Annotated in this window: 46 protein-coding genes, 2 pseudogenes and 6 riboswitches (1 of these 54 running past the window's edge); of the genes and pseudogenes, 28 read left to right on the plus strand and 20 right to left on the minus strand. The window is 70.1% G+C overall.

From position 1 onward, the window contains the following. Positions 1 to 295: 295 nt before the first annotated feature. Entirely contained in the window at positions 296 to 667 is a 372-nt protein-coding gene (locus EF918_RS38925; protein WP_312847800.1) for a hypothetical protein, read from the plus strand. After that, complete coding sequence (locus EF918_RS38930; RefSeq protein WP_312847801.1) at positions 589 to 1,071, plus strand: GNAT family N-acetyltransferase; 483 nt, start codon at positions 589 to 591, stop codon at positions 1,069 to 1,071. The genes EF918_RS38925 and EF918_RS38930 overlap by 79 nt, the downstream gene beginning before the upstream one ends. A 103-nt stretch (positions 1,072 to 1,174) precedes the next feature. Here EF918_RS38930 and EF918_RS00705 read toward each other — a convergent pair whose 3' ends face one another. Continuing rightward, complete coding sequence (locus tag EF918_RS00705) at positions 1,175 to 1,483, minus strand: hypothetical protein (protein ID WP_125638846.1); 309 nt, start codon at positions 1,481 to 1,483, stop codon at positions 1,175 to 1,177. 54 nt (positions 1,484 to 1,537) lie between these two features. On the opposite strand from EF918_RS00705, the gene EF918_RS00710 reads away from it, so the two are divergent. After that, entirely contained in the window at positions 1,538 to 2,269 is a 732-nt protein-coding gene (locus EF918_RS00710; RefSeq protein WP_125638849.1) for a MerR family transcriptional regulator, read from the plus strand. Between the two features lie 62 nt (positions 2,270 to 2,331). On the opposite strand, the gene EF918_RS00715 is transcribed toward EF918_RS00710, so the two are convergent. Continuing rightward, positions 2,332 to 3,018, minus strand: a complete 687-nt coding sequence (locus EF918_RS00715) for a response regulator (protein WP_125638852.1) — start codon at positions 3,016 to 3,018, stop codon at positions 2,332 to 2,334. Between the two features lie 811 nt (positions 3,019 to 3,829). Here EF918_RS00715 and EF918_RS00720 point away from each other — a divergent pair. Beyond that, positions 3,830 to 4,621, plus strand: coding sequence for a GNAT family N-acetyltransferase (locus EF918_RS00720; protein WP_125638855.1), 792 nt, complete (start codon positions 3,830 to 3,832; stop codon positions 4,619 to 4,621). A gap of 128 nt (positions 4,622 to 4,749) precedes the next feature. Here the strand turns inward: EF918_RS00720 and EF918_RS00725 are convergent, their stop codons facing one another. Further along, positions 4,750 to 5,622 carry a DUF1648 domain-containing protein gene (locus EF918_RS00725; protein WP_260609672.1) on the minus strand — a complete coding sequence of 291 codons (873 nt, stop codon included), beginning with the start codon at positions 5,620 to 5,622 and terminating at the stop codon, positions 4,750 to 4,752. Positions 5,623 to 5,706: 84 nt separating this feature from the next. Then, positions 5,707 to 7,269: a Na+/H+ antiporter gene (locus EF918_RS00730; protein WP_125638858.1), complete on the minus strand. Its 1,563-nt coding sequence runs from the start codon at positions 7,267 to 7,269 to the stop codon at positions 5,707 to 5,709. Positions 7,270 to 7,481: 212 nt separating this feature from the next. Between EF918_RS00730 and kdpF the strand changes: the two genes are divergently transcribed. From kdpF to EF918_RS00765, 6 genes are all read left to right on the plus strand, one after another. After that, positions 7,482 to 7,571 (plus strand): K(+)-transporting ATPase subunit F, encoded by a 90-nt coding sequence (gene kdpF, locus EF918_RS00735; RefSeq protein ID WP_125638861.1) that lies wholly within the window; start codon positions 7,482 to 7,484, stop codon positions 7,569 to 7,571. A gap of 2 nt (positions 7,572 to 7,573) precedes the next feature. Beyond that, complete coding sequence (locus EF918_RS00740) at positions 7,574 to 10,132, plus strand: ATP-binding protein (RefSeq protein ID WP_125638864.1); 2,559 nt, start codon at positions 7,574 to 7,576, stop codon at positions 10,130 to 10,132. 147 nt (positions 10,133 to 10,279) lie between these two features. Beyond that, positions 10,280 to 10,723: a hypothetical protein gene (locus EF918_RS00745; protein WP_125638867.1), complete on the plus strand. Its 444-nt coding sequence runs from the start codon at positions 10,280 to 10,282 to the stop codon at positions 10,721 to 10,723. Next, the gene (locus tag EF918_RS00750) at positions 10,723 to 12,786 is read left to right on the plus strand and encodes a hypothetical protein (protein WP_125638870.1); all 2,064 of its coding nucleotides are present in this window, start codon (positions 10,723 to 10,725) and stop codon (positions 12,784 to 12,786) included. Before EF918_RS00745 ends, EF918_RS00750 begins: the two co-directional genes overlap by 1 nt. Further along, a complete protein-coding gene (locus tag EF918_RS00755) occupies positions 12,783 to 13,307 on the plus strand; it encodes a hypothetical protein (protein ID WP_125638873.1) in 525 nt (174 codons plus the stop codon). The genes EF918_RS00750 and EF918_RS00755 overlap by 4 nt, the downstream gene beginning before the upstream one ends. 459 nt (positions 13,308 to 13,766) lie before the next feature. Continuing rightward, entirely contained in the window at positions 13,767 to 14,258 is a 492-nt protein-coding gene (locus EF918_RS00765) for a hypothetical protein (RefSeq protein WP_260609673.1), read from the plus strand. A 21-nt stretch (positions 14,259 to 14,279) separates the two neighbouring features. Here EF918_RS00765 and EF918_RS00770 read toward each other — a convergent pair whose 3' ends face one another. Together EF918_RS00770 and EF918_RS00775 are read right to left on the minus strand one after the other, a co-directional pair. After that, positions 14,280 to 16,763 (minus strand): DUF4118 domain-containing protein, encoded by a 2,484-nt coding sequence (locus tag EF918_RS00770; RefSeq protein WP_125638882.1) that lies wholly within the window; start codon positions 16,761 to 16,763, stop codon positions 14,280 to 14,282. A gap of 107 nt (positions 16,764 to 16,870) precedes the next feature. After that, complete coding sequence (locus tag EF918_RS00775) at positions 16,871 to 17,206, minus strand: hypothetical protein (RefSeq protein ID WP_260609674.1); 336 nt, start codon at positions 17,204 to 17,206, stop codon at positions 16,871 to 16,873. A gap of 563 nt (positions 17,207 to 17,769) precedes the next feature. Between EF918_RS00775 and EF918_RS00780 the strand changes: the two genes are divergently transcribed. From EF918_RS00780 to EF918_RS00795, 4 genes are all read left to right on the plus strand, one after another. Beyond that, positions 17,770 to 18,774: a hypothetical protein gene (locus EF918_RS00780; protein ID WP_125638885.1), complete on the plus strand. Its 1,005-nt coding sequence runs from the start codon at positions 17,770 to 17,772 to the stop codon at positions 18,772 to 18,774. A gap of 76 nt (positions 18,775 to 18,850) precedes the next feature. Beyond that, positions 18,851 to 21,070, plus strand: a complete 2,220-nt coding sequence (locus tag EF918_RS00785) for a hypothetical protein (protein WP_125638888.1) — start codon at positions 18,851 to 18,853, stop codon at positions 21,068 to 21,070. Positions 21,071 to 21,295: 225 nt separating this feature from the next. Further along, positions 21,296 to 21,541, plus strand: coding sequence for a hypothetical protein (locus EF918_RS00790; RefSeq protein WP_125638891.1), 246 nt, complete (start codon positions 21,296 to 21,298; stop codon positions 21,539 to 21,541). 122 nt (positions 21,542 to 21,663) lie between these two features. Continuing rightward, complete coding sequence (locus EF918_RS00795) at positions 21,664 to 22,095, plus strand: NUDIX hydrolase (protein WP_260609675.1); 432 nt, start codon at positions 21,664 to 21,666, stop codon at positions 22,093 to 22,095. A 577-nt stretch (positions 22,096 to 22,672) separates the two neighbouring features. On the opposite strand, the pseudogene EF918_RS37870 reads toward EF918_RS00795, so the two are convergent. Next, positions 22,673 to 22,846: pseudogene (locus EF918_RS37870) on the minus strand (pirin family protein); the annotation flags it as partial. A gap of 167 nt (positions 22,847 to 23,013) precedes the next feature. Then, a riboswitch (cobalamin riboswitch) is annotated at positions 23,014 to 23,240 on the plus strand. A 167-nt stretch (positions 23,241 to 23,407) separates the two neighbouring features. Here EF918_RS37870 and metE point away from each other — a divergent pair. The 3 genes from metE (at position 23,408) to folP (ending at position 28,728) form a co-directional block, all read left to right on the plus strand. After that, positions 23,408 to 25,732, plus strand: a complete 2,325-nt coding sequence (gene metE, locus EF918_RS00805) for a 5-methyltetrahydropteroyltriglutamate--homocysteine S-methyltransferase (RefSeq protein ID WP_125638894.1) — start codon at positions 23,408 to 23,410, stop codon at positions 25,730 to 25,732. Positions 25,733 to 26,245: 513 nt separating this feature from the next. After that, entirely contained in the window at positions 26,246 to 27,838 is a 1,593-nt protein-coding gene (gene aceB, locus EF918_RS00810; protein ID WP_125638979.1) for a malate synthase A, read from the plus strand. Next, on the plus strand, positions 27,835 to 28,728 hold the full coding sequence (gene folP, locus EF918_RS00815) for a dihydropteroate synthase (protein ID WP_125638897.1): 894 nt from the start codon (positions 27,835 to 27,837) through the stop codon (positions 28,726 to 28,728). The genes aceB (EF918_RS00810) and folP overlap by 4 nt, the downstream gene beginning before the upstream one ends. Positions 28,729 to 28,829: 101 nt before the next feature. Here the strand turns inward: folP and EF918_RS00820 are convergent, their stop codons facing one another. The 3 genes and pseudogenes from EF918_RS00820 to aceA form a co-directional block, all read right to left on the minus strand. Further along, on the minus strand, positions 28,830 to 29,714 hold the full coding sequence (locus EF918_RS00820) for a 3-hydroxybutyryl-CoA dehydrogenase (RefSeq protein WP_125638900.1): 885 nt from the start codon (positions 29,712 to 29,714) through the stop codon (positions 28,830 to 28,832). Then, a pseudogene (gene aceB, locus EF918_RS37875) lies at positions 29,711 to 31,308 on the minus strand (malate synthase A). The gene EF918_RS00820 and the pseudogene aceB (EF918_RS37875) overlap by 4 nt, the downstream one beginning before the upstream one ends. Before the next feature lie 120 nt (positions 31,309 to 31,428). Next, positions 31,429 to 32,712: an isocitrate lyase gene (gene aceA / locus EF918_RS00830; RefSeq protein WP_125638903.1), complete on the minus strand. Its 1,284-nt coding sequence runs from the start codon at positions 32,710 to 32,712 to the stop codon at positions 31,429 to 31,431. A 379-nt stretch (positions 32,713 to 33,091) separates the two neighbouring features. Here aceA and EF918_RS00835 point away from each other — a divergent pair, with 379 nt between their 5' ends. Beyond that, positions 33,092 to 34,507, plus strand: coding sequence for a short-chain fatty acyl-CoA regulator family protein (locus EF918_RS00835; protein ID WP_125638906.1), 1,416 nt, complete (start codon positions 33,092 to 33,094; stop codon positions 34,505 to 34,507). 63 nt (positions 34,508 to 34,570) lie between these two features. Further along, the gene (locus tag EF918_RS00840; RefSeq protein ID WP_125638909.1) at positions 34,571 to 35,263 is read left to right on the plus strand and encodes a hypothetical protein; all 693 of its coding nucleotides are present in this window, start codon (positions 34,571 to 34,573) and stop codon (positions 35,261 to 35,263) included. Between the two features lie 19 nt (positions 35,264 to 35,282). Here EF918_RS00840 and EF918_RS00845 read toward each other — a convergent pair whose 3' ends face one another. Then, positions 35,283 to 36,713 carry a short-chain fatty acyl-CoA regulator family protein gene (locus EF918_RS00845; protein ID WP_125638912.1) on the minus strand — a complete coding sequence of 477 codons (1,431 nt, stop codon included), beginning with the start codon at positions 36,711 to 36,713 and terminating at the stop codon, positions 35,283 to 35,285. 183 nt (positions 36,714 to 36,896) lie between these two features. Here EF918_RS00845 and EF918_RS00850 point away from each other — a divergent pair, with 183 nt between their 5' ends. The 3 genes from EF918_RS00850 to EF918_RS00860 are packed head-to-tail and all read left to right on the plus strand — an operon-like array spanning position 36,897 to position 40,476. Then, on the plus strand, positions 36,897 to 38,417 hold the full coding sequence (locus EF918_RS00850; protein ID WP_125638915.1) for an MmgE/PrpD family protein: 1,521 nt from the start codon (positions 36,897 to 36,899) through the stop codon (positions 38,415 to 38,417). After that, positions 38,417 to 39,322 carry a methylisocitrate lyase gene (gene prpB, locus EF918_RS00855; protein ID WP_125638918.1) on the plus strand — a complete coding sequence of 302 codons (906 nt, stop codon included), beginning with the start codon at positions 38,417 to 38,419 and terminating at the stop codon, positions 39,320 to 39,322. The genes EF918_RS00850 and prpB overlap by 1 nt, the downstream gene beginning before the upstream one ends. Before the next feature lie 17 nt (positions 39,323 to 39,339). Further along, the gene (locus EF918_RS00860) at positions 39,340 to 40,476 is read left to right on the plus strand and encodes a bifunctional 2-methylcitrate synthase/citrate synthase (protein ID WP_125638921.1); all 1,137 of its coding nucleotides are present in this window, start codon (positions 39,340 to 39,342) and stop codon (positions 40,474 to 40,476) included. Positions 40,477 to 40,583: 107 nt separating this feature from the next. Here the strand turns inward: EF918_RS00860 and EF918_RS00865 are convergent, their stop codons facing one another. The 7 genes from EF918_RS00865 to EF918_RS00895 form a co-directional block, all read right to left on the minus strand. After that, a complete protein-coding gene (locus EF918_RS00865) occupies positions 40,584 to 41,411 on the minus strand; it encodes a CbtA family protein (protein ID WP_125638924.1) in 828 nt (275 codons plus the stop codon). A 14-nt stretch (positions 41,412 to 41,425) separates the two neighbouring features. Next, positions 41,426 to 41,653, minus strand: coding sequence for a CbtB-domain containing protein (locus EF918_RS00870; protein WP_048479701.1), 228 nt, complete (start codon positions 41,651 to 41,653; stop codon positions 41,426 to 41,428). Between the two features lie 60 nt (positions 41,654 to 41,713). After that, positions 41,714 to 41,796: riboswitch (cobalamin riboswitch) on the minus strand. A 204-nt stretch (positions 41,797 to 42,000) separates the two neighbouring features. After that, complete coding sequence (locus EF918_RS00875) at positions 42,001 to 42,777, minus strand: enoyl-CoA hydratase (protein ID WP_125638927.1); 777 nt, start codon at positions 42,775 to 42,777, stop codon at positions 42,001 to 42,003. Next, the gene (gene mmsB / locus EF918_RS00880; RefSeq protein ID WP_185921543.1) at positions 42,774 to 43,688 is read right to left on the minus strand and encodes a 3-hydroxyisobutyrate dehydrogenase; all 915 of its coding nucleotides are present in this window, start codon (positions 43,686 to 43,688) and stop codon (positions 42,774 to 42,776) included. The genes EF918_RS00875 and mmsB overlap by 4 nt, the downstream gene beginning before the upstream one ends. Then, complete coding sequence (locus EF918_RS00885) at positions 43,685 to 44,776, minus strand: enoyl-CoA hydratase/isomerase family protein (RefSeq protein WP_125638930.1); 1,092 nt, start codon at positions 44,774 to 44,776, stop codon at positions 43,685 to 43,687. Before EF918_RS00885 ends, mmsB begins: the two co-directional genes overlap by 4 nt. Next, the gene (locus tag EF918_RS00890; protein WP_125638933.1) at positions 44,773 to 45,927 is read right to left on the minus strand and encodes an acyl-CoA dehydrogenase family protein; all 1,155 of its coding nucleotides are present in this window, start codon (positions 45,925 to 45,927) and stop codon (positions 44,773 to 44,775) included. Before EF918_RS00890 ends, EF918_RS00885 begins: the two co-directional genes overlap by 4 nt. After that, positions 45,924 to 47,423 carry a CoA-acylating methylmalonate-semialdehyde dehydrogenase gene (locus tag EF918_RS00895; RefSeq protein ID WP_125638936.1) on the minus strand — a complete coding sequence of 500 codons (1,500 nt, stop codon included), beginning with the start codon at positions 47,421 to 47,423 and terminating at the stop codon, positions 45,924 to 45,926. The genes EF918_RS00890 and EF918_RS00895 overlap by 4 nt, the downstream gene beginning before the upstream one ends. Before the next feature lie 192 nt (positions 47,424 to 47,615). Next, a riboswitch (cobalamin riboswitch) is annotated at positions 47,616 to 47,801 on the minus strand. 235 nt (positions 47,802 to 48,036) lie between these two features. On the opposite strand from EF918_RS00895, the gene EF918_RS00900 reads away from it, so the two are divergent. Both EF918_RS00900 and EF918_RS00905 read left to right on the plus strand, forming a co-directional pair. Beyond that, positions 48,037 to 48,768, plus strand: a complete 732-nt coding sequence (locus EF918_RS00900; protein WP_260609676.1) for an ABC transporter substrate-binding protein — start codon at positions 48,037 to 48,039, stop codon at positions 48,766 to 48,768. A gap of 157 nt (positions 48,769 to 48,925) precedes the next feature. Then, positions 48,926 to 49,000, plus strand: a riboswitch (cobalamin riboswitch). Between the two features lie 165 nt (positions 49,001 to 49,165). Next, positions 49,166 to 49,654: a DUF4430 domain-containing protein gene (locus tag EF918_RS00905; RefSeq protein ID WP_125638939.1), complete on the plus strand. Its 489-nt coding sequence runs from the start codon at positions 49,166 to 49,168 to the stop codon at positions 49,652 to 49,654. A 43-nt stretch (positions 49,655 to 49,697) separates the two neighbouring features. Here EF918_RS00905 and EF918_RS00910 read toward each other — a convergent pair whose 3' ends face one another. Together EF918_RS00910 and EF918_RS00915 are read right to left on the minus strand one after the other, a co-directional pair. Next, a complete protein-coding gene (locus EF918_RS00910) occupies positions 49,698 to 50,057 on the minus strand; it encodes a hypothetical protein (protein ID WP_125638942.1) in 360 nt (119 codons plus the stop codon). Positions 50,058 to 50,175: 118 nt separating this feature from the next. After that, positions 50,176 to 51,588 (minus strand): hypothetical protein, encoded by a 1,413-nt coding sequence (locus tag EF918_RS00915; RefSeq protein WP_125638945.1) that lies wholly within the window; start codon positions 51,586 to 51,588, stop codon positions 50,176 to 50,178. A gap of 97 nt (positions 51,589 to 51,685) precedes the next feature. Continuing rightward, positions 51,686 to 51,825: riboswitch (cobalamin riboswitch) on the minus strand. Between the two features lie 120 nt (positions 51,826 to 51,945). Further along, positions 51,946 to 52,016, plus strand: a riboswitch (cobalamin riboswitch). A 132-nt stretch (positions 52,017 to 52,148) separates the two neighbouring features. Here EF918_RS00915 and EF918_RS00920 point away from each other — a divergent pair. The 4 genes in view from EF918_RS00920 to EF918_RS00935 are tightly spaced (at most 4 nt apart) and all read left to right on the plus strand, a layout consistent with a single transcriptional unit that may run on beyond the window. Beyond that, complete coding sequence (locus tag EF918_RS00920) at positions 52,149 to 54,926, plus strand: prenyltransferase/squalene oxidase repeat-containing protein (RefSeq protein ID WP_125638948.1); 2,778 nt, start codon at positions 52,149 to 52,151, stop codon at positions 54,924 to 54,926. Continuing rightward, positions 54,923 to 55,849, plus strand: a complete 927-nt coding sequence (locus tag EF918_RS00925; protein ID WP_125638951.1) for a hypothetical protein — start codon at positions 54,923 to 54,925, stop codon at positions 55,847 to 55,849. Before EF918_RS00920 ends, EF918_RS00925 begins: the two co-directional genes overlap by 4 nt. Positions 55,850 to 55,853: 4 nt before the next feature. Beyond that, complete coding sequence (locus EF918_RS00930) at positions 55,854 to 57,044, plus strand: energy-coupling factor transporter transmembrane component T (protein ID WP_185921542.1); 1,191 nt, start codon at positions 55,854 to 55,856, stop codon at positions 57,042 to 57,044. Next, positions 57,041 to 57,671: the 5' portion of an ABC transporter ATP-binding protein gene (locus tag EF918_RS00935; RefSeq protein WP_125638955.1), read on the plus strand. The gene runs 1,025 nt beyond the window's last position; only the first 631 of its 1,656 coding nucleotides appear in the window; it begins with the start codon at positions 57,041 to 57,043; the stop codon falls past the right edge of the window. The genes EF918_RS00930 and EF918_RS00935 overlap by 4 nt, the downstream gene beginning before the upstream one ends.

Consider the following 57,671-nt stretch of genomic DNA (forward strand, 5'->3'; position numbering starts at 1 on the left):
TCGTGAGACACCGGGCGGCCAGGTGAGGCGAACCATCGAGTGCAACCGCCTGAAAGCCATACCCGGCGTCTCTGGATCTCCAAGACCTTACGACTGGCCTCGATCGACCCATCAACAACGTAGGACCGCCTGAAGGGACGCACGGACATGTCCAAGCGCGCACGCAAGAAGAGGGCCCGCCGCAAGAAGGGCTCCAACCACGGCAGCAAACCCAACTGCTAGTCACCAGCCCACCCCCTGGGGCGGCCCTCCGACAGGGCCGCCCCCCCCTTCCATGGCCCCGCAAGGAAGTCCCGTGATCAACCTGCCGTCGCATCGCCTCCCGGCCCTCGTCCGCTGGTTCCCCACCGGAGCCCCGGGCTCCGGCGCCTTGACCGAGCACGTCCTGACCACCGAGGCCGGCCGGTGGTGGGTGGACCGCGTGATCCAGCCGCGCGCGATCGCTGTGGAATGCGGGGACCACGTACTCCTGCGCGGAGAACCGGGGGCCCTCACGCCGGGCGAACTCGCCGTCTTCGCTGATCGCTCCGTCGAAGCCCCCGGCCGATTCCTCCCGCTGCTCGGTGCCGCGTTCCAGCGTGTGGTGCCGTGGCAGCGTGTGGTGTACGTCAAGCGCTCGTCCGTGCCGGCCGCCGACCGCCGAGGGGTGTCACCGTACGCAGGCTGAACGCGCGGGACGCCCGGGCGCTCACCAGGCTTCCGCCCGCCATGGGCTGGATCCACCGTACGTGGGGCGGTCCCGACTCCCTCGCCCGCTCCGGCTATGCCTGGGCCGTCTTCCACGGCGACCGCATCGCGGCCGTGGCCTGCACCTACTTCCTCGGCACCGCGTACGAGGACGTCGCCTGCGTCACCGTGCCCGACCCCCGCCTGCAGTACCTGGCGCTCGACTGCGTCAACGCCCTGTGCTCGGACATAGCGGCCCGCGGTCACACGCCGATCTGGACCTGTTCGACGTCCAACCGCCCCGGCCTCCTGCTTGCCTGGACCGCCGGCTTCCGCCCGGAGCGGGAGTACGCCCACTACGCGGTCGGTGCCCCGGTGCCGGCCGGAAGACTGTCCGCAAGCTGACGGGGGAGGCTGGCCGCCTGGGCTCCGTCCACCACAGCCGCGGCCCCGGCCACCCGGCACGCCGATCGCGAGCCGCACCCGATGGTTGCGGCCTGGAGCCCCGCTACGGCAGTCGGTCGGATCCCGGGCCCTCGTGCCCGCCGGCTGGTGCCTCCAGCAGCCGGTTCAGCTCGCTCCCGGCCTCGTCGTACCCGGCGTCCGAGATCTGTTGCAGCTCGCGCAGGTCGCCGTTCGCGACCGCCCGTCGGGTGAGCAGGAACCCGGCGTGCATGCACCCCTCATCCAACAGTTCGCTGAGCTCCCCGAGGTCCCCAGCCGCGTCAGCCATGTCGGCCAGCCGTTCCAAGGCGACCTCGTTGCCCTCATCGGCCAGCTCGCGCAGGGTCTCCCGATCGATGTCCGTATTCGTCATGGCGCCATGCTGCAACCCTGCCCCAGGGGAAAGGTCAAGTGGGACGATGGCCCGGTGATCACCATCGGGCAGCTGGCCAAGTACGTCGGGGTGTCGATCAAGACCATCCGCGTCTATCACGACAAGGGCCTGCTCCCCGAGCCCGACCGCGATGCCTCCGGCTACCGGCGGTACGGCGCGCACGACGCCATCGACCTGATCAAGATCCGGACACTCGCCGAAGCCGGAGTCCCGCTGGCCCGCATCCGGGAGCTGAGGTCGGCGACCGACCAGGAGTTCCAGCAGGCGTTGCGCGAGATCGACGACGAGCTCACCGCACGCATCCACCGCCTGCGGGCAACGCAAGGGCACCTGCGCCGACTCGCCGCCGGGAATCTGGCACCGCTGCCGGCCGAGGTCGGCGCACATCTGGAGCGCCTGGGCCGCTGGGGATTCACGCCTCGATGGGTGGACCTGCAGCGCGACCTGTGGATCCTAGTCTTCGCCACCCAGTCGGACCGCGCGTTCGCACTGTTCCACGACCAGGCCGAGACGCTGTCCGACCCGGCGCTACGGCAGCTCTACCTCGACTACGACCATGCGTACGACCTCGACGCCGACGACCCCCGCATCGACGACCTTGCCCGCCGCATCGCCGTGGCGACCCGGGAGCGCTACGGATCCGACGCCCTTCCCGGGCTGGATGCAGCCTCCGATATCCCCGCCCTCATCCAGGGGTCGGTCAATGCCTCGTCCCCCGCATGGCAGCGGCTCGACACTCTCATTCGCGCACAGCTGGGCGTGTGACGTGACGTGCGCGTCCTCGGCATCGACGGGGCCTCGACTGCACCACGTCGGCTACGCCTGGCTCACGCCTCGAAGCGGTATCCCATGCCAGGGGCGGTGATCAGGTGGCGCGGGTGCGAGGGGTCCGCTTCCAGCTTCCGGCGGAGGTGAGCCATATACACCCGCAGGTAGTTGGTCTGCGTTCCGTAGGACGAGCCCCACACCTCCTGGAGCAGACGCCGCTGGCTGACGAGCCGGCCCCGGTTGCGGATCAGGACCTCTAGCAAATGCCATTCCGTCGGCGTGAGCCTGATGCTCTCCCCTCTGCGCCTGGCCTTCTTCGCGAGCAGGTCGACAGTGAACTCGTCGGTCTCGACTACCGCCTCCTCCGAGGCTGTCGAGCCTTGTGGCAGCATGCGGCGGGCGACCGCTTTCAGCCGGGCCAGGAGTTCGTCCATGCTGAAGGGCTTGGTGATGTAGTCGTCAGCGCCCGCGTCCAGCGCCGCGATCTTCTCCTCGGAGCCGTGGCGGGCGGAGACCACCAGCACGGGCACCTGCGACCATCCGCGCAAGTGCTTGATCACATCGATCCCGTCCATGTCGGGCAGCCCGAGGTCGAGCAGCACCACGTCCGGGCCGTGGGCCGCCACGGCGTCCAGGGCCGCGGCCCCGTCCTGCGCGCAGTCCACCTCGTACTTCCGCGCCTTCAGATTGATGACCAGCAACCGCGCGAGCTGCGGTTCGTCATCCACCACCAGCACCCTGGTCATCGGCGCGCCGCCTTCCTGTCGTACGTGAGTCCCTTGGAGGTCCGGACCGGCCAGTTGGCGTTCCGCCGGACGAGACGGCCGGACCGTGGAGCGTCCCGGCACCAGTCCGACCCCCCGCGGTCCGGACTGGGCATGGTCTCGGCGACGATCGTTCGCGCCCTCCAACCTCGCATCACGGACGGCCGTCCGCTTCCCCCTGCCGCTCAGTCTGCGACCACCTGCAGGAGCCGATGCGCCACGTTGACGCCACTCTGACGAGAGGCCTGTACTTCTTGACGCGCCGCTGATGGCAGGGCGTGGGGGAAGCCGTCAGGGAGTCGTGCTCTGCTCCGTGGTGGGCATGACCCCGCCCGGGTCATGCCGGCATCAGAGCCTTGTCAAGGACTGGCTGACTGCCTTGAGCTCTATTTCGCAAGGCAGTTGGATGAGTGACGTGAACAGCCGCCTGCGCCACGACGACCGGCCACCGCATACGGTGCGCCCGGCCCCGCGCGCTGCCCACTTGCCGGTGCACTGAGCCACCGCACGATCTGCGGCCGCCCGCCCCCGCCCGTACAGCCGGCGGCCGCTTCCGCCTGGTGCCTGCCCCCACCCCGGGCAGGCACCAGGCCTCACTCTTCGCAGGCTTCGGGTCCGCTCACCCGGTCAGCACTCGGCATCGCATTGCACCCGACGTCTTCGGACCGCAGCTGCCTCTGAGGCCGCCTGGCTGCGCCACTACGGAGCGCACCATCCGTCGCTTGAAAGAGCCGGGCGGCAGTACGCCCCGCTCCCGGGACCAAAGAACCCGTGCACCGCCTGGAGGCCCTTCGTGATCGAGATCGCGCCGCAGCAGCTCCCCGCCCTCAGCCGCTGGTTTCCCACCGGCTCCCCCGGTACCGGCGCCCTCGCCGAACACGTGCTGACCACGGGCCGAGGCGCCTGGTGGGCCGACCGCCCGGACCGGCCCCGCGTACTGGCCGTCACCTGCGCGGACCACGTGCTGCTGCGCGGCGACCCCAGCGCGCTCACCCCGGCTGCCCTGTCCCCGTTCGCGGGCCGATACGTGGAGGCCCCCGCACGGTTCTGGCCTTCTCTCGGGTCCGCCTTCGAGCGCGTCGTCCCCTGGGAACGGATGCTGTACGTCCACCAGGCCCAGGCACCGGTGTCCCTCCCCCGCACACCGCGCGGCGTAACGGTACGGCGGCTGACGCCCGAGGACGTTCCGGCACTCGCCGACCTGCGTCCCGAAAGTGCCTGGATTCATGCCAGTTGGGGCGGCGCTGCCGGGCTCGCAGCATCCGGTCATGGCTGGGCGGCGTTCGCCAAGGGCCGGATCCTCTCCGTCGCCTGCACCTACTTCCTCGGAAGCGCCCACGAGGACGTCGCGGTCGTCACCGTGCCCGATCGCCGCCGCGAGCGCCTGGCTCTGGCCTGCGTTGCCGGCCTGACAGCGGACATCCGGGCACGCGGACACATCCCGAGCTGGTGCTGCTCGCGTGACAACCGGGCCAGCCGGCTGCTGGCCTGGACGGCCGGCTTCCGGCTGACCCGCGAATACGTCCATCACTCCACCGGCCGGGCCCTGGCACGCGAGGTCCAGCCGACCGCGGTCCCCGCGTGAGCCAGGCCTGGCCGACGCGTCAGCAGGTACGCTGCGCGCTCATTGCGTTGAGCAGGCCAGCAGCGCGCTCTGCGTCGTCCACGCTCACCGCGAACTCGTTCCCCCGCCGGGGGCGGATCACCAGACACTCACCGCAGCATCACCGTCGTCCCCATGCCGCTCAGCCGGTATCCCCAGCCCCCGACCTGAGCGGGGGTGCGGGCTTCGGCACGCGCCGATTCGATGTCCTGAACGGGCCAGTGTCGCACGGGCCAGCCGAGCGGGCCGAAGGCGACGCTCAGGCCCTTCTCGGTGACGCGCACCTGCACGGAGGCGCACGACAGCACCACGACGGAGACCATGGCGAACGGTGCGACGACCGCCCACGGCACCCCGACCATTCCGCTCGCCCCGACCAGCGCGGCGGCCAGCGTGACCAGGCCGGTCGCGACCCCGATCCAATGGAGCCACGGGTTCGCCGTCCGGGAGAGCCACACGAACCTCTCGCCGGCCGGAATCTCCGTGTTCGGCCCGCTCGTCACCACGCCCGGTGTCGCCGGCGCCCGATCGCGGCGGGTCACCGCCCACCCGGCCAGCCCCGCCACGGTCGCCGCCACCCCGGACGTCAGCACGGCCCACACGCTCACGGGATCGGCCTGTCGCCAGTCCGCGTGATCCAGGTTCGCCCGGACAATGGATGTCTGCGCACCGGCGAGGAAGACACCCCCGGACAGTAGACCGGCTACGGCCCAGTTCCGCATCGCCGGGCCCGAGGCCGCCCCATCGGTCCGCCGCACAAATACGACGATCAGCAGCACGAGGGCCACCCAGATCGAGCTGGGAAACACTGCGGCTGCCCACACGGGCATCGAGCCGTCGGGCCCGGTAGAGCCGACGCTCCAGTGAGTCGCCAGCCGCTCCGGCAGCCGGCCATCCGCGGCCCAGGGCATTGCGACGAGCGCAGTCAGGACCACCACGGCCCAGATCGCAACACCCCACCACGTCCCGTGCTTCCGTTCCATCTCTTCATCCCCTCGCTCATACCGACCCCTGATCATTTCCGCGGGTTCTGCCTTGTCATGGCCAGTGCGCCGCGCCCGTAGGCGTCATCTCGCCAGGTCAAGCCGCGCCTCCTCCAGGTCCAGCGAGCGCTGGAGGCTCCGGCGGGTGGCATCGCTGACCCGGTGTTCGTCGTAGAGCCGCTGGAGTTCGGCCGCTTCGACCCGGATGAGGTCGCGGCGCAGCAGCCGGTAGATGTGGTCCGCCGACTCGGCCAGGTCGGCTTCCTCGAGGCGGTCGCGGGCGTGTTCGAGGCGGGCATGCAGACTGCGCCGGAGCCGGTCCGCCACGACGTCCGGTACCGCTTCGAGGTCGGACATCTCGTCCAGGCGCCGGATGCCGGCGGCTGCGAGGGCGCACCGGGCCGAAGCCTCCTCGCGTTCGGTGTGGTCCGGTTCGAGGGCGATGCCGGAGCGGCGAACCACGTCGGCCAAGGTGAAGCCCTGGGCGACAAGGGTGACCACCACCACCGACGTGGTCAGTACGAGTACGAGTGGCCGCTGGTCCAGAGCGCTTCCGTCGTCCGCCAGGACCGGGATGGACAGCGCCGCGGCCAGCGGGACGACACCGCGAGTACCCGCCCAGGTCAGCACGACCGGGACGCGCCAGGACGGGCGTACGCCCGCGTTCCGCTGGACGACGGCCGAGAGCGGCAGAACCCACAGCAGGCGCACGGTGATCAGGGTCGCGGCGACCGCCAACGCGTACAGCGGCCAGAGTCCGTCGGTGGCGGTCAGCGCGACGACCTGCCCCGGCAGGGTGAGCCCGATCAGGCTGAAGACGACGCTCTCCAACAGGAAGACCACGGTGCCGTTGACGGCGTGCAACTGGATCCGTATGCCGGCGTTGGTCAACCGGTCCGCCCGGCCTCCGAGCACGACACCCGCCACCACGACGGCCGTCACGCCCGACGCATGCACCGCCTCCGCCAGCACGTAGGAGGCGTACGGGGTCACCAGGGCGATGACCGTCTCCAGTACCGGGTCCTCGGTCCTGCGGCGGATCAGCGCCACCACCCCGGCGACAGCTCCCCCGATGAGGATGCCGCCCCCGGCGAGCAGTGCGAATTCACTACCAGCTGCCTGCCAGGACACACCGGCGGAGGCCGCTGCGACGACGACGGCGACTCGGAAGAGCACGAGCGAGGTGGCGTCGTTGAACAGGCTCTCGGCCTGTACGAGGACCTGGACTCGCGGTGGCAGGGCCAGGCGCCTGCCGAGTGCGGTGACCGCCACCGGGTCCGTGCTCGCGAGGATGGCCCCGAGCACCAGCGCCATCTGCCACGTCAGCGGAGTGATCAGCGACGCGATCACCCCGACCGCGGCCGCCGAGGCCAGCACCAGGCCGACGGCAAGCACACTGACCGGCTTCCACACCAGGCGCAGCTCGCGCCAGGACAGCTCCTCCGCGCTCGCGTAGAGCAGAGGCGGCAGCACGACGAGCCCGATGACTTCGGGACTGACCCGGATCTCGGGGGTGCCGGGTATCAGCGCGACGACGAGGCCTGCGACAACGAGCAGTGAGGGCGCGGGGATTCGCCAGCGGCGGGCACCCGTGGCCACGACCGTGGCCAGCACCACGAGGAACAAGACCGTACCGACGCTGCGCATTCCGCCCCCACCCGAGTCGACGCGGACCATGCGGTCACACGACGCCGACCAGGCTTCCCGGCACACCGCCTTCACCCTATCGATGTACCGGCCGTCAACACACCGTCAAAGTCCCACCCCAGTGCCGTTAGGAGTGCATCAGGGACGTTTCGTTCACGACCTCGCTGGTGTTCGCTGGTGAGGTTGAGGGCGTCCGGAGGAGTCGGGTACGGGTGAGTACGGAGAATGTCGTCGGCATCATCATTGCGGTCTGCCTGGTCGGGTATCTGCTCCTGGCGTTCTTCTTTCCCGAGAAGTTCTGAGCATGACGACGACGGACGCGGCCGGCCTGACAGCAGGGGCGGCACAGCCGATCGTCCGGCCCGGAAGGCTCAAGGTCTTCCTGGGCGCGGCTCCCGGCGTCGGCAAGACCTACCGCATGCTCGATGAGGCCCACCGCCGGGTGGCGCGCGGAGCGGATGTCGTGGCCGGTCTCGTGGAGTGCCACCGGCGCCGGCACACCGAGGCGAAGCTCGACGGCCTGGAGATACTTCCCTTGGCCGGCCACGACTACCGTGGTGGCCGGTACGCGGAGTTGGACCGGGAAGCACTGCTGTCCCGGCGTCCGCAGGTGGTGCTGATCGACGAGCTCGCCCACACCAACGTTCCGGGCGGAGACCGGCACCCCAAGCGCTGGCAGGACGTCGAGGACATCCTCGCCGCCGGGATCGACGTCGTCACCACGCTCAACATCCAGCACCTGGAGTCGCTGAGCGACGTCGTCGAGAAGATCACCGGAGTGCCGCAGCACGAGACGGTGCCCGACGAGTTCGTGCGCCGCGCCGACGAGATCGAACTGGTCGACATACCCCCTGAAGGACTTCGACGCCGGATGGCACACGGCAACATCTATCCCCCGGAGCGGATCGACGCCTCCCTCGCCAACTACTTCCGCCCCGGCAACCTCATCGCCCTGCGGGAACTGGCGCTCCTGTGGCTGGCCGGGCGTGTGGACGAGGCCCTCCACAAGTACCGCATCGAGCACGGCATCGGGGACGTCTGGGAGACCCGGGAACGGGTGGTGGTGGCGCTCACGGGCGGCCCCGAGGGCGAGACCCTGATCCGCCGCGCCGCCCGCATCGCCGGCCGCTCTGCCGGCGGCGAGCTGCTGGCCGTGCACATCGCACGCAGCGACGGACTCGCCGCCGGGGTCTCGCACGCGGCGCTCGCCGCGCAGCGGGCCCTCGTCGAGGACCTGGGCGGCAGCTACCACTCCGTCGTCGGCGACGAAGTACCGACGGCCCTTGTGGACTTCGCGACGGCGGAGAACGCCACCCAGCTCGTCCTGGGTACGAGCCGCCGCCGCAGGCTGGAACGTTTCCTCACCGGCCGGGGCATCGGCGAGACCGTGGTGGCGCTCTCCGAGGACATCGACGTGCACATGGTCACGCACGAGCGGGCGGGGCACGGCCGGCTGCTGCCGTCCCGCCGCCGTACGCTCCCCACCTCCCGGCTCATCGCCGGACCCGTGGCCGGTGTGGTGCTCCCGGTGCTGCTCACCCTCGGCCTCGACCGGATGCGCGGCACGCTGAACCTCACCAGCGAAGCCCTGCTCTTCCTGGTAGCCGTCGTCGCAGTGGCTTGCATCGGCGGAGTGGTCTCTGCCCTGGTCGCGGCGCTGACCGCCGCATTACTCCTCAACTACTGGTTCATGCCGCCCATAGGCGAGTTCACCATGAGCGACCCGGACAGCGTGCTGGCCCTGGTGGTCTTCGCCGTCGTCGCCGCCACCGTGGCCGCCGCGGCGGACAGGTCCCTGCGGCTCTCCCGCCGCGCCGCCCGGGCCACGGCCGAGGCGGAGACGATGTCCTCCCTTGCGGGCAGCATCGTCCGCGGCGACCAGACGATACCGGCGCTGCTGGAACGCACCCGGGAGACCTTCGGCATGGATACCGTCGATCTGGCTCCGGAGACCCCGGACACCGGTTCCGGAACCGAGAGCGGACGCCGCGTCCGCGCGGGTTCGGACCCCGCCCTGGTGGTCGCGGCCGGATCGGGGGCCTTCCTCGTCCTGCGCGGCCGGATGCTGCCCTCCTCCGAGCGCCGCGTGCTGGCCGCCTTCGCCGCGCACGTCGGCGCCGCGGTCGAACGGGCCCGCCTGGCCGAGGCCGCTGCCGAGGTCGAACCCATCAAGGCCGCCGACCGGCTGCGCACCGCCCTGCTGCGGGCCGTCAGCCATGACCTGCGCACCCCGTTGGCAGGGGCCCTGGCGGCGATCACCTCATTGCGCACCCCGGACGTGGAGTTCTCCGAGGAGGATCGGGCGGAGCTGCTCGAATCCGCCGAGCTGTCCCTGAACCGGCTGAACCGGCTGGTGGAGAACCTGCTCGACCTCAGCCGCCTGCAAGCCGGCGCCCTCACCCTCGAACTGCGGGCCACCACCCTCGAGGAAGTCCTGCCGGCCGCTCTGGACTCCCTGGAACCGCTGTCCGCGGACGAGCCCGGCATCGACGTGCAGAGCCTGGAGACGGTACCGGCGCTCCAGGCCGACCCTCCCCTCCTCGAACGGGTCCTGGCGAACCTGGTCGGCAACGCGGTCCGCCACGCGCCCAAGGACCATCCCGTGCTGGTGACGGCGAGCGCCCTGGCCGGCCGGGTCGAGGTCAGGATCGCCGACCGGGGTCCCGGGATCGCCGCTGGTGACCGCGAGCGGGCTTTCGAGCCCTTCCAGCGCCTCGGCGACCGCGACAACACCGCCGGTCTCGGTCTCGGCCTCGCTCTGGCCCGCGGGCTCACCGAGGCCATGGACGGCACGCTCACCGCTGAGGACACCCCTGGTGGCGGTCTGACCATGGTCCTGTCCCTGCCCGCGGCCGATCACTGATGCGGGCGCAGAACGGCTCTGACCGGCGTGTCCTTGCCAACCCACCGTCTTCGGGCCGCTTGATCTCGCATTCACCGGCGTCGCAGCACCGCACAGTCCTGACCCTGGATCACACAGGGTGAGGTCATTTCCACCATGGGGGAACGCATGTCATTCGACGAAGAATGGGCGCAGCTCAAGTCAGCCGCTGCCGACAGACAGACCGCCATGCGGCTCAATCAGCTGGATCCCGGAGGAGGAGGCGGAGCGGGGCCGCAGGGGGACCTGGTGGTCACCCAGAAGGACTTGGCTGCCGTCGGGGACGCGGCGTTCAAGCTCCGCCAGCGGCTCGGCACCGACGGGGACCACGCCAAGGCCAGCACGTACGAGGCTGCGGGCTCCTTGAAGAAGGACTTCGCCCTGGGTGCGGCCCTCTCGACGGTCGCCGACAAATGGCACGACCAGGTCGGCACCCTGCTGGATGCCTGCGCCCACATCTCCAACCACTTGGACTACACCCAGAACGCGCACGCCGAGGACGAGTACTGGATCGCCACCCAGTTCAAGTTCGCGCAGCTCAACGCAGGATTCGAGGAGAGGGCGCAGCACTGATGGACCTGGACGCACTGCGCTTCGCGGACTTCTCGAAGCTGTCCACGGCCGTGGCCGACTGGACGGCCATGGCCACCAAGCTGTGGGAGCTGGAGTCGGATGCCCGCGGCGATCTCGGCGGGAAAGCCGCGAAGGCGGACTGGGCAGGGGTGAACGCGACCGTGACGCGGGAGTTCATCGGCAAGACCGCCAAGGAGTTCGCGGACGCCGCGACCGAGGCGACCAGCATCGGGAACGTCCTGCGCGACACCCACAGCGAGCTCGTCGACTACAAGACCAGGCTGAACGAGGCCATCCGGCGCGGGCTGGAGAAGAACCTCACGGTCGTGGGGACGGGTGACGGCGGCTTCACCGTCACGATGAACGTCCACCCCGACCGCGCCGCCAAGGGCACCTCGGTGCCCGAGCACACCGAGGCCGATGCGACCGCACTGCGGGACGAGGTCCAGCGGATCCTGGAGGGTGCGACCGAGAGCGACACCACGGCGGCGCAAGCCCTGACGATGCTGGTCAGCCAGACCCCGTACGGCTTCTCCGACGCCGCCTACTACGACCGCGACCGCGCGGCAGACGCCATGAAGGACGCCGACCGGATCGCAAAGCTCCTCAAAACCAAGGGAGACGACATGTCCCCCGAGGACTTCGACAGGCTGAACGCCGACCTGGCCAAGTACAAGGACGACCGACTCTTCCAGGAAAGGCTCGCCACCACCGTCGGCCCGCGCGGCCTGCTCGACTTCTGGGCCGACCTGGCCGACCCGTCCGACGGCGGCACCCTGCAGCGCTCCCGCCACGACCAGCTCGGCGACTTCCAGCGCAACCTCTCCTTCACCCTGGCCGGCGCCACCCAGTCCGACAGCCCGGCCATGCGCACCTGGGAGAACGACATGGTCAAGCTCGGCGAGGAGCGGATCCAGACCCGCGGCACCCAGGTCTACGGCTACCAGGTGATGAGCAACCTCATGCGCAGCGGCGACTGGGACAACCGCTTTCTGAACGACTACGGCAACGCGCTCGTCGCGACGGAGAAGAAGATGAAGCTCCCGGCCAACTACTGGAACGGCGGCGTCCCGCCGGTGCCGAAGATGAACTTCATCGGTGAGGACTTCGGCCGCGACCCCATGACCGGCTTCATGACGGCCCTCGCCGCCAGCCCGAACGCCGCCACGGAGTTCTTCAACACCACGCAGCCGACCGACAATGCCCAGTACGTCCTCGGCGACCGCCAGACCTTCGACGACACCCCTTTGGACAGCAAGGACGGCAACGCGGCCCGCGAGGCCACCGGCGCCGCCTTGGTCTCCGCCGCCACCGGCGTCAACCCGAACGACCCCACGGCCCGCCCGGCGGACCTCACCCCCGAGCACCGCCAAGTACTGGACCGCTCCCTGAAGTACCTCTCCGAGCGCGGCGACGAGTTCCCGCCCGAGATGCGCGACGACATGGCCAAGGTCCTCTCGGCCCACAGCGACGTCGTCCACCACTCGGCCAGCTCACTCGCCGACGACGAGAAGGACCCCCGCCTGCTGGACCGCCATCAGCTGCTGGAGGTCAGCAAGCAGATCTCCCGCGACCAGGACTCGTACGGCATGCTCAACGAGGCCATGAACCGCGAAATGATCAAGGACATTCACGGGGACCACCCCAGCGACCCCAAGGAGAACCTGGTGCGAGCCGGCGCCACGGTGGGCTTCCTGGAAGAGGCCCGCTACCAGGCCCTGAAGACCGACAAGGACGACCCCTCGTGGGATGCCAAGTGGCTCTACCACGGCTTCGGCGGCGCCGCGAACTTCATCCCCGTCGTCGGTGACGCCGCGCAGCGGGGGGTCGACGCCCTCGCCTACCAGTGGCAGCTCGACGAGCAGGCGCGGATCAACGCCGAGACCACGCGCCAGAACGGCGCCACCTTCACGGGCCGCGAGCGGCAGCTCCAGGCCCTCGCGGACGAATGGGCGAAGGCCAATCCCGGCGCCGGCAACAACCGCTACATGCTCACGTCCGAGATCAACGGGGCGGCCTTCGACGGCAACCAGAAGGCCCAGGGCCTGGCAGGCGCCCGGTGAGCCGCCATCGTGCCACTGCCCTGGCCCTGGTCCTGCTGGCCGGTGCGGCAGGGTGCGCGCAGGGCCAGGACTACGCGGTACCCGGCGATGTGTGCGGCGTCGAGGTGCGGCCCGCTCTGCTGAAACCGCTGCTCCCGCCAGGTGGTTCGTTCAAGCAGGGCGACACCAGCGAGCGCGGTGGAGACATCACCGGTTGCGGGATGGAGGTCGACAAGCGCCGCGAGCTGACGTTCCAGGCGAGCCTGGTGGCTGCGAATGTGGACCCTCTGCAGGTCAAGAGCCGTAACCTCCTGAGCGCCGGGAATCCCCAGAAGGCGGACATCGGCACCGATGCGCGGATCGCGGACAGCGCGGCGATGGCGTACAGCGCGTGCACGTACAAGGGTGAGCCGCACCGATACGTGGTGGAGGTCTGGGTACGGAAAGCTCCGACCGACGTCAATGAACGCCGCGAGGATCTCGCCCGCTTCATCGCCGCCTACCTGCCGGCCGCGCAGAAGGCAGCCGGCTGCGCCCGTTGACCAGAAGCACTATCCCCTTCGACTTGAGGAGTCGGCCTGTGCGGTACGACGACGAACCGGTCTTCAGACGGAGCAAGTGGGGTACGAACCGCTACTACTACAACCCCCACAACCCCTTCGGGCTCGCCCTCATCATCGTCACCCTGCTCTTCGTCGGGACGATGCTGGTCCTCATGGCTAACCGGGCAGGACCCTTCAAGCCTTCGCCCGCCCGAGCACCATGGAGCCCGCCGCCGTACGACTACTCCCGGCCGTCGCCTTCGATCAGCCCACCGGGCCCTTGAAGCCGATGGGGTTCCCGCCGTGGGAGCCCCATCAAGATGGCGTAGCCATCACATCAGCGGTGCGTCAGGGTCCGGCTCCAGAGCCTCTACCAGCCCTAACGTCGCTCTCATGGAACGCTTCACACGTGCCCGGGCGGGTGCACACGGCGCCGCAGCGGCCTCTCCCGGGCCCTTCGTGCACGACATCCACTGGGCCGGTGAGTGGCGCTCCGCGATCGGTGTGGCGTTCCTCCTCTTCACGGCCCTGTTCGCCGTGGACGCCGGTTTCGGAAGCCTCGACCTGACACGCGGCGCCCTGTGGACTGGCCTCGCGGTCCTTCTCTTCGTGATCTTGCGCCCGCCTCGGGTCTCCATTCGTCCTGGACTGCTGAGCGCCGGCGGATTGCTCATGACGGACACGGTCCGCACCGACTTCCTCGTCTCGGTCCGGTGGTACGACGGGGTGGCCCAGCGGATGGTCCTTCGGGACACGCACGGAAGCCGGGTCGAGATCGACCCGGCCGTCCTGGTTCGCAACCCGGCGATGTGGCACCTCCTCGACATGGACACGCGCGCGTCGATCCAGCGCGGCACCCTGCTCTCCGGCGTGACCGCGCTGCAGCAGCTGGCGCAGCACATCGATCGCGAAACGGCACAGACGGTCTTCAAGGTCTCCGGCTTGGAGTGACCGCTCACACCTTCACACCGGTCAGTGGTCCTGCTTGCGTGCTGCTGCCGGAAGCGTGAGCACCACGGCGAACCCGGACCCGTCGGTGGCCGGTTCGAGAGTCCCGCCCATGCTCTCCGTGAGGTCGCGGGACATCCGCAGGGCCAGGCTGTCGGCGGATCGGCTCGGGTGTGCCCCGGACCCTGCCTCCTGCGCCCCCTCGGGTCTTCCGTCAGTGATGCGGATCTCCACCGAGCCGGGGCTGGTCTCGGCCGTCAGCTGCGCGCGCCGGTCCGGCGGACTGTGCCTCTGGGCCTCGGCCGCCAGCGTGGTGAGCACCCGGGTGAGGACGGCTGCGTCGGCGATCACGTCGGGCAGCCGCTCCGGAAGGATGCAGCGCAGCGTATGGCCGGGACCGAGATCGTCCATCACGGCGGTCAGCAGTTCGTCGAGGTCCACCGGGCGCAGGTAGAGATCGAGTGCGCCCGCATGCAGTCGGCTCAGGTCGTCGAGATCCGAGACCAGCTGGTCCGCGCGGCGCAAGGCCCCTCGGGCCGTGTCGAGGAGACGGGCCTCCTCGGGGTCCGCGAGGTCGCGCAGGCTGCTCAGCGCGTCGTCAGCCGTACGGAGCGGCCCCCGCAGGTCTCGGCCCGCGATGCGGAGCAGTGAGGCCCTGGTGTGCTCCGCAGTGGCGCGCAGGTCCGTTTCGGCGTCGTGGGCGGCAAGCCGTCCGTGGGAGTACGCCATACCCAACTGGGCAGCGCACGCTGCCAGCACGCGCTGATCTTCGCTGCTCAGCGGTCGTCCGCGGGCCGCCAGGGAGATGTCGTCGCCAACGGGGCTCTCCACATCGGCGTCGTAGGGACGCTCGGGCGGATCAACGCCGGTGCTGGCGACGACGTACCAGCGGGGCTCGGCGGCATGCCCGGTATCCCTTTCCAGCAGGCTGACCGCGTCCAGGCCGAAGTCCTCCCGTACCTGTTCGAGCAGGGTCGGCAAGTCCTGCCCGTGCATCATGGCGGTGGCCAGTCGGCTCAGCGCCCTGGCCTCGGAGCTCGCTCGGACGGCCTGGTACGTGCGTTGGGCTGCCGTTCCTGCGGCCATGCCGACCACGACGGCCGTGACGACGTACACCACCAGTGCGAGGACGTCGGCGGGGTACTCGACGCGCAGCGAGTGCAACGGCGGGGTGAAGTAGTAGTCGGCGAGCAGGCTGGCGGCGAGTGCGGCCAGCAGGGCGGGGACGAGACCCCCGACCAGGGCGATGACGACGACGGCCAGCAGGTAGAGCACCAGGGCGAGGGAGAGGTCCACGTGCTCGCCCAGGAGGACCAGGAGGAGGGTCAGGACCGGGAGGGCAATTGCGGCGAGCACGATCGCCGTCCAGAACCGCCGTGGCCCGGTGGCGCGGCTGGGGTGCGGCAGCCGGAGGGCGGAGGACGACCCTGCGGCGTGTTCGTGGGTCACGACCAGCACGTCGATGGGGCCGGACCGCTGGATCGTCCGGTGCCCGACGCCTCCGCGGAGGAACGTGGAGACCCTGCCGCGGCGGCTAGCGCCCAGCACGATCTGGGTGACGCCTTCGGCCTCCGCGAACTGGAGCAGTTCCTCGGGGATGTCGTCGCCGGTGGTCTGGTGGTAGCTCCCGCCCAACGACTCCACCAGCTCACGCTGGGCTGCGAGGCTCGCCTGATCCCCATGGGTGAGGCCGTCGCTCGGCACGACGTGCAACGCCAGCAGCTCACTGCCTGGCACGCGGGCCGTGATGCGGGCCGCGCGGCGGATCAGCGTGCCGCCCTCGGGGCCGCCGGTGAGGGCGACCATGATGCGTTCGCGGGTCTCCCAGGGGGTGGTGATGCCGTGCTCGGCGCGGTAGCGCTGGAGCCCCTCCTCGACGCGGTCGGCAAGCCACAGCAGGGCGAGCTCCCGCAGCGCGGTGAGGTTGCCGACACGGAAGTAGTGGGTGAGAGCGGCCTCGATGCGCTCCGAGGGATAGATCTCGCCGTGCAGCATGCGCCGGCGCAGCAGCTCGGGCGGCAGGTCGACCAGTTCGATCTGGTCCGCTCGGCGCGCCACCTCGTCGGGCAGGGTCTCCCGCTGCGGGACACCGGTGATCTGCCGGACCACGTCACCGAGAGACTCCAGGTGCTGGACGTTGAGCGTGGTGACGACGTCGATGCCCGCGTCCAGGAGTTCCTCGACGTCCTGCCATCGCTTGGTACGACGTGAGCCGGGCACGTTGGTGTGCGCCAGCTCGTCGACCAGGGCGACCTGCGGACGGCGCGCGAGCACCGCGTCCAGGTCCATCTCGGTGAACGTCGCCCCCCGGTACTCCAGGGTGCTCCGGGGAATGATCTCCAGACCCTCGACGAGGGCCGCGGTGGGCCGTCGACCGTGCGGCTCGACGAACCCGACGACCACATCGGCACCGGCCCCTGCCAGACGCTGCCCCTCCTCGAGCATCGCGTACGTCTTCCCCACCCCGGGGGCGGCCCCGAGGTAGATCCGCAATCGCCCACGCGCCATGGACGGGCTCCTGCCCGCTCGTCACTGCTGCTCGCCGTCCTCCTTCCATGGTGCTCTCCCGCAGTCCCTGCTGCGCGGGGCTCACGGATCGTGCGGCCGGCGTCGTGTCAGCCCTGCCGGGCATGCGGCGGGCGCTGAGCCCTCGTGATCAGCACCAGACCGAGGAGGAGGACCACCACACCCGGCATGGTGGCGACGGAACGGTAGGCGGGATCGACCGCCAGGAGACCGATCACCTGAGAACCCAGCGCGGCGGCGATCAACAGCTGAGCCCAGCCGAAAAGGCGCAGCCGGACGATGTGCCGGCGCTGCCAGGGCAGCAGCCAGCCACGGCTGAGCGCCGCCACACCGGAGGCGGCGAGCAACAACGCGATCACACCGATGGGCACCGCGACGTACAGGCCAAATCCCATGCCGACCTCCCTTTCCGTGAGCGGGATCATGTCAGGCCGCCTTCGGCTCACCTTCGGGAGGTCCCTGTGACGCCAGCCACGCCCGACCTCGATCAACGTTTCCCCCGACTTCCAGCCCCGTCTCTTCCGCGTGGCCTCCCGCCGCCCCGGACCGTAAGGCCGATAGCCGATCGGTGGAACCACTCCATCGGGGCTGGACCTCGGCGCCGTCACTCGATCGGCGAAAGCTGCGCCGTGGCGCCCGGGCGTACGACAGGCTGGTGCGGTACGCATTCGGCATCCCGAGGCAGGAGCTCACGAGCGTGTCCGCGAGCGTTGCAGCAAATGACCAGGTACCCCTGCCCACGGCACACGACGTGCCATTGGGCCCTCTGGCGGGAATGGACGTACCGCTGTGGCATACGGCGAGCGGCTCGGTGCTTCATCTGTCGGCGGAGTGCAGGGCGTTCCGTGTTCCTCCCCAGCGGGCTGGCGTCAGCCTGCAGGTGCCGGATCGTGGAAGCATGGCCGAAGTTCCGGAGCCCGGGGGGTGCCGGCGTTGCCCCAACCCGTTCCCCGACTATTACACGCAGGCCCGCCGTCTGATCTCACGCATGGAGGAACTGGCGGCACTCGCGGGCCGGCTCTCCTCCGGGCATGACCTGGAGGCGTACTGCGACGTCCTCACGTTCGGCCTCCACGGGCCGGACTGGAGCAACCCGAGAGACGCCCATCGCCTCCTGCGAAAGCCTCTCTCAGCACTGGGCGCCGCCCGTGATCGGTTGACAGAACTCCATGCCGACGCCTACGGCAGCGGGAAGGCTCAGGAAGAGCTGCTCCTGATCGGGACGGGCGCGCTCCTCGACTCAGACTTCCGAAGCCGTCGGCCCGGGAAGTTCCGGCTCCCGTGGCAGGAGACCTGGGAGGAGATCTGCGAGCAGGCCCTCGACGCGCAGGAGGTGAAGGAGTCGTCATCGGGTACTGCACGCTATGGCTACCAGTCCGGCTTCGACCGGTGGTGCGAGAGCTGGCTCAATGCCCTGATGCGTCTCACCCCTGCCGAGCAGGGAAGCCACGCCTCCCCAGTAGCGGCACGTTGGGCGCGCGCGCACGCCGCCCTGGAGCGGTTGATCAAGCGCGACCTACAGGATGAACCGTGGGTGGTCAGGCTGACCGATCAACTGCACCATGTCGGACGCGGAATGGTCACCGGCATCGCTGCTTCCATGGCCGAGCCGGTGGTCGTGGCCTACGACGGACGCGAGGGGATCGATCTCCCGTGGCCGGCTCAGTACCTCCTCTGGGCCCAATATCCAGGCGGTGTCCGCCCAGCCGGCTCCAGCCAACACCGTCTCACGGCAGTCCCCCGGCTCTTCACCCTCCTCGACGGTCTCTCGCGCCGCTCCCTGCGAGTGATCGGCGACACCGAATGGCACGACTCGCCAACCGTGTACCAAGAAGCCATCGACAACGTCCCCAGGGCAGCGTTCTCACCCGACGCCCACTGCTGGTGGAACACCCAAGCAGCCGGCAGGCTCCCCCACCTCCTGTTCATGGCCCGCGCAGACGCCGCCTCCACGCAGCAACAGGCACAGCGCGCCCAGGCACCTTGGCGGTAAGACGGCCACAGCCTCGGTCCCAACGAAGCCCGGCAAACCTGCCACGCCGCGAACCACTCTCTGGTTGGGTGGCTCAATGGAGCACCAGGAGTATCTTGGCCACCGCCTCATCGAAGTAGCCCTTCTTCCCGCGAGGGTGGTCTACCTCATCGCTGAAGGCAGCACGAGCGGTTTCCGGGCGGCGGTGCGGGCGGCGACCCAACGCTGGGGCGGCATGACCGAGCCGATCATCGAAGCCTCTACGGATGCCGACACCGTCGCGGCGGCGGAGCTGATCCGAGTTGCGGATGTCCAAGCGCTCGTCAATGTGAACGCCGACCCTGGACGTGCTCGGGAACTTGCCGACTTCTGGAATCTTCCGCTCGTGGCCCTCGACGCCATGGGCTCGACAGGAATCTGGCAGTTCACGAGCCGGCCTGAGGCTGCCTGCCACAACCTGATCGGGCCAGCAGCGGACACCTGCTTCCGGGCAGATCCGGAGGGACCGCTCTGGGCCGTGGCAGTGGCGGGTATCTACCACGCTCCAGACGAAGCCGCGTACCAAAGTCCCGTGATCCCCGCGCAGGACACTCTCCTCGGTGCCGCACAGAGCACCGGCGCCACGGCCCTACAGCAAGGTATGGCCGGCTTTCAGGAACACCAGCGCTCAAGTCAGAGCGTGCATGACGAGCTGCCGATCGTTGTCGTCGTCGCCCGGCCGGATTCTCTGCCCGACGTCCTGTGGTTTTGGAATGCTCGCGCTCTGCGCTTGCACGTACACACCGAGATGCCCCTCTTGCTGTTCCCCGACGATGCACCGAAGAACTGGACCAACTTCGCGCGCGACATCCGGCTGGCACAGGTCCACTCGGGGCTCCGCGTTCAACCGGACGTCGTCTTCATCAGTCAGAGCGTTGCGGAAGATGACCTGCACGAAGCGGCGCATCAGGCCGGTCTCGTCGCATCGTTCGACCATGAAATCCGCCACAGCCGTCTTGCTGAGGCTCCTGAGCCTCTGACCTACGCGATCAACCTGGACGTCTCTTCAGGATGGCTCTTTGATCGCCGGTGGGGTGCCATGAAGCGCAGCGGTTTCCATCAGTTCGCCGGGCCCAGCCGGTTCGACGTCAAGCTGCCCGTCACCCTGCAGCACCCCGCAGCCGGTCTGCTGCGCCTTGCCGGAGAGCCCTTCAACGGCCTTCCAAAGCATCCCGTGGTCGCTCGTATGATCACGGAACAAGGCAGGGGCCAGATTCGATTTCCGGCGTCCTGGCACGGCGACCAACTACAGATGCCCGTTTCCCTGCCGTGGTTGGACTGGCCTCGGCTGACTCTCACCATCCCGAAGCTGGTGGAGGTCGTACCTCGACTCCTGAACGAAACCACCAACCGGTTCGAGCTGTCGACGCCGGGCAAGATCGGCGTCACCATCTCCCAGCAGTCCGACGTCGGTGCACTTCTCGACCTACTCGTCGTGGAATCCCTCACCGCCCTCAAGACCGAGCGCACCGAGCACTTCATCAAGGCGCTGGACCATCGCATTCCCGGGCGCATCCTACTCGAGGATGCCAAAGAGCTCGCCCGCGAATTCGGCGGACGCATGGACCGGAAGTTCCGCTCCGCTACGAACGCCCTGAACAACTGGCGACCCCAACAGGTGACCCCCGCTCTCGAGAGGGCCTGTGAACAGGGATGGGCCGAGCGTGGGCTTGGACTGGACTGCGAGCAGTGCAAACTAAACAGCTTCATCCCGCTACAAGCGAGCACCGGCCAGGCGGTCTGCCCTGCCTGCTCGGCACCGGATCGGTACGGGCGGGACAACGGCAAGTCCGTCGAGATCATGTATCGCCTCAACGGGTTCATCGACCGAGCCGTTGACAACGGCGTGCTCACCCACCTGCTCGTCGTCGCCGCCCTGAAAGAGCGCGCCCCCGACTCACACTTCCTCCCCGGCGTCGACGTTGTCTTCGGAGATGGCGACACGAAAGAAGTCGACATCTTCGGCGTCTACAAGGGAAAGGTCCTCGCAGGCGAGGCGAAGGTCAGCGCCTCCGAGTTCGCCAAGGAAGGCCAGATCAGGCGCGACGTCGAACTCAGCCACCGTCTCAAGGCCGACGTGCACGTCATGGCGGCAATTGACATCATCCCCGACCCGCTCCTGGAGGAAGCACGGGAACATTGCAGAATGGCGGGTCTCGAACTTCTCGTCCTGCATGAACCCGACCTCCGGCCTCGCCTGGCGGAAGCGCGCACCGAACGGGACCGCCAGGCCGAGGCACAGGCACGGGCGCAGCAAAGCCGACGACGAAGGCCGTAGCTCGCCCCGCAACGGATGCCACCCCGGGCGCGGGGCATCAGGCAACGTCGCCGCGCGACGTTTCAGGGTGCCGTGTTCAAGCGGAACCTGCGCCATCAGCCTGGCTAGCATCTGGCCACGACACCAGTGATCATGATGGGCTACAGGAAGCTGCCAACCGACGTGCCGCGATGCGCGCTCGTGCGCTCCCTCCCGCGCCGGAACTTATTAGGCCATCCTGGTGACATGGCGACCCTCCCGAAGGCCCCATGCCCCTCCTGCTCCGTTCCGCACGCCTTGCTGCCCACCAAACGAATCGGGTACGGATCGGTCAAAGACCACAAGATCGAGCCCCGGGCACTGGTGCTTTGTCCGGGCAGCATGGTCCACGTCGCTTACGCCGAAGCACGAGCGTGGCAGCTTGAGTTCGAGCGCGCACAGCAGGAGGCAGCGGCGCCGGCCGCGGTGGAAGAAACGCTCTTCGAGGGATGAGGATCAGAGAGCCGCACCCATGCGACGCATCGCAGTAACAACGAGGGGTTCGCGAAAGTCACCATGCCCCGACCTCCCGCCGACATTAGAGCGCCTTCTCGCCCCAAACGACGGCGGCTGCCGTGAGTGACCGGCAGGCGTCGGTGAATGGCGATGCCCAACCTGAGCGTCGGGTTGCCGGGGCCGTTGTGGTTTACGAGGGTCGAGTGCTGCTCGTACGGCGACAAATTGCAGAGGGCCAGCTCTCGTGGCAGTTCCCGGCGGGCAAAGTCGAACCGGGCGAGTCCTGCGAGGAAGCCGCCGCCCGCGAGACGAAGGAGGAGGCTGGCCTGGAGGTGGCCGCCGCCGCTCCGCTGGGCGAGCGGGTGCATCCAATCACCGGTCGGCACGTGTCCTACACGGCCTGCGAGGTGGTCGGTGGGGCCGCACACGTGGCGGACGCCGATGAAATCGCTGAGGTCGCGTGGGTGACCCTGCCGGAGATCCCGCAGTACATCCCGTACGGACTCTTCGAGCCGGTCCAGCGATACCTGGACGTCGCCCTTCGACGTTGACCACAGCTACCAGGGCGAGAATGCCTCGGCGCCCCACAGCGGCAGTCCATGGGCGGTGCCCTCTCCTGGCGACCCATACACCGGTGGGATGTAGGACCCGTGGACGCGGTCACACAATCTCAGAGAGGCCACCCCGCGCGAACATCCAGTCGCCTCCGAACCGTAGGCCTCCGTCGCGCACACGGCGTTCCGTCACATCCTGGCGGAGGGAGGGGACAGGCGAGGGCGTTGTCACTTGCGCACAAGATCCGCCACGCACGCTCCATCCACGGATCGAACGCCCCCGCCGGGTCCGACGGCACGATCGTAGGAGCCGACGGCGCAGCGGCAGCCACCACTGCCCTTCGGAGGCATGAGGGCTCGACCAGCCAGCGACTAGACCTAACTACTCGTCAGTAAAGTCAGCAAAAGGTCAGCATTCGTTCGACCAAACTTGGTTACAGCCTGCGACACATGAGACTCGATCATCGGCGTCGAAGGCGCTCGCACCATGTCCGGCTGCCTCTCCTGCGAAGTCAAAACCGGAGGGCCGGGAGCGAGCACAGCACCCGACCCTCACCCCACATAGACCAGCAGGTCAACGCACCCTTCCCCTGGGTTTCAGGTGCGTCGGCGGGAGTTCGGGGGACGGAATCGGAGGGCCGTCGTAGCCCTTCACCTCGCCGAATCGGGACCCGTTCATCCAGTCTTCGCGGGCCTGCGCGATATCATCGTGTGACCGTCCGATCCAGTTCCAGAACCATTGGATCTCAGAGCATTTCCGCAGGTCAGAGGGTTACGAGTCGCCGGAAGTCAGCAAAAGTCAGCATGCGCGACCCTCTGGCGGGACGTTCTCGGAGCCGCCCTCACTCCCAGCAGGCCGTCTCATTTCACTGTCCGAATGCTGGATAACACTCGCCGCTGAGCGATCCGGCACCCTAGTCTGGCCGGGCAGCTGGTTCGCCCCGTCCGCCAGGCGGGATGCGTCGCAAGAGGGAACCCGGTGGGAATCCGGGACTGCCCCGCAGCGGTGAGCGGGAACGACCGCCGTCATACGCACTGGGACCGGACAACGGTCCTGGGAAGCGACGGCCAGTAGGTGCCCGCCGGGAGACCGGCAGGCGTGCCCGCGAGTCCGAAGACCTGCCCGTTGCCCGCACGCGGACGATTCCGCGCGCGGATATCCCGGTGACCTCGTGGGCGGGTCGGCGTACACAGCGAGCGGTACCTGCGGTGTCCTTTCCCGCAACGTGGTCCGCGCGTTCTGTCGTCCCTTCGCGTCCGCGTCCCGTCGTCCGGGATGTTCTGGACACATCTCGCGAAGGAGAGTTCCGTGACAGCGAAGCCCGCAGCCGCGGCAGCACGAGCCACCGTGTACGGCTATCCCCGCCAGGGTCAGAACCGCGAACTGAAGAAGGCCATCGAGGGCTACTGGAAGGGCCGCGTCACCGCCGACGCCCTCCGGCAGACCGCAGCCGACCGGCGCCGATCCAACTGGCAGCAGCTGACGGACGCCGGCATCACCGAGGTACCGACCGGTGATTTCTCGTACTACGACCATGTACTCGACACCAGCGTGATGGTTGGCGCTGTCCCTGAGCGGCACCGGACGGCGGTCAGCGCCGACGCGCTCGACGGCTACTTCGCGATGGCGCGCGGCACGCAGGACGTGGCCCCGCTGGAGATGACCAAGTGGTTCGACACCAACTACCACTACCTGGTGCCCGAACTCGGTCCCGACACCGTCTTCGCCGCCGACTCCACCAAGCAGGTCGCCGAGCTGAAGGAGGCCCTCGCGCTGGGCCACGCGGCCCGCCCGGTCCTCGTCGGCCCCATTACCTACCTGCTGCTCGCCAAGCCCGCCCCCGGCGTGGCCGCCGACTTCCAGCCGATCACCCTGCTCGACCGGCTGCTGCCCGTCTACGCCCAGGTCCTGGCCGACCTGCGCGCCGCCGGAGCCGAGTGGGTGCAGGTCGACGAGCCCGCCCTGGTCCAGGACCGCACCCCGGCCGACCTGAACGCCGCCGCCCGTGCCTACCGGGAGATCGGCGCGCTGACCGACCGGCCCAAGCTGCTCGTGGCCTCGTACTTCGACCGGCTCGGCGACGCCCTCCAGATCCTCGCCGCCGCCCCGGTCGAGGGTCTGGCCCTCGACTTCACCGACTCCGCCGCCTCGAACCTCGACGCCCTCGCCGCGGTCGGCGGGCTGCCGGGCAAGCGCCTGGTCGCGGGCGTCGTCAACGGCCGCAACATCTGGATCAACGACTACCAGAAGTCCCTGACCACCCTCGGCACCCTCCTGGGCCTCGCCGACCAGGTCGATGTCGCCGCGTCCTGCTCCCTGCTGCACGTCCCGCTCGACGCCAACGCCGAACGGGACATCGACCCTCAGATCCGGCGCTGGCTCGCCTTCGCCCGCCAGAAGACCACCGAGATCGCGACCCTCGCCCGCGGCCTCGCCCAGGGCACCGACGTGATCGCCGCGGAGCTGGCCGCCAACCGCGCCGACCTCGCCTCGCGCGCCCATTCCGCCATCACCCACGACCCCGCCGTCCGCGCCCGCACCGCCGCGATCACCGACGCGGACGGCCGTCGCTCCCAGCCCTACGCGCAGCGCACTGCCGCGCAGCGCGCCCACCTGGGGCTGCCCGTACTGCCCACCACCACCATCGGTTCGTTCCCGCAGACCGACGAGCTGCGCGTGGCTCGTGCCGACCTGCGGGCCGGCCGCATCGACGCGGCCGGGTACGAGGAGCGGATCGAGAACGAGATCCGCGAGGTCATCTCCTTCCAGGAGAAGACCGGCGTCGACGTGCTGGTGCACGGCGAGCCCGAGCGCAACGACATGGTGCAGTACTTCGCCGAGCAGCTCACCGGCTACGTCGCCACGCAGCACGGCTGGGTGCAGTCCTACGGCACGCGCTACGTCCGCCCGCCCGTCCTGGCCGGAGACATCTCCCGGCCCGAGCCGATGACCGTCCGCTGGACGACGTTCGCGCAGGCTCAGACGTCCAAGCCGGTCAAGGGCATGCTCACCGGTCCGGTCACCATGCTCGCCTGGTCGTTCGTACGCGACGACCAGCCCCTCGGCGACACCGCCCGCCAGGTGGCGCTGGCCCTGCGCGACGAGGTGAACGACCTGGAGGCCGCAGGCACTTCGGTCATCCAGGTCGACGAGCCGGCGCTGCGCGAGACCCTGCCCCTGCGGGCCGCGGATCACGCGGAGTACCTGGCCTGGGCGACCGAGTCGTTCCGGCTCAGCACCAGTGGTGTGCGGCCGGACACCCAGATCCACACGCACATGTGCTACGCCGAGTTCGGCGACATCGTGCAGGCCATCGACGACCTCGATGCCGACGTCATCAGCTTGGAGGCCGCCCGCTCCCACATGCAGGTCGCGGACGAGCTGGCTGAGCACGGTTACCCCCGTGAGGCCGGCCCGGGCGTCTGGGACATCCACTCCCCGCGCATCCCGAGCACCGACGAGGCAGCCGGACTCCTACGCAAGGGCCTGGATGCCATCCCCGCCGAGCGACTGTGGGTGAATCCCGACTGCGGTCTGAAGACGCGTGGTTGGACCGAGACCCGAGCCTCCCTGGAGAACCTTGTCGCCGCCGCCCGCGAGGTCAGGGCGGAGCTGGCGGTCGACAACGGCTGATGCCGCGCGGTCTGGGCCGGACGCCTCGGCGTCCGGCCCAGACCGGCCACGACCGGACAGGAGCGACGCAGGCCCGGCAGACGGGAAGGTCTCAGGTGGCGAAGCGGAACACCCTGCACGTCATGGTCGACGGGCAGCTCATGGTGGCTCTGACCCCCAAGGAATACGCCGGCCTCATGACCATGCGCCGGCAGGTGGGCGGACTGGGGGCCCGGCTGCGCGTGGTGCGCGACACCCTGAGGGACACGACCGAGTTCCTTTCGACGCTGGTCGCCGCACTCGAGGCAGATGACCGTGCCGGGTGTCACCACTCGGCCGGAAGTGCCGCGCCCCCCATTGCCGTCCTGCTCGCTTCAGCACCCGAACTCCTGCACCGCGCCAGGCGCGTTGCGGGGAATCCCCGCAGCCGTTCCCCGCGACGGCGTAGGCATTGAACTGTCTACGCCTGGCCGGCAAGGCAGCGTCCTCGGTCCAGGGGTCCCGCGAAAGCGGCCACGTTTGGAGACAGTCAACATGTCCACCCGCACACCGACTCGCCGCGTCGAGGTCCTCGGCCCTCCGGGCGAGCGCCATGGCGAGATCCTCACTCCGGAGGCGCTGGAGTTCCTGGCGCGGCTCGACGCCGCGTTCGCGAACCGCCGCCGCGAGATCCTCACGGCGCGCCGCCACCGTGCGGACCGCCTCGCCTCGGGATCCCCGTTGGGCTTTCCCCGTGCCACCTCGGCCGTCCGTGACGCCCCCAACTGGCGGGTCGCACCGCAGGCTCCGGGCCTGACCGACCGCCGTGTGGAGATCACCAGTCCGCCGACTCCCCGGATGGCGGTCCACGCCCTGAACTCCGGTGCCCGGGTGTGGGTGGCTGATTTCGAAGACGCCACCTCCCCTCTCTGGGAGAACATCGTCGGCGGCCAGTTGACCCTCCTCGATGTGTGTCGGCGGCGCATCGACTTCACCACCCCGGAGGGCAAGGAGTACCGACTTGGCACAGCCTTGCCAGCCATCATGGTCCGCCCCCGCGGCTGGCACCTGGAAGAAGAGCACCTGACGGTCGACGGCCGCTTCCTGTCGGCGTCCCTGGTCGACTTCGGCCTCTATCTCTTCCACTGCGCGAAGCACCGGATCGACAGCGACTCCGGCCCGTACTTCTACCTCCCCAAGTTGGAGAACCGGTACGAGGCACGCCTCTGGAACGACGTGTTCCTCCTTGCCCAGGACCTCCTCGGCATCCCGCGCGGCACGATCCGGGCCACCGCAATCATCGAGACGGTCACTGCCGCGTTCGAGATGGAGGAGATCCTCTACGAACTGCGCGAGCACAGCGCCGGCCTCAACGCCGGCCGCTGGGACTACCTCTTCAGCTTCATCAAGACCTTCGGCCACCACCCTCGCTTCCTGCTGCCGGACCGCACCGAGATCGCCATGAGCGCGCCCTTCATGAGGGCGTACGCCGCACTGCTCGTCCGCACCTGCCACCGGCGCGGCGCCCACGCGATCGGCGGCGTCGCGGCCCACCTCCCGCACAAGGGCCCCGCGGCCGGCCAGGCCATGGTGGACAAGGTGCGCCTCGACAAGGAACGTGAGGCCAGAGACGGTTTCGACGGAGCCTGGATCGCACACCCCGCCCTGGTGTCCGTCTGCCGCGAGGCCTTCGACGCAGTTCTCGCCGGCCGCCCGCACCAGATTCACCGCGCACTTGACGGCGTGCGGGTGAGCACCACCGATCTGCTGTCCGTACGCCGCTCAGCCCTGCCGCCGTCGAGGGAAGAGATCCGGTCGAACGTGTCCGTCGCCCTGCGCTACTTCGATGCCTGGCTGCGGGGTCGGGGTGCCGTCGCTCTGGACGGGCTGCTGGAGGACACTGCCACGGCCGAGATCGCCCGAGCCCGGCTCTGGCAGTGGACGCGGCATCGCCTGATCTCCCGGGAGGAGCTGCGTGGTCTGATCGACACCGAATCCGCCGCCCTGGCCCGGGAGCAGCCCGGCGCGCGGGTGTCAGAAGCCCGTGAGGTCCTCGAACGGTCGATTGTCATGCGTGACTTGCCTGCCTTCTTCACCCCCGAGGCGTACCGCCGTCACCTCGTCCGCCGTGTGGCGGTGTCGTCATGAGTTCGTTCAGCACCCGGACGGGTACATCGCGCACGAGCGGCCGTGAGGAACGCGTCGTCGCGGGGTTGCCGAAGTGGGACCGGTGCGCGGTCATGGGCGTCGTGAACGTGACCCCCGACTCCTTCTCCGACGGCGGTCACTGGTTCGACGCGGCAACTGCCGTCAAGCACGGTCTGGACCTCGTGGCCGAGGGCGCCGACCTGGTCGACGTCGGCGGCGAGTCGACCCGCCCCGGCGCCTCCCGTGTCGACGAGGAGGAAGAACTGCGGCGCGTCATCCCGGTCGTTCGAGACCTGACGGCAGAAGGTGTCCTCGTGTCCGTCGACACCATGCGCGCCTCCGTCGCCGCACGGGCGATCGACGCGGGCGCTGTCCTGGTCAACGACGTCAGCGGGGGCCTGGCCGACCCCGCGATGGTCCCGGCCGTGGCGGCCGGCGGAGTCCCCTTCGTGGTCATGCACTGGCGGGGGTTCAGCCACGACATGAACAGCCGCGCGGTGTACGAGGACGTGGTGCGCGAGGTCGTCGCGGAACTCGGAGCCCGTGTCGAGGCCGTAGTGGCCGCAGGCATCCCCCGGGAGCGACTGGTGATCGATCCGGGACTGGGCTTCGCCAAACGGGCCGAGCACGACCTCCGCCTGGTCGCGGGCCTGGCCGAGATGTGCTCGCTGGGCCGTCCCGTCCTGGTTGCGGGCTCCCGGAAGAGGTTCCTCGGACACGTGCTGGCCGACGCGGACGGCACACCACCACCCGCGCATGGACGGGACGCCGCCACGGCTGCCCTCTCGGCGATCGCCGCCTACCAGGGTGCCTGGGCCGTCAGGGTCCATGACGCCCGTGCGACGGTCGACGCGGTCAAGGTTGCTCACGCGATCGCTGCTGCCGGCTGAAAATGAGGAACGGTGGGGGTGTGACGACACCACTCGCCACACCACCCACCGTTCCCGACCACCTCCGGCGCACCCTCAGCCCCGGAGTCGTGCCAGGCCCCTCAGACCCGGCCGTATGTGTGGAACCCGCGGCCGCTCTTGCGGCCGAGCAGCCCGGCCTGGACCATCCGCTGGAGCAGCGGGGGCGGGGCGTACAGGGGCTCCTTGAATTCCTCGTACAGCGACTCGGCGATCGCGGCGACGGTGTCCAGGCCGATCAGGTCGGCGAGCTTGAGCGGGCCCATGGGGTGGGCGCAGCCCAGCTCCATGCCGGCGTCCACATCGGCGGCGCTCGCGAACCCGGACTCGGCCATGCGGATGGCGGAGAGCAGGTACGGGATCAGCAGCGCGTTGACGACGAAGCCTGCCCGGTCCTGGGACCGGACCGTGGTCTTCCCGAGGGCATCACGGGCGAACGTCTCGACTGCGGTGATGGTGTCCGCCGACGTGTGGAGGGAGGAGACGACCTCGACCAGGGGGAGGACGGGTACGGGGTTGAAGAAGTGGAGTCCCACGACCCGGTCGGCGCGGCCGGTGGCCATGCCCAGGCGCATGATCGGGATGGCTGAGGTGTTCGTGGCGAGGATCGCTTCCGGATCCGCGACGATCTTGTCGAGGGCCGTGAAGATCTCCGTCTTGGCTTCGGGGTTCTCGGTGACGGCCTCGATCACGAGCTGCCGGTCGCCGAGGTCCTCCAGGTCCCCGGTGAAGACGAGGCGCGCCAGGGCGTCTTCGGCGGAGATCCGGTCGAGCTTGCCGCGCTGGACCGCTCGTTCCAGGGAGACGGCCACGCGCTGGCCGGCGGCACGGGCGGCGGTGGCGTCGGCTTCGGCGACGACGGTGTCGAGGCCGGCGCGGGCGCACACCTCGGCGATGCCCGCGCCCATCTGGCCGCCGCCGACGACACCGACACGCCGGATACCGGCAGGCTGCAGGAGGGCGTTCACGCGTTCACCTGCGCGGGGGCACGGCGGACCAGGTGACGGGTGTAGGCGTCGGGCGTGAAGAACAGCGGGAGCTGCATCGAGAGCGCGGAGTCCACGAAGACCTCCCGGGCTTCGAGGGCGAGCGCCTGCGGGTCCTCGGCCTCCAGGGTCGCGCATTCGGCGTCGAGGAGGTCGATGACCGTGTCCGGTCCACCCGGTCGTGGCGCAGCCACTGCCAGATCTGGACGCGGGCGATCTCGGCGGTGGCTGCGTCCTCCATCAGGCCGTTCAGCGCGACGGCGCCGCTGCCGCGCAGCCAGGCGTCGAAGTAGCGCAGGGCCACGGCAATGTTCGAGCGGATGCCCTCGGAGGTCGGCGGGGCGGCAATCCTGCGCACGGACAGCAGGTCGGCGGCGGTGACTTCGACGTCCTCCCGGGTGCGTTCCAGTTGGTTCGGCCGGTCCCCGAGGACGCCGTCGAAGATCTCGCGGCAGAGGGGGACGAGGCCGGGGTGGGCGACCCAGGATCCGTCGAAGCCGTCCTCGGCCTCCCGCTCCTTGTCGAGGCGGACCTTCGCGAACGCCGCGGCGTTCGCGTCCGGGTCCTTGCTCGGGACGTGGGCGGCCATGCCGCCGATGGCATGGGCTCCGCGCTTGTGGCAGGTGCGGACGAGGAGTTCGGTGTACGCCCGCATGAAGGGGGCGGTCATGGTGACGGCGGCGCGGTCGGGAAGCTGGAAGTCGGTGCGGTGGCCGAAGGTCTTGATGAGGCTGAACAGGTAGTCCCAGCGGCCCGCGTTGAGGCCGGCGCTGTGCTCGCGCAGCTCGTACAGGATCTCCTCCATCTCGAACGCGGCCGTGATCGTCTCGATCAGGACCGTGGCGCGGACCGTGCCGCGCGGGATGCCGAGGAGGTCCTGGGCGAACACGAAGATGTCGTTCCACAGGCGGGCCTCGGTACGGTTCTCCAACTTCGGGAGGTAGAAGTAGGGGCCGTACCCGGCGTCGATCTGGCGCTGCGCGCAGTGGAAGAAGTACAGGCCGAAGTCTACGAGCGAGGCGGACACGGGCCGTCCGTCGACCTCCAGGTGTTCTTCCAGGAGGTGCCAGCCGCGCGGGCGGACCATGATGGTCGCGAGGTCCGACCCGAGGCGGTACTCCTTGCCCTCGGAGGTCGTGAAGTCGATTCGGCGCTCGATGGCGTCGAGCAGGTTGAGCTGACCGGCAATGACGTTGTTCCAGGTGGGTGCGGTGGCGTCCTCGAAGTCGGCCATCCACACCTTGGCCCCGGAGTTCAGTGCGTTGATCGCCATGCGGCGCTCCGGCGGGCCGGTGATCTCCACTCGGCGATCGGTCAGGCCTGGGGCGGGCGGGGCCACGCGCCAGTCGGTGTCGGCGCGGACCGCGGCCGTGGCGCGGGAGAAGTCCAGTGGCGTGCCGGACGCCAAGTGGGCGGAGCGGCGGCGGCGTTCCTTGAGGATTTCCAGACGGCGGTCCGCGAAGGCGTCGTCGAGCCGGGCGATGAATTCCAGGGCCTCGGGAGTCAGGATCTCCTCGTGGCGCTCAGCCGGCGCGCCGAGAACCCGGACGCTGCTGATCAGGGGCGTGAGTGACATGAGGTTCTTCTCCTCAGCGGTGGGCGGCGGGCGCCCGAAGGGGGGGAACCCCTCGGGCGCCGTCGGACGGCGAGCGGCAGAGCGCCGGGCTGGACCCGGCTGGACCCGGAGCGGAGATTCCTAGTGGAACTGCTCTTCCTCGGTGGAGCCGGCGAGCGCGGTGGTGGAGGAGGCCGGGTTGACGGCGGTGGAGACGAGGTCGAAGTAGCCGGTGCCGACCTCCCGCTGGTGCTTGACGGCGGTGAACCCCTGGGCCTGGGCGGCGAACTCTCGCTCCTGGAGGTCCACGTAGGCGGTCATGCCGTGCTCGGCGTAGCCGCGGGCGAGGTCGAACATGCCGTGGTTGAGGGAGTGGAAGCCGGCCAGGGTGATGAACTGGAAGCGGTAGCCCATCGCGCCCAGCTCCCGCTGGAACTTGGCGATCTGGTCGTCGTCCAGCGCGGCCTTCCAGTTGAAGGACGGCGAGCAGTTGTAGGCCAGCATCTGGTCGGGGTACTGCGCGTGGATCGCCTCGGCGAACTCGCGGGCCTGGGCCAGGTCCGGGGTTCCGGTCTCCACCCAGATCAGGTCGGCGTACGGGGCGTAGGCGAGGCCGCGGGCGATGACCGGAGCCATGCCGTTGCGGACGTGGTAGAAGCCCTCTGCGGTGCGCTCGCCCGTGCAGAACTCGGCGTCGCGCTCGTCGACATCGCTGGTCAGCAGAGTGGCCGCGAGCGCGTCGGTACGGGCGATGATCAGCGTCGGGGTGTCCGCGATGTCGGCGGCCAGACGGGCCGCGTTCAGGGTGCGGATGTGCTGCGAGGTCGGCACGAGGACCTTGCCGCCGAGGTGACCGCACTTCTTCTCGGAGGCCAGCTGGTCCTCGTAGTGGATGCCCGCGGCGCCCGCCGCGATCATCGCCTTGGTCAGCTCGAAGGCGTTCAGCGGTCCGCCGAAGCCGGCCTCCGCGTCCGCGACGATCGGCGCGAGCCAGTCCGTCGTGTCCGTGCCGCCCTCGGCGGTGGCGATCTGGTCGGCGCGCAGCAGCGCATTGTTGATCCGACGGACCACCTGGGGAACCGAGTTGACCGGGTAGAGGCTCTGGTCCGGGTAGGTGTGCCCGGCCTGGTTCGCGTCGGCCGCGACCTGCCAGCCGGAGAGGTAGATGGCCTGCAGCCCGGCACGCACCTGCTGGACCGCCTGGCCGCCGGTGAGCGCGCCGAGGGCGTGGATGTAGTCCTGCTCGTGGAGCTGCCGCCACAGCCGCTCGGCGCCGCGCCGGGCCAGGGTGTGCTCCTCGCGCACGCTGCCCGACAGGCGGACCACGTCCTCGGCGGAGTACGTCCGCTCGATCCCCGCCCACCGCGGGTCGTCCGCCCAGCGCTGCTTGAGCTGCTCGGCCGCCGCCTTGTTCGCCTCTGCCATGACCGTCACCGTTTCCGTCGTCGCTTGTCTTGCCAATGCCCCCGACAGGGATCCGTGCATTGACACTCTGTGCCTGATGAAGAAGGTGCGGCCGCCGAACCCGCCCGTGGGCCGGAGCTGAGCAATGCTGCCGATCTGCCAGGAGCGGACGGGCCAGACCATCGAAATCAGGGCATGAATCGAGGTTCTGGGGTCCTTCCCGGCCACCGGTTCCGGCTGGCCGCAGGACCGACTCTGGCACTGGCACTGGGTGCCATCAAGGTTGTACGTCTGCCAAGGTTTGCGAATCTTCGAGGCTGAAATTGCCAAGCTTGCGAAGGTTACCGATGAGTCAGGTCGCCGTATGCTGACGGGACCCGTCCGACGGTGGAGGAGTCCGGTGAGCAAGACCTACGCGGGAACACGGCTGCGGCGGCTGCGTGAAGAACGGCGCATGACGCAGGCCGATCTGGCCAGGGTGCTGGGCATCTCGCCCAGCTACCTGAACCAGATGGAACACGACTCCCGCCCGCTCACCGTCCCGGTGCTGCTGCGCCTCACCGAGGCCTTCGGGGTGGACCCGGGGTTCTTCTCGGAGCGCGACACCAGCCGCATGGTCGCCGACCTGCGCGAGGCACTGGCCAAGGAGGTCGCCGAAGCCCGCGTCTCCTCCTCAGACCTTGCTGAGCTGGCCACCCGGATGCCGGCGGTCGCCTCGGTCCTGCTGGACCTCGGGCGACGCAGCCAGCTCCTTGCGGAGCGGCTCGCCGACGCGGCCGAAGGCCGTGTCGGCCCGGCGGAGGCCCCGCGCTCTCCTCACGAGGAGATCCGCGAGTTCTTCTACCGGCGGCAGAACTACCTCCACGACACCGATCTCGCCGCCGAGGCCCTGGCCCGCGAGATCGGCATCCGCCCCGGGGACGTCATCCGCGCCCTGACGCACCGCCTCGCCGACCGGCACGGTGTGCGGATCAGCGCGGACTCCGACCGGCTGCACCACTACGACGCCGACAGCCGCGCCCTGCACCTGTCGAGCAGGCTTCGCCCCGGGCAGCAGGCCTTCCGGATGGCCACCCAGCTCGCCCTCCTCGAATACGGCGACGAGCTGGACCGGCTGGCCGCCGAGGACTTCCCGGCCGGATCCGAGGCACGCCCCTTGGCCCGGATCGGCATCGCCAACTACTTCGCCGCCGCGCTGATCCTCCCGTACACGGTCTTCCACACGGCCGCCGAGGAATTCCGTTACGACATCGAGCGGCTCACCGACCACTTCGGCATCGGCTACGAGACCGTCTGCCACCGCCTCAGCACCCTCCAACGCCCCAGGCTGCGCGGGGTCCCCTTCTCCTTCGTCCGGGTCGACCGGGCCGGCAACATGTCAAAGCGCCAGTCGGCCACCGGATTCCACTTCTCCCGTGCGGGCGGCACCTGCCCGCTCTGGAACGTGTACGAGGCCTTCAGCGCCCCCGGCCGCATCCACGTCCAGGTCGCCGCCATGCCCGACGGGCAGCGGTACCTGTGGACCGCCCGCGCCGTCACCCGCCACCGCGGCGGCTGGGGCGAGCCCGGCAAGACCTTCGCGATCGGGCTCGGCTGCGAGATCCGGCACGCCTCGCGGCTCGTGTACGCCGACGGGCTCGACCTCGACAACACGGCGGCCGCCACCCCCATCGGCATGGGCTGCCGCCTCTGCGAACGCCTCGACTGCCCGCAGCGGGCGGTCCCCCCGCTCGGGCGGGCGCTGGCCGTGGACGAGAACAGCAGCACGTTCGTCCCGTACCCCGTCATGGGCGACTCCTCGTCCCCCCGCAGTTGACGCATCTGGGGTCGGCCCAGGCAGCGCGGACACGCCCCGAAGCCCCTACCAGCCGTGGTGGTCATGGAACCTTCGACATATCCCGAACCCGACGTACGTCTGGCGCGCCTCGCGGACGCGGTCAGTCTCCCGCCCGCATGGCCTCCGACCGATGAGTTCCTCGACGACCTCACGAAGCGGACCGGTCTGCGCACCCACGACCTCCTGCTCGTCGCGGACCTACCCGTACCCGCGACCGCGTGGCTCTTCGACGAGACGGCCGGCGCTTCCAGTTCCCTGTTGTCGCGTTCCCTTGTCCTGCCCCCGTCCGGCAGGCAACTGCTGCGCACCCGTGCACGCTCCATGACCGCGCCGGCGGACACGCTCACGCCTCGGCAGCCCCGCCCGTACGAGCAGTACCCACCGGGCTTCGGCTCGCTCCTCCTGCGGATGCTCGCGCTCCGGAACCTGAACTGGTCCGGGGCGGCCAAGGTCATGTGCCTGATGTCCGGTGTGTGCAAGGCGGCCTCGACCATCGGAGCCGTGGGACGAGGTGCCAAGGAACTCGATGCCGAGATGCTCGACGGCTTCGCGGCGACGCTCGGCATACCGGTCGCCGTGTTGGGTGAGCTGACCGGCGTCCGCCCATCGGCCGAGCCTCGCGAACTCGCGCCCAAGGTGGTCGACACAGCCTCGCTGATCTGGGAGGTCCGGCAGCTGACCTGGGACCAGGAGGGTGCGCTCACCGAGTACGCGGAGGTGCTGGGCGGGAAGTGAAACCGTCCGGGGCGCCGGATCACCCGCTCTTGAACACCGGGTACGGCACGTACGTCTGCCGGTCGGGGTCGACCTCGAGGCGACCGCCCGCCGGCGGCCTGGCCCGCTGGGCGCAGTCGCGGCGCTCGCAGATCCGGCAGCCGAGCCCGATCGGAGTCGCGGCCGAGTGTTCCGCCACCGCGAGACCCTCGGCGTAGACGAGCCGGGACGCGTGGCGGAGCTCGCAGCCCAGCGCGACGGCGAACTCGGCCCGGCGGGCACGGTGTCCGTAGCCTCCGCGGGTCACGGTGCGGGCGATCCAGAAGTACTTCTTGCCGTCCGGCATCTCCGCCACCTGGGTCAGGATCCGGCCCGGGGCCGAGAACGCCTCGTAGACGGTCCACAGCGGGCAGGTCCCGCCCAGCCTGGAGAAGTGGAAGTCGGTCGCGGACTGGCGCTTGGAAATGTTTCCGGCCCGGTCGGCCCGCAGGAACGAGAACGGGACCCCGCGCTGTCCGGTGCGTTGGAGGGTGCTCAGCCGATGGCAGACCGTCTCGAAGCCGACCCCGAAGCGGGCCTGGAGGAGCTCGATGTCGTAGCGCAGTTCCTCGGCCGCCGCCCGAAAGGTCCCGTAGGGCATCAGGAGGGCGCCCGCGAAGTAGTTCGCCAGTCCGACCCTGGCCAGTCCTGCGGACGCCCCGGAGTCGAACTCGGCTTTTGCCACAAGGGAGTCGAGCAGCGGACCGTACGCCAGCAGCGCCAGCTGGGTGGCGAGCTGGAAGGCACGTTGTGCGTCGGTCAGCCAGGGCGACAGGAACAGCAGGCCTCGTTCGCGGTCGAAGCGACGGGCGTCCGAGGACCGGTCCGGAGCACCCTCGAAGAGGGTCACCCCGTGCCGGGTGGCGAGGACTTCCGCGAGGCGGTCCGCCGTGCGCGACACAGAGCCGCCGCCCAGGGCCGTTGCGACGGCTTCCGCTTCGGTGTCGAGAGCGTCAAAATGGTTGTGGTGGGCGTAGAAGAAGTCCCGTACTTCGTCGTGCGGTTCGGCGCGCACCACGACCGTCGAGTCCCCGGGAGGGGCCAGAGCTGCGACCTGCTCGGCCGCGTCCCGGTAGCGGTGGTGGAGCGCGACGAGGGCCTTTGCGATGTCCGGGTGGTCACGGGCCATGTCCGCGATCTCCTCGGAGGCCACCGAGACCCCGCCGGCCTCGTCCGCCAGGGCGGCGCGCAGATCGGTGGTGAGGCGTTCCTCGTCGGCTTCGGAGAAGAATTCGGGGTCGACCCCGAACACCTCGGCGATCTTCAGCAGGACCGGGGCGGTGAGCGGCCGCTGGCTGTGCTCGATCTGGTTCAGATAGCTGGTGGACAGGTCCAGGGCACGGGCAAGCTCCACCTGGTTCATGCCCCGCTCGCGTCGCAGCCTGCGCAGTTTCGCGTGGGCGTAGATCTTCCGTCCGGCCGTACGTCCCATGTGGCGACAGCGTTCCTTCCACCCGTTCCTCTCTTGCGAAGGTAGCACTCGCCCCTTTCGCAAGATTCGCAGATTCGCAGGATTCGAAGGTACTGATTCCGCAGGTTGGAGCTGTCGCACGGGCTTCGAATACGGGGAAGGGTGAGGCATCGACACCTTCGCCTTCCGCACCTGAGGAGTTCCGTGATCGAGCACGAGGTACGCGTCCATCCCAGCGCCGACCGCCTTCCGCGCGAGCGGCAGCTCGCCTGGAAGCTGGCCGAGGCGGCCACGGGCACCGAGCCGGCCTCCGACCTCGATTCGCAAGCCGCCGGGATGGCGGTGAACCGGATCGTGGACAACGCCTCCGTGGCCGTGGCCTCCCTGCTGCGTCGCCCCGTCGCGGTGGCCCGGGCGCAGGCCTCATCCCACCGGGCGACGCCCGGAGCTTCCGTCTTCGGGCTGCCGCCGGAAGTGCGGGTCTCCCCCGAGTGGGCGGCATGGGCCAACGGCACCGCCGTACGCGAGCTCGACTTCCACGACACCTTCCTCGCCGCCGACTACTCCCACCCGGGCGACAACATCCCGCCCCTGCTGGCCGTCGCCCAGCACACCGGCCGCTCGGGTGCCGACCTCTTGCGCGGGATCATCGCCGCCTACGAGGTACACGTCGCCCTGGTACGCGGCATCTGCCTGCACGAGCACCGCATCGACCACGTCGCCCACCTCAGTGCCGCCACCGCCTGCGGGCTCGGGGCGATGCTGGACCTCGACACGGCGACGGCCTACCAGGCTGTCCAGCAGGCAGTGCACACCACGACGGCCACCCGGCAGTCCCGCAAGGGAGAGATCTCCAGCTGGAAGGCCTACGCCCCGGCCTTCGCCGGGAAGGCCGCGATCGAGGCCGTCGACCGGGCCATGCGCGGCGAGAACTCCCCCTCGCCGATCTACGAAGGAGAGGACGGCTTCCTGGCCCGGATGCTGAACGGGCCGCAAGCCTCCTACACCGTCTCGCTGCCCGCCCCCGGAGAGCCCCGGCGCGCGATCCTCGACACCTACACCAAGGAGTACTCCGCCGAGTACCAGGCGCAGGCGATCATCGACCTGGCCCGGCGGATGCGCGAGAAGACCGGCCCCACAGCCGGGATCCGCGAGGCTGTCCTGCACACCAGCCACCACACCCACCACGTGATCGGCTCCGGCTCCGGCGACCCGCAGAAGTACGACCCGACGGCCAGCCGCGAGACCCTCGACCACTCCGTCCCGTACATCCTGGCCGTCGCCCTGGAGGACGGCACCTGGCACCACGAGCGGTCCTACGCCCCCGAGCGGGCCCAGCGGCCCGCGACCGTCGAGCTGTGGAAGAGGATCTCCACCGTCGAGGCCCCCGAGTGGACCCGCCGCTACCACGACCCCGACCCGGAGCGCCGGGCCTTCGGCGGGCGCCTGGTCGTCACCCTCGACGACGGCAGTGTCATCGAGGACGAACTCGGGGTCGCCGACGCGCACCCGGCTGGCGCGCGACCCTTCGACCGGGCCGCCTACACCGGCAAGTTCCGCACCCTGGCAGAAGGCATCGTCACCGCCGACGCCCAGAACCGCTTCCTCGATGCCGCGGGCCGACTCGCGGAGCTGGACACCGACGGGCTCGCCGCCCTGTTCCCCGCGGTCGACACAGGCCTGACCGCCGCGTACGACGGGACGCTCCCGAAGGGATTGTTCTGATGCTGCACACCCACACCACCGCGGCCGTCAGGCGCCGGAGTTTCAGGGAACAGCTCTCCTCGGGCCGGCTGCTGCGCATGCCCGGCGCGATCAACCCGTACTCGGCCCGCCTCATCCAGGAGGCCGGCTTCGACGGCGTCTATCTCTCCGGAGCAGTGCTCGCCGCCGACCTGGGACTGCCCGACATCGGCCTGACGACCTCGACCGAAGTCGCGGCCCGCGCCCAGCAGATCACCCGGACCACCGACCTGCCCGCCCTCGTCGACGCCGACACCGGTTTCGGCGAGCCCCTGAACGCCGCCCGCACCGTCCAGCTCATGGAGGACGCCGGCCTGGCCGGACTCCATCTGGAGGACCAGGTCAACCCCAAGCGCTGCGGCCACCTCGACGGCAAGGCGCTCATCCCCCTCGACGCGATGGTTCGCCGGGTGCGGGCAGCCGTCGACGCGCGGCGCGATCCCGACTTCCTCCTGATGGCACGCACCGACGCCCGCTCCGTCGAGGGCCTGGAGGCGGCGATCGACCGCGCCAAGTCATATGTGGATGCCGGAGCAGACGCGATCTTCCCGGAAGCCCTGGGCAGTGAGGCCGAGTTCGAGGCCTTCCGCAAGGCCGTCGACGTACCGCTGCTGGCCAACATGACCGAGTTCGGCAAGGGCCCGTTGTTGTCCGCCCGCGCCCTTGAGGACCTCGGCTACAACCTCGTCATCCACCCCGTGACCCTCTTCCGCCTCGCCATGGGCGCGGTCGAGGAGGGCTTGCGCACGATCGCGGAGGAGGGGACTCAGGAGTCCCTCCTCCCCCGCATGCAGACCCGCTCCCGCTTGTACGAGGTCCTCGACTACGAGGCGTACACCGCCTTCGACGCAAGCGTCTTCGACTTCACCCTGCCGCCCGGCACCTGAGCCCACCGGAGTGAGCCATGACCGCCACCACCCCTGAGATCCACCGCGGCCTCGCCGGTGTCGCCGTCGACACCACCGCGATCTCCACGGTGATCGAGGAGACCAACTCCCTGACCTATCGCGGCTATCCGGTGCAGGAGTTGGCCGCGCACCGGTCCTTCGAGGAGGTCGCGTACCTGCTGTGGCACGGAGAACTGCCGGACGCCGGAGAGCTGGAGCGGTTCCGCGCCCGGGAGCGGGCCCTGCGCCCGCTCGACCGCACCACGGCCGAACTGCTGGCCGGCCTGCCCCGGACCTGCCACCCCATGGACGTGCTCCGCACCGCCGTCAGCTTCTTCGGCGCGGAGGACCCGACCGAGGACGAGGAAGGCACCGCCGGCCATCTGACCAAGTCACTGGGTCTACTCGCCAAACTGCCGGTGGTCGTCGCCGCGGACCACCGGCGACGGCTCGGGGAAGACCCCATCCAGCCGGACCCGGAGCTCGGATACGCGGAGAACTTCTTCCACATGTGCTTCGGCGCGGTCCCGGCCCCCGAGGTGGTCCGCTGCTTCGAGATCTCGATGATCCTCTACGCCGAACACAGCTTCAACGCCTCCACCTTCACCGCCCGGGTCGTCACCTCCACCCTCTCCGACCTCTACAGCGCGGTCACGGCGGCGATCGGCGCGCTGAAGGGCCCCCTGCACGGCGGCGCCAACGAAGCGGTCATGCACATGCTGCGGGAGATCGGCGACCCCGAGCAGGCCGCTGACTGGCTGGACCGGGCCCTGGCGGACAAGCGCAAGATCATGGGCTTCGGCCACCGGGTCTACAAGCACGGCGACTCCCGCGTCCCGATCATGCAGGAGGCCACCGGCCGGCTCGTCGCCCGGGCGGCGAGCCCGGAGGTGACCCGGCTCGCCGCACTGCACGCCGCCCTGCGCCACGCGATGATCGGCCGCAAGGGCATCTACCCGAACCTGGACTACCCGGCCGCGCTCGCCTACCACCTGATGGGCTTCGACGTACCCATGTTCACGCCGTTGTTCGTCATGAGCAGGGTCACCGGATGGACGGCCCACATCACCGAACAGCTCGCCCACAACGCACTGATCCGCCCTCTCGGCGTCTACAACGGTCCGGCGCAGCGCCTTCTCCCGCAGGGAGTCTGATGACCGGGTGCCCGGCGGCGCCGCTCGGTGTGGGATACGGCCAGAGCCCCGTCTCCCCCACAGGTACGGGGGCGACAGGGCTCTGGGGGCCGGCTGTGGTTCTTCGTTCAGCCGAGGACCGGCTCCGGCCGAGGCGCCGCCTCCGTGCCTGCCGGATCGGTGCGGTGAGCCAGGAGCCGCTGGGCGAGAACGCCGAAGACGATCCCGAAGACGACCCACATCACGACCTGGACGGTCACCGAGGCGACCCGGAACTCCCACAGCAGGGCCGCGGGGAACTCGGGCTTGACGGCGTCGGTGTTGTCTGGGAGGACCAGGAAGGCCAGGGCGGTCGCGACGACGAAGCCGGCGCCCGCCGCCAGGGTGGCGTTCCAGTTGCCCAGGCGCGGTGCCAGCCGCCGTCCCAGGATGATCGCACCGACGCCGAGCAGGACGCTGAGAAGGATCATCAGGAAGAACAGCGTCGTGCGCTGCCCGATGGTGTCGGGATTGCCGACGGCCGGCGGGCTGGCCGGGTACTTCAGGAACGGCACGAAGTAGACCGTGGCGAAAGCACCGGCCGCCGTGAGCGCGGCCGTCGCCCGCGGGCTGAACCCGCCGACGCGGCCCAGGACGAAGGAGAACGCGAGGGAGGCGATGCCGCCCAGCGCGACCCCGTAGACCAGCACACCGGTGGCGAGACCCACGGTGGACTGGACGGGACGGCTGACGAGCTCTTCCTCCTCCTCGGCGGCGGCCGGGGCTCCATCGCCACCGTGACCGGCGTGACCGGCCGCAGGTGCGGCTTCCTTGGCGGCCGTGGCCTCTTCGACGGCGATGGAGCCCCGGACCGGGGGCTCACCGACGACGTAGGCGACGGCGAAGGCGAACAGTCCGGCGATCAGGCCCGCGAGCATGCCGCGGACCAGGAGACCTCTGACAGTGGAGGCATACATGATGTGCAGGCCTCTCAGTGGCAGGGGAAACCGAGCAGGTGGCGACCGTCGTGCACCCACTCGTGCACGCCCTCGCCGGAGAACACGGCGGTGGCACCCTGCTCCGCGCCGACGAAGTACAGCGCCACGAGCATCAGGAGACCGACGAACAGCGCCCAGGGCAGGACGGCCTTGACGGGCAGCGGAGCCGACGGCGAGACGGCGGGGGCGGGTATGGCAGCAGAAGCGAGGGCCTCGGCCATGGTGGAACCTCCTCGGGGAACAACGCGTCCCATACGGTGGTGCAGGACGACGGTCCTCGGGTCTGACTCGCTGCGGCAACCCCCAGGGGGCAGTCGCCGCAGCACACAGTGGCGCGACCATGCCGGATTCACACCGGACTTCCGTCTCGCCGTCGTCACTATGTCTTTATGTCGCGCTTACGCTACCGCGTGACGGGCCCGCGACCAAGACCGTGAGGCTGTGATCACAGGGCATGCCCGAGGTGCAAGACGCGTGGCGCGGGCATCGTTATGACGTCGAGACCGCAAGCAGGTGCGCACCAGTGTCCGGGGACGGTAGCCGGCCATCCCCCGGACGCCGGTCGTGCTCAGCCGTGCGTGAAGTGCGGCGGGCGCTTGTCCACGAAGGCGGACATGCCCTCCTTCTGGTCGGCCGTGGCGAACACCGCATGGAACAGACGGCGTTCGAAACGGACGCCTTCGGTGAGGGTGGTCTCGAAGGCCCGGTTCACGGCCTCCTTGGCCATCATCGCCACCGGCTTTGACATCTCGGCGACGGTCGTCGCCACCGCGAGTGCCTCGTCGAGCAGGTCGTCGGCGGGGACGATCCGGGAGACCAGGCCGGCGCGTTCGGCCTCGGCGGCGTCCATGGTGCGGCCGGTCAGGCACAGTTCCATGGCCTTGGCCTTGCCGACGGCGCGGGTGAGGCGCTGGGAGCCGCCGATGCCGGGGATGACGCCGAGCTTGATCTCGGGCTGGCCGAACTTCGCGGTGTCGGCGGCGAGGAGGATGTCGCAGAGCATGGCCAGTTCGCAGCCACCGCCGAGGGCGTAGCCGGAGACCGCCGCCAGGGTGGGGGTACGTACCTGGCCCAGGCGGTCCCATGCCGTGAACCAGTCGGAGAGGTACATGTCCATGTAGCTCTGCGGACGCATCTCCTTGATGTCCGCCCCCGCCGCGAAGGCCTTCGCCGAGCCGGTGAGGACGATGCAGCCGACCTCCGGGTCACGGTCGAGTTCCTCGGCGGCAGCCACGACCTCCGTCATGACCTTGAGGTTCAGGGCGTTGAGGGCCTCGGGCCGGTTGAGGGTGAGGACGGCCACGCGGCCCTTGCGTTCGAGCAGGATGGTCTCGTAGGCGGTCATGCGGGATTTCCGTTCTGGTTAGGTCCGGCGGGGCGGAGGGTGCGGACGATCGCCGAGAAGTCCAGGCCCGCGCCAGCGCCTTCGGCGAACTCGGCGTACATCTCGGCAGCCTTGAGGCCCAACGGCGCCTCCACCCCTCCGGCCCGCAGAGCGTTCGCGGCGAGGCCGAGGTCCTTGGCCATCAGCGGTGCGGCGAAGCCCGGCCGGTAGTCGCGGTTTGCCGGGCTGGTCGGGACCGGTCCGGGGACGGGGCAGTTGACGGTGAGGGCCCAGCACTGGCCGGAGGCGGTGGAGGCGACGTCGTACAGCGCCTGGTGGTCCAGGCCGAGGCTCTCGGCGAGGACGAAGGCCTCGCTGACGCCGATCATGGAGATAGCGAGGATCATGTTGTTGCAGATCTTCGCGGCCTGTCCGGCGCCCGCCGCCCCGCAGTGGACGGCCTTCCTGCCCATAGCGTCGAGCAGCGGCTCGGCGGCCGCGAACTCCGCCTCCCCGCCGCCCACCATGAAGGTGAGCGTGGCGGCTTCCGCACCCACCACTCCCCCGGACACGGGCGCGTCGAGCGCCCGGTGTCCGGCCGCGACGACGGCCTCGTGCGCGGTGCGGGCGTCGGCCACGTCGATGGTGGAGCAGTCGACGAACAGGGTCCCGGGGCGAGCGGCGGCCAGCAGCTCCTGGTCACGGTAGAGGGCGAGGACGTGGCGCCCGGCGGGGAGCATGGTGATGACCACGTCGGCTGTGGCGGCGGCCTCGGCCGCGGACCCGGCGGGCTCGACTCCGGCGGCGCCGGCGGCGGCCACCAGCTCGGGGACGAGGTCGAAGCCCAGGACGCGGTGTCCGGCCTTGACCAGGTTGGCCGCCATGGGTCCGCCCATGTGTCCGAGCCCGATGAATGCGACGGTGCTGCTCACCAGACGACCTCCTGCGACGAAGCGGTCGCGACGAGCCGCAGCTCGTGCGCGTCGAGCGGGGCGAAGAACCGGTCCACGTCCGCCGGGGTGACGTCCTCCAGCGCGGCGGGGGACCAGCGCGGGTTCCGGTCCTTGTCGATGACCTGGGCGCGGATGCCCTCGACCAGGTCGGGCGATGAAAGTGCCGCGCAGGAGACGCGGTACTCCTGCTCCAGTACGCGCTCCAGCGGTCCGAGCCGCCGGGCCCGGCGGAGCGCGGCCACGGTGACCTTGACGGCGGTCGGGGACTTGGCCACCAGGGTGTCCGCTGCGGCCTTCGCAGCAGGAACGCCCGAGGCCAGCAGCCGCGCCACGATCTCCTCCGCGGTGTCGGCGGCGTAGCAGTGGTCGATCCACTCGCGGGCGGAGGCGAGGCTCCCGGCCGGCGCCTCTTCCACGTGCCGCTCGAGTACGGCGTGGACGGGGTCTGCGGCCAGCTCCCGGGCCAGTGCCGGCAGCGCGGCCGAGGGTACGAAGTGGTCGGCGAGTCCGCACAGGAGCGCGTCGGCGGCGCCGACGGGTGCGCCCGTGAGCGCCAGATGGGTACCGAGCTCCCCCGGGGCCAGGGCGAGGAGGTAGGTGCCGCCGACGTCGGGGACGAAGCCGATGCCGGTCTCGGGCATCGCGACCTTGGACCGTTCGGTGACGATGCGGACGCTGCCGTGGGCGGAGACGCCGACACCGCCGCCCATCACGATGCCGTCCATGAGGGCGACGTACGGCTTGGGGTAGCGGGCGATCAGGGCGTTGAGCCGGTACTCGTCGCGCCAGAAGTCCGCGGAGGCGGTGCCGCCCGTGCGGGCGTCCTCGTAGATCGCGCGGATGTCTCCCCCGGCGCACAGGCCCCGGTCTCCGGCGCCCTCGATGACGACCACCTCGACGGAGGGGTCGTTGGCCCAGGCCGTGAGGGCTTCCTCGATGCGGAGCACCATGGGGTGGCTGAGGGCGTTGAGGGCCTTCGGCCGGTTGAGGGTGATGTACGCGGCGCGGCCCTCGGTGCGCACGAGGACGTGGTCGTGGTCGTGGGCTACGGGCTTGTCGTTGGTCATCGCAGGGTCTCCGTCAGTCCGCGCGCGACGATGACGCGCATGACTTCGTTGCTGCCTTCCAGGATCTGGTGAACCCGCAGGTCGCGGACGATCTTCTCGATGCCGTACTCGCTGAGGTAGCCGTAGCCGCCGTGCAGCTGAAGGGCCGCGTCGGCCACCGCGTACCCGGTGTCGGTGGCGAACCGCTTGGCCATCGCGCACAGGCGCGGCGCCAGCGGGTCGCCCCCGTCCAGGGCCTCGGCGGCCTGCCGGACCAGGGCCCGGGCGGCCGCCAGCTCAGTCGCCATGTCGGCCAGGCGGAACTGGAGCGCCTGCGCGTCCAGAAGACGGCTGCCGAACGCCTCCCTGTCGGCCAGATAGGACAGGCTCCGGTCGAGGGCGCTCTGGGCGCCGCCGAGCGAGCAGGCGGCGATGCCGAGGCGGCCGCCGTTGAGGCCGTTCATGGCGATGCGGAAACCGTCACCTTCCACGCCGAGCCGCCGATCGGCCGGGATCCGGACGCCGTCGAGGATCACCTGGCGGGTCGGCTGGGCGTTCCAGCCCATCTTCCTTTCGTTGGGGCCGAACGAGACCCCCGGGTCATCTCGCTCGACGACGAAGGCCGAGATTCCGCCGGGGCCGGGCTCGCCCGTCCGGGCCATGACCACGTAGAGGCCGGCTGATCCGGCGCCGGAGATGAACTGCTTGACGCCGGTCAGCACGTAGTGGTCCCCGTCCCGTGCGGCGCGGGTGCGCAGCGCGGCGGCGTCAGAACCGGCGCCCGGTTCGGTCAGGCAGTAGCTGCCCAGGGTCGCCGCGGAACAGAGACCGGGCAGCCAGCGGGCGCGCTGGGCGTCGTCGCCGTAGCGGTCGATCATCCAGGCGACCATGTTGTGGATGGAGAGGTAGCCGGTGATGGACGGGCAGCCGGTCGCCAGGGTCTCGAAGACGAGCACGCCGTCGCTGCGGCTGAGGCCGGAGCCGCCGTGTTCCTCGCGGACGTACACGCCGGCGAGGCCGAGGGCGGCGGCCCGCCGGATGACCTCGACGGGGAAGTACTTGTCCTGGTCCCAGGCGACCGCGTGGGGAGCCAGCTGCTCCTGCGCGAAGTCGAGGGTGACCTCGGCGAGGGCGAGCTGGTCCTCGGTGAGGGTGGTGGTCACGGCGCTCACCCCATCGTCGGGATGGTGAAGCTCGCGCCTTCCTTGACCCCGGAGGGCCAGCGCGAGGTGACGGTCTTGGTACGGGTGTAGAAGCGGATCGAGTCGGGGCCGTGCTGGTTCAGGTCGCCGAAGCCGGACTTCTTCCAGCCGCCGAACGTGTGGTAGGCGACCGGCACCGGGATCGGGACGTTGACGCCGACCATGCCGGTGTTGACCCGGCGGGTGAACTCGCGGGCGGTGTCCCCGTCCCGGGTGAAGATCGCCACGCCGTTGCCGTACTGGTGCTCGCTCGGCAGGCGCAGTGCCTCCTCGAAGTCGGCGGCCCGGACCACCGACAGGACGGGGCCGAAGATCTCCTCACGGTAGATCCGCATCTGCGGGGAGACCCGGTCGAAGAGGGTGGCGCCGGCGAAGTAGCCGTTCTCGTGGCCGTCGAGGGTGAATCCGCGTCCGTCGACGACGAGTTCGGCTCCCTCGCTCGCGCCGATGTCCACGTAGCGGCGCACCCGGTCCAGCGCGTCCCGGCTGACCAGCGGCCCGAAGTCGGCTTCCGGGTCGTCGGACCGGCCGATCTTCAGCTGTCCGATGCGTTCCTTGAGGGCAGCGACCAGCCGGTCGGCCGTCTCCTCCCCCACGGGTACGGCGACGGCGATGGCCATGCAGCGCTCGCCCGCCGAGCCGTAGCCGGCTCCGATGAGGGCGTCGACGGCCTGGTCGATGTCCGCGTCGGGCATCACGATCATGTGGTTCTTGGCTCCGCCGAAGCACTGGGCGCGCTTGCCGTGCGCGGCGGCGGTGGCGTAGATGTGCGCGGCGATCGGCGTGGAGCCGACGAAGCCGAGGGCCTGGACGCGCGGGTCCTCCAGAAGTGTGTCGACGGCTTCCTTGCCGCCGTTGACCACGTTGAGGACGCCCGGCGGCAGGCCTGCCTCCAGGAACAGCTCCGCGAGGCGCAGCGGTACGGACGGATCACGCTCGGACGGCTTGAGGATGAACGCGTTCCCGCAGGCCAGGGCAGGTGCGGCCTGCCACAGCGGAATCATGGCGGGGAAGTTGAAAGGGGTGATTCCGGCGACGACGCCGAGGGGGCTGCGCAGGGAGTGCACGTCGATTCCGGTGCCGGCGTTGTCCGTGAACTCCCCCTTGAGGAGGTGGGGGATACCGGCGGCGAATTCCACGACTTCCAGACCGCGTTGCAGGTCGCCGTGTGCGTCGGCGACCGTCTTGCCGTGCTCGGCGGACAGCAGCCGCGCGAGGCTGTCCCGCTCGCCTTCGACGAGCTGGAGGAAGCGCAGCAGCACGCGGGCCCGGCGTTGGGGGTTCCACTGCCCCCATTCCGCCTGCGCCTCTTCGGCGTTGGTGATCGCCGCTTCGGTGTCGGCTCGTCCCGCGAGCGGTACGCGGGCCTGGACGGTGCCGGTGTTGGGGTCGTACACGTCGGCGAAGAGCCCGGACGTGCCGGTGGTGTGCTTTCCGCCGATGAAATGGGTGAGTTCACGGACCATGGATGCCTGCTCTCGTCAGGTTGGATCCGGGGATGGCACGGCAGGCCGACGGACCGCACCCGGGTGGGGGTGCGCCGCTGTGGAATGCCGTGAGAACTACGAGCGCGCGAAATCGGTGTGTGCGTGCTCCGCCGGATCACCAGGGTCGTGGGTACAAACCGGTGCCATGCGTGTCTGCTCCATCCTCGTGGACAACACGGAACAATCCGCGGCCGGTATCCTGACTCCCGGATCCCCGCGCGCCGCCCGCCTTCCCGACAGACCTCGTCAGTGGCGTGTGGATGGCAGCACACTCCCCGGTCACAGTGGCGGGACCGTGCCGGTTTCTCACCGGCTTCCCTGCACCGCGGACCTTGTGCCACGAACATATAGTTGGACGTCCTAGTAAGTCCAGAGCCGACGCTCGGGCGGGCCTAGAGTCGACGCATGCGCATCGTCTCCCTGCTCCCCGCGGCCACGGACATCGTGGCGGACCTCGGACTCGCCGCTGACCTGGTCGGACGCACGCACGAATGCGACTGGCCGCCCGCGGCGATCGCCTCGGTGCCCGTCGTCACCCACGCCGAATTCGATGCGGACGCACTCAGCAGCCGGGAGATCTCCGCCGCGGTGGGTGGCTCGGCACAGCGGATCCTCGCTCTACACCCTGGACACCGAGGCGCTCTCCGCGCTCGCGCCGGACGTCCTGCTCACCCAGGACCTGTGCCGGGTCTGCGCGGTGCCCTACGAGGCGGTTTCCCGGGCGGTGCGCCTCATGGACGCCGGACCTCGTGTGGTGAGCCTGGAACCGCGGACCCTGGGCGACGTCCTGGATTGCCTCGTCACGGTGGGCGGCCTGCTCGGGGTCCGTGAGGCGGCCGAGCGGCGGCGGGAAGAGCTGCGTGACCGGCTCACCGAGGTCCGGCGCGCCACGGCGGGCCGGCCGGCGCCCAGGGTGGTGGCCATCGAGTGGCTCGACCCGCTGTGGCCGGCCGGGCACTGGGTACCGGAGCAGATCACCTGCGCGGGCGGAGAACCGCTGCTGGCCGCACCAGGAGAGCACACCAAAGCGATGACGTGGGAGGCGGTACGCGCGGCGCGCCCGGACGTCATCCTGGTGCTGCCGTGCGGGTTTCCTCCCGAACGGACCCTGGCCGAGATCAACCTCCTCAGGTCCCTGCCTGGCTGGGAGGGGTTGCCCGCCGTGCGCACGGGCGAGGTGTGGGTACTGGACGGGCCCGCCTACTTCAACCGGCCGGGACCCCGCGTGGTCCGGGGCGCCGAGGTCCTCGCCCACGTGCTGCACGGGGTGCGGGTCGGGGATCCTGTGACCGAGGCGGAAGCGCGGCGGCTAGACCGGGCGTAGCACTTCCTCCCGGCCGAATATCGCCCGCCGGAACGGAACTGATGCGTCCACACGGCATCTCACAGGATCCGCTTCCAGCACATGCCCACCAGGTCGTACGATGCGTTCTGCTCCGGCCCATGCGGCGGGAGCTCACAACCGAATGCATGCACAACTGGGGGAAGCCGGTGGGAATCCGGCGCTGACCTGCAACCGTGAGCGGAGCCGAATGGCGCCGTGAGTCGGAGTACCCGGGGTGCGATGCGTACTGCTTCTCACTGTCATGGTCTGCAGCGCGAAGCCCCCACCCCGGGCCGGCGTCCCCTGCTCGTCTCCTCACGGAAACGAGCAGGGTACGGGCACGTGCGGCGGAGGGACCGTCGGCTCAGACTCTCGTCCCTCCCAGGAAGAAGGCATCATGCGCCAGCTCCTCGCCCGCCGCTCCGTGATCGCCACGGCCGCCCTCGGGCTCGCTCTCGCCACCGCTCCGGCCGTGGCCGAGGCCGCCCCCCAGCCGAACACGAACGCGGCCGTCAAGGTCAACCTCACCGTTCAGGGCCCCAACGGGGTGCTGTTCAAGGGCAAGATCAAGACCAAGGGTCACGACGTCACGACCACCACTGGTGGCACCCACAAGTGCGACGGCACCAACGGCGGCGCCAACCCGTCCAAGGTCCCCACCCCGACCGCAGCACTCGACGACGCGGCTCGACTGAACTACTTCTCGTGGGACGGTACTTGGTACGCGTCCTTCGACGACTTCTCCGTCGACACCATAAAGAACGTCAGTGGCGGCGGCTCCGCCTACTGGAGCATCGCCGTCAACGGCACCCCCACCCCGGTGGGCGGCTGCCAGTTCAAGCTCAATGCCGGCGACCAGGTGTCCTTCACCTGGACGTCCTTCTAGTCCGTTCCGAAGACCATACGATCGGGCCCACTCCGTCGGTCCGCTAGCGCTTGCGTCCAGGGCCCCTCGCAGAGCCGGGCGACGCGTCCGGCTGCTTCCCGATCACTCGTTGGGCCTGCTCGACCGCTGCTTCCAGAGCGCTGAGCAGGCCCTTCGGCGGCTGTCGTGGGGCATCGGGTCCATCGTGGGGAGCCTCCGCAGGGACCTCACCCGCCCGGAGCAGGGCACACATCGCCCCCGCCACCCGGGTCAGCGAGGTGAGCGCCTCCCGTGTCATACGCAACCGCACCACGTGGGAGCCGAATTGGCGGCGGGACGCCGCCAGGCTCTCGTACTCCTGCTCCGTGAGGGCGACCAACTGCACCCCGTCGACGATCACCTGACGCGGCACGATCTTCGCCATCCCCGACCCTTCCGGCGCCCTGGGTAAACGCCCTGCTTTCACGTTGCCCGTTCCTCCAATAGTGCAACAGTGCGGGTTGCGGGCTTCAGGCCCGCAACCCGCACTGTCGTCGCGATGATCAGGCGCCCCACCGCAGGGCGATGGTGTCGCCCACGTTGATGACCTTCTCCCGCAGCGCCCCGGCGAAGGAGGAACCGTCGACGCTGACCTTCCAGGTGTTCGAGCCGCTGTTGGCCTTGCCGTTGACCGTCGTGATCGTGCCGGTCCCGGAGGACGGGGTCACGCCGGTGACGCAACCCGAGGGGGTGGCCGCCGAGGTCGCGGCGGTGAGCACGTCGCCGAGCGTGGTGGTCGTACCGGTCGGTGTGAAGGCCACCGAGCAGACCTTGAGGTTGCCGGCCCCGTCGTCGACGGTCAGCGCCAGCTTGGTCGCCGTCCCCGCGGTGAAGGTGGACTGGGCGACCCACTGCGGGGCGCCGGGGGTGACCGGGACGGGCGGGGCCGTGGTGAAGCCGCCGCCGGCGACGGCGCGCAGCGCGTCGATGGAGGAGTAGGCCGAGGGCGTGGTGTCGGAGGGCTTGTACTTGAAGCCGCCCGCCGGGTTGTACTGGTTGGCGATCAGGAAGTCGATCGGGGTCTTGCCACTGCCGGTGAGGAAGTCGCCGGTCTGGGGGTTGAAGCCGCAGGCGTTGAGGCCCGCGACGCCCCAGCCGTTGGAGCTGGTGTTGACGCCGTAGAGGGAGTTGAAGGCGCCGCTGCTGGAGACGAGGGTGCTCTTGAGGAAGTTCTTCGCCTGGACGACGTCGGTGTCGGTGTTCGGGACGCCGGAGACGCAGAGGGCGGCCATGGCGGCGCCGGTCATGTCGACGTCGCTCGCGGAGTTCAAAACGGTGGGGTTGCCCTCGGCCTTGTTGAAGGTCCAGCCGCCGTCCACGTGCTGGTTGGCGCGGATGCGGGTGACCATGGAGTCGGTCAGTGCCTGCGGCACCCGCTTCGCACCGCCCTGGGTCTTGGCACCACCCAGCGAAAGGGCCGCGAACACCGTGCCGTTGAAGTTCCCCGACGGGCCGAAGTAGCCGGCCTCGGCGGTCTGCCAGTAGGAGTAGATGTTGGCTATGAGGTTGCGGGAGGCCGAGACCCGCGCCGGGTCGATGCCGGCGGCGTACGCGTTGAGCGTGCCGCGCTCGTAGTCGGTGACCACCGGGGAGGCTTGCGGCCAGCCCGCCGTCGACAGCAGGTTGCGGTAGACGGTGCGCGCGTTCTTCGTCGTGTCGCCGGCGGGGTAGACGTCGACGACGGCCGTGCCGGTGGCTGCGAAGGCGCTGAACGCCCACTCGTTGGAGAGGCCGCTGCCCGCGTACGAACCATCGGCGGCCTGGAGGGACTTGAGATACGTCACGCCGTTGGTCTTGGACGTGGCGATCTGGGCGGGCGAGGAGGTCGCGAAGGCCGGCAGGGTCGTGAGGGCGAGGGCGCCGAGTGCTGCGGGCACCGCGAGCGAGAGGCGGCGCGGGGTACGGGTACGGGACATGGCCTGCTCCTGGAAATGAGGGACGCCGACCCGACCGCAGCTCTCGTGGGCGGGCAGCCCGCAGCTCGGTGGCGGCCGTCCGAACGCGTGGTACGGCTTGAGATGTGCCTCGCCAGATGGGCATTCGGGCTCGGTGACGGCCCCCTGCCGTCCCACACCGCTGCGCGTCAGCCCCGGATTCGCACCGGGTTCCCCCATGTGGCAGCCCAGGACGCTACCGGAATGATCAAGGGTCCGCCAGCCGATGCGTGGTGGATCCATAGGGTGGTTCTTGTGCCTTGCCTCGTGAGACGCAGACCACCTTGACGGTGTCTTTATCCGCGTGTTCCACTCCGACTGATAAGCACTCAGCTCCAGGGGAAGCCGGTCGAATTCCGGCGCTGACCCGCAACCGTAGGCCCGGTTCCGTCCGGGCGAGTCGGAATGCCTGGGGCCAGGTTTTTGCAGCGAGAAGCGCCGTCGCGGACTACGGCGTGGTTCGAACGGCTTCCCCGTGGTCCCACGGGTTGTGGAGCCCTTTTGCCACGCACTGGTCCGCCCGGCTGACACGAGGGGCCGTGGTGGGGACCGCACAGCAATCAGAGCGACACCTGGGGAGCAAGGGGCTGCTGTCGCTCGTATCGGCGGCGTTGCTGACCTTCGCCGCGAGCGCGGCCTTCGTCGGCGGAACGGTACCTGCCTCGGCCGACCCGATCGAGCAGTGCACGGCCACCACCGGGGCGATCGTCGCGGTGGACTTCGGCCCGTTCGGCGGCAAGGTGGAGAAGGGCTGCGACACCACCCCCACCACCGGCTACGAGTTGCTGCAGACCGCCGGGTTCACCATGGAGGGCACCGTCCACGACGGCCCCGCCTTCATCTGCCGCATCGGCAAGGGCACCGGCACGCAGTTCCCGACGCCGGACAAGGAGCCCTGCGTCCTCACCCCGCAGGCGTCCGCCTACTGGTCGTACTGGACGGCTTCGCCCGGGCAGCGGAAGTGGTCCTACAGCCAGCAAGGGGCCATGGCCAGGAACCCGAAGCCGGGTGACGTGGAGGCCTGGGTCTACGGCGGCACCGACGTCGAGGGCACCAAGGGCAAGCCGTCCTTCTCCCCCGACGACGTCCGTGGCTTCACCACCCCCGACCCGACCGTCCCGACGGCGCCGCCCAAGGTGCCGGCCGGACGGGTCGACGTACCCGCGACCACCCGCTGGGTGACCGGGACGCTGACGGACGGGGAGCGCGTCGTCGACGAGGGCTCCACGACCCCGAACCACTTCCTCTCCACGGAAGCCGTCTTCGCCCTCGCGGCAGCCGACCGCAAGAGCCCGGTGGCGAGGAAAATCGCCGACTTCCTCGCGACGCCCGCGCAGACCGACGCGTACGCCTACCCGGCCGGCAAGGACGGCATCCCGGACGCCACCGCCGCCGCCCGGCTCGCCCTGGTCGCCGAGGCCACCGGCAAGGACCCGCGCGCGTTCGGCGGGCACGACCTGCTCGGCGACCTCGTGAAGTACGCCTGCCCCCGGGACATCGGTGACGGTGAGACGGTCGAAGGCTGCTTCACCAAGGGCGACTTCCGTACGACCGGGCAGGCCGACGCCCAGGCCATGGCCGTCATCGCCCTGGTCAACGCCGGTATGACCCCGCCCCCCGGTTCCGTGGCCCGACTGACTGTCCTGCAGTGCGAGGACGGCGGCTTCACCAGCATCCTCATCCGGCCCGGCAGCCCCGGGTGCGAGAGCGAGGCCGGCGCCACCGGCCTGATCACCCTGGCCCTGGAGCGGGCCGGCGGCCACGAGGCGGTGCTCCAGAAGGCCCGCAACTACCTGAAGCGGTCCCAGCTGGCGACCGGCGCCTGGCCCTCGGTCTACTACGAGACGACCGGCAATCCGGCCGCCACCGGCTGGGCCGCGCAGGCGCTGCGCGCCCTCGGCGACGAGGCGTTCGCGGATGCCGGCGTCTCCTGGCTCTCCAAGCACCAGCTCCCGACGGGTGGATTCGGCTTCGCCGAGGACGACACCGATTCGAGGCTGTACCCCACCGCGACGGCCGCCCTCGCGGGCGCCGGCCATGACCTCGTCTCCCTGACCGCCAAGCCGGCCGAACCGCCGACCCCGACCACGCCGCCCACCCCGACCACGCCGCCGGCCGGTGAAGGGCCCGACCTGAAGAAGGGCGCCGCGTACCTGACGGCCCCCTCCCGCCTGGTCCAGGGCCGCTTCTACGAGAGCCAGCCCGGCACCGGATTCGCCGACTACGGCCTGACCATCGACGGCGCGTACGCCCTCGCCGCCACCGGCGGGGACAACGCCGCCCTGCGCAACATCGTCGACTTCATGGACAAGGGCGGCAAGGACGGCCAGAAGCGCGGCATCCACGACTGGACCCTCGTCGGCACCAAGTACGCGAACGGCGGCTCCATCGGCAAGGCTGCCGTGCTCGCCCAGGCCGTGGGCCGCGATCCGCGGAACTTCGGCGGCCAGGATCTGATCGCAGCCCTCGCGAAGATCACCTGTCAGGCGAAGACCCCGACCGTCCAGGAGTGCGCGGCCAAGGGCAACTACGCCTACGCCACCTCCGTCTTCAAGCAGTCCCTCGGTGTCATGGCCCAGCTGCGCGCAGGTGAGAAGGCCGCCGCGGCCGAACCGGTCGCCTACCTCAAGAGCCTCCAGACCCCGTCCGGTGCCTGGGTCAGCCTGATCGGCGAACCCAGCGGCCCCGAAGTGGACTCGACCGCCATGGCCGCCATGACCGTGGACCTGCTCCCCGACGCCGACTCCCAGGCAGCGGTGGACAAGGCACTCGCCTGGCTCGCCACCCAGCAGAAGGAAGACGGCGGCTTCCCCGGCGCCTCCGGAAACTCCGTCAACTCCGCGGCCCTGGCCATCCAGGGACTCTCGCTGGACGCTCCCAAGTACGGCTCCCAGATCGCCAAGGCCCGGAAGTTCCTGGCGAGCCAGCAGAACGGCGACGGCGGCTTCAACGTCGCCAAGGGCGGCCAGACCGGATCCGACCTCCGCGCCTCCACCCAGGCCGTCGGCGGCGCCACCGGCGTCTCCTTCGGCACGCTGACCCGCGACCTGACCGGCACCACCCCCGAGCCCGTCCCCAGCACCTCTGGCGGAACGTCCGGTGGTACCTCCGGCGGCAGCGGTTCGCCCGTCATCGTGACGCCGGGCGAGAACGGTGGCGGCACGGGCTCCTCGGGTGGTTCCGGGTCCGGCGGCGGTTCTCTCGCCTCTACCGGAGCCCAGGTCGGTGCGCTCGCCGCTGCCGCGCTGGTCCTGACCCTCGGCGGCTGGGGCCTCACCCGCGCCGCGAAGCGCCGCCGCCGGACGGGGGCGGGAGCATGAGTCGCAACCGCTTCGTGCGCGCCTTCGCCCGGGCTGCCGCCGCGCTGGGGCTGACGGTGGCGGCCTTCGCCGCCACCACGGCCCCGGCGGGCGCCGCGCCGCAGCCGATGGGCCAGTGCACCACCTCTTCGGGGGTCGTACTCGCCGTGGACTTCAGCCACTGGGGCGGCCCCGTCTACCGCTCCTGCGGCACCACCCCCACCACGGGCTACGAGCTCCTCAACCAGGGTGGCTGGGCCACGACCGGCACCGGCCACGACGGCCCTGCCTTCATCTGCCGCATCGGCTACAGCGGATATCAGGGCGGCAAGCAGTACCCGACCCCGCAGCAGGACGACTGCGTACTGACCCCACCGGCTTCCGCCTACTGGTCGTACTGGCACGCCAATCCGGGCCAGAACACCTGGGAATACAGCCAGTTGGGCGCCATGCTCTACAAGCCGAAGCCCGGCAGCGTCGACCTGTGGATCTTCGGCGGAACGAACGTCGAAGGCACCGAGGGCAAGCCCACCGTCACCCCCGACCAGCTCCGCGCCAAGAACACCCAGCCCACCGGAGGCCCCGCACCCAAGGACACCCGCACGGCGGCGCCGCTGCCGCCGAACGTCAACACCGGTCCCAGGCCGGAGAACCCGCCGCCGACCAGCCCGCAGGCGACGACGACGCCCAGCCCCGCAGCTACGGAAAGCCCCTCCGCCTCGGCAAGCCCTTCAGAGAGCATCTCGCCCACGCCCTCCGCACCACCGCCTTCGTCCAGTGCCCCGGCCGTGGCCGCGCCCGGCCCCCAGGTGGTCGAAGCGGCGCCCGCCGCCGACACGAAGCACGACACCGGTTCGTACCTGCCCGCCGTCGCCACCGGTGCACTGGTGCTGCTGATCGGCGCCGCGGCCGTGTACGCCGCCAAGCGCCGTCGTACGGAGTAGCCGCGTGACGCGCACCACCATCTCGACGCAGGCGGCGAAGCCGCCCGTGTCCGGCCCCGCGCCGGACACGGGCGGCCGCCGCCTGCCCCGCACCCTGCACCCCGTCGCCTGGTGGATCTGGGCCCTCGCCCTGGCCACCGCCGTGAGCCGCACCAACAACCCGCTGCTGCTGTTCCTCGTCCTCGCGGTCCTCGGCTACGTGATCACCATGCGCCGCACCGAGGCGCCCTGGGCGCGCGGCTTCAAGTACTACCTGTACCTCGCGCTGACCGTCGTCGCGATCCGGGTCACCTTCCGCGCGGTCTTCGCCACCGGCATCACCCCGCGCGACCACTTCCTCTTCTCACTGCCCCACATCCCCACTCCCGACTGGTACGCGGGCATTCAGCTCGGCGGGCCCGTGTCCCTGGAGGCGCTGCTCTCCGCGGCGACGGACGGGCTACGCCTCGCCTGCATGCTGTGCTGCATCGGCGCCGCCAACACCCTCGCCAACCCCAAGCGGGCCCTCCGTGTGCTGCCCGGCGCCCTCTACGAACTGGGGGTCGCGGTCACCGTCTCCCTCAGCGTCGCCCCGCAGCTCGTCCAGAGCGTGCAGCGCGTCCACCGTGCCAAGCGGCTCCGGGCCGGACGCTCGAAGGGCCTGCGCGCCCTGCGCGGCATCATCGTCCCCGTCCTGGAGGACGCCCTCGAACGGTCCCTGCGCCTGGCCGCCGCCATGGACTCCCGGGGATACGGCCGGGGCGGCACCGCCACCCGCCGCTCCCGCCGCCTGACCGGCGCCCTGATGCTGCTCGGCATGTGCGGCCTGTGTGCCGGGACGTACGGACTGCTCGACGCGACCGCGCCGAAGCTGCTCGGGCTCCCGGCCATGGGCGCCGGGGCCGTGCTGTGCTTCGCCGGGCTGCGCCTGGGCGGCCGCCGGATCACCCGGACCAGCTACCGGCCCGATCCGTGGCACTTCGCCGAATGGGCCGTCGCAGGCTGCGGCGTCCTCTCCGCCGTCCTGCTCTTCGCGAACGTCGGCTTCAACGCGGCCGAGCTCAACCCCTCCATCTACCCGCTCAGCTGGCCCACCCTGCCGCTCGTGCCGGCCGCCGCGATCCTCCTCGCGGGGACCGCCGGCTTCCTGGCCCCGCCGCCGGCCGCACCGGCCCGGGCGGCCGTCCCGCCCCAGCGCACCGAGGAACCCAAGTGATCACCTTCGACCAGGTCACCGTCCAGTACGAGGACACGGCCGAACCGGTCCTGCGCGATGTGGACCTCACCGTCGAGGAGGGCGAACTCTGCCTGGTCGTCGGCCACACCGGCGTCGGCAAGTCCACCCTCCTCGGCGCCGTCAACGGCCTCGTCCCCCACTTCACCGGCGGCACCCTGTACGGCCGCGTCCTCGTCGACGGACGGGACACGTCCGAGCACCCGCCCCGCGAACTCGCCGACGTCGTCGGGGTCGTGGGCCAGGACCCGCTGGACGGCTTCGTCACCGACACCGTCGAGGAGGAACTCGCCTACGCGATGGAGCAGCTGGCGGTCCCGCCGGCCACCATGCGCAAGCGCGTCGAGGAGACCCTCGACCTCCTCGGCCTCGCCGACCTGCGCCACCGAGCCCTGCACGAACTCTCCGGCGGCCAGCAGCAGCGCGTCGCCATCGGCTCCGTCCTCACCGCCCACCCCCGCATCCTGGTCCTGGACGAACCCACCTCCGCCCTGGACCCCACGGCAGCAGAGGAGGTCCTGGCCGCCGTCACCCGCCTCGTCCACGACCTCGGCGTCACCGTCCTGCTCGCCGAACACCGCCTGGAGCGCGTCGTCCAGTACGCCGACC

It is taken from the genome of Streptomyces sp. WAC06614 (genome assembly GCF_003949795.1).
In the GTDB taxonomy this organism is placed as follows: domain Bacteria; phylum Actinomycetota; class Actinomycetes; order Streptomycetales; family Streptomycetaceae; genus Streptomyces.

Bases quoted from the DNA above. Each gene is read 5' to 3' on its own strand.
- folP (WP_125638897.1), top strand. From the start codon at position 27,835: ATGAGTTCGTTCAGCACCCGGACGGGTACATCGCGCACGAGCGGCCGT.
- EF918_RS00875 (WP_125638927.1), bottom strand. From the start codon at position 42,777: ATGACCGCCTACGAGACCATCCTGCTCGAACGCAAGGGCCGCGTGGCC.
- aceA (WP_125638903.1), bottom strand. From the start codon at position 32,712: ATGGCAGAGGCGAACAAGGCGGCGGCCGAGCAGCTCAAGCAGCGCTGG.
- EF918_RS00845 (WP_125638912.1), bottom strand. From the start codon at position 36,713: ATGGGACGTACGGCCGGACGGAAGATCTACGCCCACGCGAAACTGCGC.
- EF918_RS00785 (WP_125638888.1), top strand. From the start codon at position 18,851: ATGGAGCACCAGGAGTATCTTGGCCACCGCCTCATCGAAGTAGCCCTT.
- EF918_RS00770 (WP_125638882.1), bottom strand. From the start codon at position 16,763: ATGGCGCGTGGGCGATTGCGGATCTACCTCGGGGCCGCCCCCGGGGTG.
- prpB (WP_125638918.1), top strand. From the start codon at position 38,417: ATGCTGCACACCCACACCACCGCGGCCGTCAGGCGCCGGAGTTTCAGG.
- EF918_RS00870 (WP_048479701.1), bottom strand. From the start codon at position 41,653: ATGGCCGAGGCCCTCGCTTCTGCTGCCATACCCGCCCCCGCCGTCTCG.
- EF918_RS00730 (WP_125638858.1), bottom strand. From the start codon at position 7,269: ATGCGCAGCGTCGGTACGGTCTTGTTCCTCGTGGTGCTGGCCACGGTC.
- EF918_RS00860 (WP_125638921.1), top strand. From the start codon at position 39,340: ATGACCGCCACCACCCCTGAGATCCACCGCGGCCTCGCCGGTGTCGCC.
- EF918_RS00775 (WP_260609674.1), bottom strand. From the start codon at position 17,206: ATGATCCCGCTCACGGAAAGGGAGGTCGGCATGGGATTTGGCCTGTAC.
- EF918_RS00790 (WP_125638891.1), top strand. From the start codon at position 21,296: ATGGCGACCCTCCCGAAGGCCCCATGCCCCTCCTGCTCCGTTCCGCAC.
- EF918_RS00895 (WP_125638936.1), bottom strand. From the start codon at position 47,423: ATGGTCCGTGAACTCACCCATTTCATCGGCGGAAAGCACACCACCGGC.
- EF918_RS00925 (WP_125638951.1), top strand. From the start codon at position 54,923: ATGAGTCGCAACCGCTTCGTGCGCGCCTTCGCCCGGGCTGCCGCCGCG.
- EF918_RS00715 (WP_125638852.1), bottom strand. From the start codon at position 3,018: ATGACCAGGGTGCTGGTGGTGGATGACGAACCGCAGCTCGCGCGGTTG.
- EF918_RS00740 (WP_125638864.1), top strand. From the start codon at position 7,574: ATGACGACGACGGACGCGGCCGGCCTGACAGCAGGGGCGGCACAGCCG.
- EF918_RS00780 (WP_125638885.1), top strand. From the start codon at position 17,770: ATGGAGGAACTGGCGGCACTCGCGGGCCGGCTCTCCTCCGGGCATGAC.
- EF918_RS00905 (WP_125638939.1), top strand. From the start codon at position 49,166: ATGCGCCAGCTCCTCGCCCGCCGCTCCGTGATCGCCACGGCCGCCCTC.
- EF918_RS00915 (WP_125638945.1), bottom strand. From the start codon at position 51,588: ATGTCCCGTACCCGTACCCCGCGCCGCCTCTCGCTCGCGGTGCCCGCA.
- EF918_RS00745 (WP_125638867.1), top strand. From the start codon at position 10,280: ATGTCATTCGACGAAGAATGGGCGCAGCTCAAGTCAGCCGCTGCCGAC.
- aceB (WP_125638979.1), top strand. From the start codon at position 26,246: ATGTCCACCCGCACACCGACTCGCCGCGTCGAGGTCCTCGGCCCTCCG.
- EF918_RS00865 (WP_125638924.1), bottom strand. From the start codon at position 41,411: ATGTATGCCTCCACTGTCAGAGGTCTCCTGGTCCGCGGCATGCTCGCG.
- EF918_RS00840 (WP_125638909.1), top strand. From the start codon at position 34,571: ATGGAACCTTCGACATATCCCGAACCCGACGTACGTCTGGCGCGCCTC.
- EF918_RS00910 (WP_125638942.1), bottom strand. From the start codon at position 50,057: ATGGCGAAGATCGTGCCGCGTCAGGTGATCGTCGACGGGGTGCAGTTG.
- EF918_RS00725 (WP_260609672.1), bottom strand. From the start codon at position 5,622: ATGGAACGGAAGCACGGGACGTGGTGGGGTGTTGCGATCTGGGCCGTG.
- EF918_RS00750 (WP_125638870.1), top strand. From the start codon at position 10,723: ATGGACCTGGACGCACTGCGCTTCGCGGACTTCTCGAAGCTGTCCACG.
- EF918_RS00705 (WP_125638846.1), bottom strand. From the start codon at position 1,483: ATGACGAATACGGACATCGATCGGGAGACCCTGCGCGAGCTGGCCGAT.
- EF918_RS00885 (WP_125638930.1), bottom strand. From the start codon at position 44,776: ATGACCAACGACAAGCCCGTAGCCCACGACCACGACCACGTCCTCGTG.